Origin of the sequence: Vulcanococcus limneticus LL, assembly GCF_943369875.1 — a bacterium.
In the GTDB taxonomy this organism is placed as follows: Bacteria; Cyanobacteriota; Cyanobacteriia; order PCC-6307; family Cyanobiaceae; genus Vulcanococcus; species Vulcanococcus limneticus_A.
In genome coordinates, this window is sequence record NZ_CALROT020000002.1 from 1 (window position 1) to 55,994 (window position 55,994).

Sequence of the window (55,994 nt, forward strand, 5' to 3'; positions counted from 1 at the left end):
TTCTTCGCCACGCTCACCACCAGCCGCAGGTTCGCCGCCACCATCCGCTCCTTCGCCCGGCGGCCGCCCTTCAGGCGCTTGCGCAGCTGCACCACCGTCAGACCCGCCGCCTCAGCCAGCTGCTCCTCACTGGGCGCCTGCCCACCAGCGCGCAGGGTCAGCTCCTGCTCCTGCTCCTCCAGCGCCATCAGCTCCTGCACCTGGCGGCCCAGGGTGATCTCCTGCTCGTGGCTTAGCAGCGGCACGCGGCCGATGTCACGCAGGTAGGAGCGCACCAGGTCGCTGCCCGCGCCCACGGGGGTGGCGGCATCAATGCGGACGACGGGAAGGGAGGGCATGGTGCCGCGGAGTTACGAAACCAACTTGTTTCGCAAACCTATCACCGTTCTTCGGGGGTCCCGCTCAGGGGCCGAGGTGGGGACATCCGATCCCCCCAGCCCCTGGCGCCGGGGTGGGTGCTGTGATGGAACGGCCGCTGCCCCAGGCCCCTGACGCCATGGCCACCGAGCCCCCAGCGGGCGAGCCCCGCCCAGGGGAGCGCCTCCAGAAACTGCTGGCCGCCGCTGGAATCTGCTCCAGGCGGCGGGCCGAGGAGCTGCTGCGGGCCGGCCGGGTGAGCGTGAACGGCCAGCGCGCCGGCCTGGGCGATCGCGCCGTGCCGGAGCGCGACCGGGTGTGCGTGGACGGCCAGCCGATCGCGGCCGCGCCGCCGGCCGTGCTGCTGCTCAACAAGCCCGCCGGCGTGGTGAGCAGCTGCCACGACCCCGAAGGCCGCCCCACGGTGCTGGATCTGCTGCCGCCCGAGCTGGCCCGCGGCCAGGGCCTGCACCCGGTGGGACGCCTGGATGCCGAGAGCCGCGGCGCCCTGCTGCTCAGCAACGACGGCGCCCTCACCCTGCGGCTCACCCACCCCCGCTACGAGCACCGCAAGACCTACCGGGTGTGGGTGGGCGGTGACCCCAGCGCCGAGACCCTGGCCCAGTGGCGCCGCGGCGTGCCCCTGGACGGCCAGCCCAGCCAGCCGGTGCAGGTGCGGCGCCTGGGCAGCGAGCGGGGCCACACCCTGCTGGAGCTGGTGATGCGGGAGGGGCGCAACCGCCAGATCCGCCGCACCGCGGAGCTGCTCGGCCACCGGGTGCGGGACCTGCAGCGCATCGCCGTCGGGCCGATCGCCCTGGGGGAGCTGCCCGAGGGCCGCTGGCGGCGGGTCGAACCCCAAGAATGGGGCGACCAGGACCCCCTGCCTTGATGGCACCGCCCGCCCCGAGCTCCCGCCTGAGCGCGCGCCTGTGGCGCTGGCTGCGGCGCGATGCCGGCCCCGGCGGAGGAGCCGCGGCGACGGCGGCCTCAGGCACGGGCAGCGAGGATCCGCTGCTGCAGGCGGGCCGGCTGATCCGCCAGCAGCGGGAGGCCCGCGGCCTCAACCTGCGCGAGCTGGCCCTGGAGACCCGCATCAGCACGCCCGTGCTGGAGGCCCTGGAGCGGGGCTGGCGCGACCGCCTGCCGGAGGGCACCTACCTGCGCACGATGCTCCCCCTGATCGAGCAGCACCTGGAGCTGCCCGCCGGCAGCCTCGGGGGAGCGCTGCCGCCCGGACCCGCCGATGGCGGCGGCCCCGGACAACGGCGGGGCCGCCTGCTGCTGCGCTTCACGCCCGGCTCGATCGATGTCTTCACGACCTGGCAGGGCACCCTCCTCTATGGCGCCATCACCCTGGGGCTGATCTACGGCGTGAACCTGCAGCAGCAGCGGCTGGCGGCCGCCAACCTGCTGAGCGTGCGGCCGATCGCCCCCCTCTCCCCCCGCGACCAGCTGCGGCCGCCGGATCCCGGCAGCACCCTGCTCAAGGCCTACCCCGACCTGCGCCCCCTGCAGCGGGCCGGCGCCGGCATCGCCCTGACGACGCTGCAGCGGGTCGAGGCCGGCGCCGCGGCCCGCAGCCAGGGCGTGCTGGCCCTGCAGCTCAGCCAGCCCAGCCGGGTGCAGCTGCGCAGCGACGGCGGCCAGCGCAGCGACCTGCAGGGGGCCAGCGGCGAGCTGGTGCTGCAGCTGCAGGCCCCGCTGCAGCTGGAGATCGAGCCCGCCCCGGCCGGCGGCGCCGTGAGCTGGAACGGCCAGCCCCTGGCGCCCCTGCCCCAGCAACCGGGCCGCTTCCAGCTGCCCCAGGCGGCCGCCAAAGTCAAGCCGAGCCCCCAGTCCCAGGAACCGGCTCAGCGGCCGTAGCGCCGGGCCTGCTCGCCCAGGCCCCGCAGCGGTCCCTCCAGATCCGCCACGGAGCCCTGCAGCCGCCACTGCCAGTTGCCGCTGCTGGTGCCGGGGGTGTTGAAGCGGGCCTCATCGCCCAGGTGGAGCAGGTCCTGCAGGGGCACCACGGCCAGGTCGGCCCGGGAGGCCAGGGCCAGCTCCAGCAGCTGCCAGCCGGGCGCGTGCACCGGCCCGCCCACACAGGCCTCGACGCGGCGGCGCTCCTCCTCGCCCAGGCCGTTCCACCAGCCGATGCAGGTGGCGTTGTCGTGGGTGCCGGTGTACACGACCCAATGGCTGCCGGCGTAGTTGGCCGGCAGGTAGGCGTTATCGGGGTTGCCGTCGAAGGCGAACTGCAGGATCTTCATGCCCGGCAGGCCGTGACGATCCCGCAGCGCCTCCACCTCTGGGGTGATCACGCCGAGGTCCTCGGCGATCAGGGGCACGTCGGCGCCCCCCACGGCGCGGCGGTGCAGGTGGCGCCGCAGCCGCCGCAGCAGGGCCTCGCCCGGGGAGGGATGCCAGCGGCCCTCGATGGCCGTGTCGGCCTCGCCCGCCACCCACCAGGCGGCCTCCAGGGCGCGGAAGTGGTCGATGCGCAGCAGATCCACCAGCTCCAGCTGGCGCTCCAGGCGCCGCAGCCACCAGCGAAAGCCCGTGAGCCGGTGCAGCAGCCAGCGGTACACCGGCGTGCCCCAGAGCTGGCCGGTGGCGGCGAAGTAGTCCGGGGGCACACCGCTCTGGGTCACCAGGGAGCCGTCGCGGCGCACCGAGAACAGGCGGCGGTGGCTCCAGACATCGGCGCTGTCGTGGGCGACGTAGAAGGGCACATCCCCCACCAGCTGCACGCCGAGGCGGTGGGCCAAGTCCTGCAGCCGCTGCCACTGGCGCTGCAGCTGCCACTGCAGCAGGGCCTCCTGGAGCAGGGCCGCGGCCTGCTCGCCATCGAGGGCGCGCAGGGCCCGGCGGGAGCGGTGCGCCAGGGGCGCGGGCCATTGCCACCAGGGCGCCTGGCCGTGCAGCCGCTTCAGCACCACGAAGCGGCAGTGGTCCTGCAGCCAGGGGCCCTGGGCCTGGCTCCAGGCCTCGAAGTCGGCCCGCTGGGCCGCACTCCAGCTGGCCTGGCGGCTGGCCAGCAGGGCGGCGAGGGCCTCGGCCCGCTGGGGCGCCAGCTCCAGATCGAGCTGGTCCCGGCGGCCCTCGGGCAGCTGCTGCAGATCCCCGGCCTGCAGCAGGCCATCGCGCACCAGCTGCTCGGCGTCCAGAAACCAGGGGTTGAGGGCGAAGGCGCTGGGGGAGCTGTAGGGCGAGCCGGTGGCATCGGTGGGGGCCAGGGGCAGCAGCTGCCACACCTGGATGCCCTTTGCGGCCAGGGCCTCGATCCAGCGCTCAGCCTCCAGGCCGAAGCTGCCGCAGGCGGGGCTGCCGGGCAGGGCGGTGGGGTGGAGCAGAACGCCGCAGCGGCGCGCGCCGGGCGTGGACGCGGGTTCCGGCCCGGGGGCGGAATCGGGACGCGGTTGATCGCCGCTCAGCCGATCGCCGCTCATCGGGCCGGCAGCTTGTAGCGGCCGATGATTTTCTGGGCAAACGCCGGGATGTGCTCCGCCACCTTCTCGGGGTGATGGCGCCGCAGCCAGAGGGCGTTGCGGGTGAAGTGGGAGTCGATCGAGAAGCGCCCGTATTCCAGGCCCTTGGGGCCGAAGCGCTCCACGACGAAGCCGATCAGGTTGGCCAGCCACAGGGGCAGTTTCAGGGCCTTGTCGTAGGCCTCGATGCCCTGCTGCACCGCCGCCTGGCGGTTGCCCTGGCTGGTGACCGGTGCCACGTCGAGCTCCGCCTCCACCAGATCCAGCAGCACCTGGCCCTTCGGGTTGCGCACGGTGAGCCATTGGCGCCCGAACGTCGCGCCCATGTAGCCGACCACCAGATCAGCGCCGGCATTGGTGTAGTCGAAGCAGCTCAGGCAGCTGGGGGCGAACACGTCCTTGAGCTTCGGGGTGTCGAGCCCGAAGAAGGGAACGGTCTCCTCACGGCCGTCGCTGTGGCGGAAGTGGATGCGGAAGTCCTGCATGAACTCGTAGTGCACCACCGTGTCAGGCGAACTCACCGTGCTCTCGAGGAAGGTCTGCAGCCCCTGGCGGCTCACGTTGTCGACGCAGGGGAGGCCCAGCACGTAGAGCTCATCGAGCGGCAGGGTGGGCTGCACCGCGCGCAGGGCCTGGATCTGGCAGCCCACGCCGATGGCCAGCAGCCGCCGGATGCCGCTGCCCGGCAACTGCTCCAGCACCTCCAGATTGGGCGAGAGGGTGGGCTTGTTCACCCGCGCCGCGAGCACCTCCTCCGGCGTGCGGGCCAGCACGGGCACGGGGGTGAAGCGGTCGTCGGGGCTCTGGCCCACGCACAGCACCGCATCCACCAGGCCCGTCTCGAGGGCGCGCACCCCCAGGCGGCTGACGATCCCCGTCCACTGGGCGCCGCCGATCGGCTGCCGCAGGCGGGCGGTGACCATGCGCTGGTGCACGCCGAAGTAGAGCTCGTCCTCGTTGTCGAGGTCGCGGCTGCGGCCGTGGGCCGCCCCCTCCATGGCCTCGAAGCGCTGGTTCAGGAAGGCGCAGCTGTCCTTCACATAGGCCACCCAGCGGCTGTCACAGAGACCGCACTGGCTGCAGAGGTCCTTGGCCGGATAGACGCTGCCCTTGGCCAGGGGCCGGGCCCGCTCGTGGGGCAGCGCCACTGGATGGCTCGCGGACGCAGGGCTGCCGGCCGCGGGGCTGCCGGCGGGGGCGGGAGTGCTGGCGCCGGACGCGCGGTTGCTGGGGGCGGAAGTCAAGGGGTCGGGCCGGCGGGCGCATCCGGAGGCCCCACGCTATCGGCCCGGACAGCACGGCCGGCTGGCTGCGTCAGAGTGGGCCCCTGTTGTGTGTGCCGGCCCCATGGCCCCCAGACGGGAGTCCGCCCCCAGGCGCCCCGAGGCCAGGTCCCCCCGGGGTCCTCAGCCCCGCCCCGCCCGATCCGGCGCCACGAAGCGGCGCGCCGCCGTGCGGCTGCTCGCGGCCGGCCTGGGCGTGGCGGCCGGCGTCGGCCTGCTGGGACTGGTCTGGCCCCCGGCCGATCGGAGCCTGCAGGACGACGCCCCCACGACCGCGGCGGCCCTGGCCGATCCCCCCAGCCGGCCGATCACGGTGCTGCTGATCGGCTCCGATGCGGACCGCCGCGGCGCCGTGCGCAACGGGGCCGCTCCCCCCGGCCCGGCCAACAGCGACGCCCTGCTGCTGGTGCGGATCGATCCCAAGGGCGGCCTGCAGGTGCTGAACCTGCCGATCGAGCTGGCGGTGTCCCTGCCGGGCGACAAGAAGCCGGTGGCCCTCGGCAGCCTCTACCGCCGCGGCGGCCCGGCCCTGGTGGCGGATGCCGCGGCCGAGCTGGTAGGCCTGCCCAAGGGCCAGCCCGACCGCTACCTGGTGCTGCCCCGCGCCGGCCTGCGGGAGCTGGTGGATGGCCTGGGCCGGGTGGAACTGGCCCCGGATCGCACCATGCGCTACCGCGACAAGGCCCAGAACCTGACCATCGACATCCAGGGGGGCCTGCAGCTGCTGGATGGCCGGCAGCTGGAGCAGGTGCTGCGCTACCGCGACGGCGAGCGCGGCGAGGCCGGCCGGCGCGATCGCCAGCAGACGGCGATCGAGAGCGTGCTGCAGCAGATGGGCCAGAGCCAGCAGCTGCTGCGGCTGCCGGAACTGGTGGGTCGCCTGCAGAACCAGGTGGACACCAACCTCACCCAGAGCGAGGCCCTCAGCCTGCTGGCGGCGAGCCTGCAGCCGGGCCAGAAGCCCCGCTTCCGCAGCCTCCCCCTCAGCGCCACCGCCGACGCCAAACAGCCCCTGCGGGAGCTGGCCCCGGAGGCTGCCGATCGGCCCTGGCCCGAGGGCTGAACCCGGGCCCGCCGGGGCCCGTCAGCGGCCCAGGCCGGCCTCAGGCCTCCGCCAGCTCCCGCCAGCGCCGCCGCAGGGTCTCGGCCAGCGCCACGGTGGGCTCGTCCGACGCCACGCCCGGCTCCTCCCCGCTGCCCCCAGGCTCCTCCAGGGGCAGCCAGCCCAGCCAGGGCAGGCCGTCGCCACGGCGGGCGGCGCCATCCCAGGGGCCGCCCAGCTGCACCAGCCCCAGCAGCGGCACGCCGGCCGCCGCCAGCAGGGCCCGATAGGCCGCAGCCAGACCCGCCAGCCCCCCCGCGGGCACCAGCAGCAGGGTGGGCTGACGCCAGGCCCCCAGGGCCTCGGCCCAGCTGCCGGCCGGCCCCAGCCAGGCGCCGGGATCAAGGGCCAGGGGCACCAGGGCGCCGGCCCCCTCCGCCAGGGCGGCCAACACCGCGGCCGGATCGCGGGCGGGATCGGCCACGGCGGCCTGCAGGGGCAGAGCCAGGGCGGCGGCCAGGGCGGCGGCGGCCGGGGGCGTCACCCCGCCGGGGGCCGTGAGCACCAGGAGCGGAGCACGGCGGCGGGGCGAAGGATTCATGGTTGTTTGCACTGCCTGGACCAGGCGGCTTCTACCATCGGGGTTCAAGAGATCACGCCAGCGCCCGCCGTGACCAGTTTTCTGACCGCTGAACGGGTCGAGCAGGCTGGCGTCGCCCACGACACGCGGCGATTACGGCTGTTCAGCGGCACCTCCAACCAGGCCCTGGCCCGGGAGATCGGTGCCTACCTGGGCGTTCCCGACGGCCCGCGGGTGATCAAGCGCTTCGCCGACGGCGAGCTCTACATCCAGATCCAGGAATCGATCCGCGGCTGCGACGTGTTCCTGATCCAGCCCACCTGCGCTCCGGTGAACGATCACCTGATGGAGCTGCTGATCATGGTGGACGCCTGCAAGCGGGCCTCGGCCCGGCAGATCACCGCCGTGATCCCCTACTACGGCTACGCCCGCGCCGACCGCAAGACGGCGGGGCGCGAGTCGATCACGGCCAAGCTGGTGGCCAACCTGCTGGCCAAGGGCGGGGTGGACCGGGTGCTGGCCATGGACCTGCACTCCGCCCAGATCCAGGGCTACTTCGACATCCCCTGCGACCACATCTACGGCTCCCCCGTGCTGGTGGATTACCTCCGCACCCGCGACCTGGGCGAGGTGGTGGTGGTGTCGCCGGACGTGGGCGGCGTGGCCCGGGCCCGGGCCTTCGCCAAGCAGATGAACGATGCGCCCCTGGCGATCATCGACAAGCGCCGCTCGGGCCACAACGTGGCCGAGAGCCTCACCGTGATCGGCGACGTGGCCGGCAAGACGGCGATCCTGATCGACGACATGATCGACACCGGAGGCACCATCTGCGCCGGGGCCCGGCTGTTGCGGGAGCGCGGCGCCACCCGCGTGCTGGCCTGTGCCACCCACGCCGTGTTCTCGCCGCCGGCGGTGGAGCGGCTGTCGGAGCCGGGGCTGTTCGCGGAGGTGATCGTCACCAACAGCATCCCCCTCAGCGACCAGCGCTGCTTCCCCCAGCTGCAGGTGCTCTCGGTGGCCAACATGCTCGGTGAGGCGATCTGGCGCATCCACGAGGAGAGCTCGGTGAGCTCGATGTTCCGCTGACCTCCCCAGACCGGCTGATCTCCCCGAATCGGCTGGCCGGGCCCCTGCCGCGGCGGGTGCGGCTGAAGCGGGCCCTGCCGGCCCTGGTCACCACCCTGCTCACGGCCGGCCTGCAGCTGTTCGGCGCCCTGGAGGCCCGTTCGGCGCCCCTGCGGGTGGGCGTGTGGCTCACCAACAGCCCCAGCCCCCTCTACTACGAGCCCGCGCGCATCGATCGGGCCATGGCCGAGCTGGCCGAGGCCGGCTTCAACACGGTGTATCCCAACGTCTGGAGCCGGGGCACCACCTTCCACCGCAGCCGCTGGGCGCCGATGGAGCCGGCCCTGGCCGAGCGCAACCCCAACCTCGATCCGATCTGCCGGATCAGCAGCGCCGCCCGTCGCCGCGGGCTCAAGGTGATCCCCTGGTTTGAGTACGGCCTGATGGAGCCGGCCGGGGCCGCCGTGGTGCGCGCCAACCCGGAGTGGGTGCTGCAGAAGGCCGATGGCAGCAGCACCGTGACCCTGCACGATCACCCGATGGTGTGGCTGAACCCGGCCCACCCGGGGGTGCGCCAGCGCTTCATCGGCCTGATCGGCGAGATCGTGCAGCGCTGCGGCGTGGACGGCATCCAGCTCGACGACCACTTCGCCTGGCCGGTGGAGCTGGGCTACGACCCCTACACCCGCGCCCTCTACCGCCGGGAGACCGGCCGCGAGCCCCCCGCCAACCACACCGACCGGGCCTGGATGACCTGGCGGCGCCACCAGCTCACGGGCCTGCTGCGCGAACTGCGCGAGACCCTCAAGGCCAAGGGCAGCGGCAGCCCCTACGTGAGCCTCTCGCCCGGACCTTTTCGCTTCGCCTACAACCACTGGCTGCAGGACTGGGAGATCTGGGCCCTCGGCGGCCTGATCGAGGAGCTGATCGTGCAGAACTACGCCTATTCGGTGGCGGGCTACGCCAAGGACCTCAACCAGCCCGCCCTGATCAAGGCCCGCCGCTGGGGCATCCCCGTGGAGATCGGCCTGCTGGCCGGATTCGGCGGTCGCACCACGCCGATGCCGGTGCTGGCCAAGAAGGCGCAGCTGGCCGCCGAACGGGGCCACGGCGTGATCTATTTCTACTGGGAAGGGCTGTGGGGCCAGTTCGCCGGGCCGGAGGGGGGGCCGGCCCGGCGGGCCGCCTTCCGCCAGCTGCACGAGGCGAGCTTCCCGGACCCCTACCCGCGCCGCGGCCGGCCCTGAGGCCGCCGACGGCCTCGGGGCTCGGCCTCAGATGGGCCGCACCTCAGGCCTGGCCCAGGCACTGCCCCACCACCTCGGCGGTGTTGGCCGAGAGCGGGGCCGACGCCAGCTGCTCCAGGGCCTCCCGCATGCGGGCGCCGCGCTCGGGGCCATAGCTCTGCCAGCGGCTGAACACCTTGGCGAAGCGCGAGGCGGTGATCGGATTGCGGCCGTCCACCAGGGCGATCTGCTCGGCCATGAAGCGGTACCCGCTGCCATCGGCGGCATGGAACACCGGCACGTTGCCGGCCAGGCCCCCCAGCACCGCCCGCAGCGAGTTGGGGGCCGCCGGGTCGAAGCGGGGGTGCTCCAGCAGACCCTGCACCCGGGCCAGGCCATCGCCGAAGGGGGCCGAGGCCTCCAGGGCGAACCAGGCATCGAGGATCACAGGCCGCTCCTGCCAGCGGCCGTAGAACGCCGCCACGGCCTCGGCCCGCTCCGGGGTGTCGTGGCACTGCAGGGCCCGCAGGCCGGCGCGGGCCAGGGTCATCGAGGGGCCCGTCACCGCCGCCGCGGCCTCGGCCCGCACCGCCCCATCGCCGGCGGCGGCCCGCCAGGCCCAGATGGTGCCGGTGAGCAGGCGCTCGCCGTTGCCCTGGGGCCAGGTGAGGCCCCATTGGGGCCGGCAGCGGGCCAGGGCCGTGCCCAGGGGCTGCTCCAGGGCGGCGCCGAAGCGGGCCTGCAGGGCCAGGAGCGCCGCAAACAGGGCCGGCGGATCCGGCTCGGCCTGGGCCTCCTCCAGCTCGGGCAGCCCCGGCAGCGCCAGCAGCAGGGCGCGGTTGGCATCGCCGAGGGAGCCGTCCGCCAGGATCCGCTCGAAGGCCGCGATCAGGCCCTCCTCCAGCGCCTCGTCGGGCCGGCCGGCGGCCCGCTCCAGCACCGCCTGGCGCAGCAGGGTCTGGCCGGCATCCCAGCGGGCGAAGGGATCGGTGTCCCAGGCCAGCAGGTGCAGCAGCTCGGCGCTGGAGCGCTCGACCTGCAGCCGCACCGGGGCCGAGAAGCCGCGCAACAGCGACAGGGCCGGCGGGTGGCTGTGGGGCTCCAGCCCCTCCAGGCGCAGGTGCTGCTCCGGGCGGTCGATCACCAGCAGGCGGCTGGCCTGGCCCCAGCTGGGATCCAGGCTCGCGGCCGCGGCCTGGGCCTGGGCCGGGGTCTCACCGGCCAGCCGCAGCGGCAGGGGGTCGCCGCCCTGGTCCACCAGCCCCAGGGCCAGGGGAATCACCAGGGGCTGATTGTGGGGCTGGCCCGGCGTGGGTGGGGTGCTCTGGCGGATCGTGAGCTCGAGCACGCCGGCCTCGCCATCCCAGCGGCGCTCCACCTGCAGCAGGGGGGTGCCGGCCTGGACGTACCAGCGGCGGAACTGGGCAAAGTCGAAGCGGGGGCGGGCGACAGCAGCGCGGTCTTCGGCGGCCCAGGCCTCGGTGGCGGCATCCTCCATGGCCTGCACGAAGTCCGCGCAGGTGGCGGCGGTGCCGTCGTGGCGTTCCACGTAGAGGGCCATGCCGCGCTGGAAGCTGGCCTCGCCCAGCAGGGTGTGCAGGCAACGGATCACCTCCGCGCCCTTCTCGTAGATCGTGGTGGTGTAGAAGTTGTCGATCGCCTGGTAGTGATCCGGCTGGATCGGATGGGCCGTGGGACCAGCATCCTCACGGAACTGGGTGTTGCGCAGCAGCGACACATCCTCGATCCGCTTCACCGCCGGTGCATGCAGATCGGCCGTGAAGCAGGCGTCACGGAACACGGTGAGGCCCTCCTTGAGGGAGAGCTGGAACCAGTCGCGGCAGGTGATGCGGTTGCCGGTCCAGTTGTGGAAATACTCGTGGGCGATCACGCTCTCGATCCGCTCCAGCTCACCGTCGGTGGCGGTGGTGGCATCGGCGAGCACCAGCTTGGAGTTGAAGATGTTGAGGCTCTTGTTCTCCATTGCGCCCATGTTGAAATGGCGCACCGCCACGATGTTGAACTCATCGAGGTCGTACTCGAGGCCATACACGCGCTCATCCCAGGCCATCGACCGCTTCAGGGAGGCCATGGCGTGGGCCGTGTAGGGCAGATCCCCGGGCTCCACGTGGATGCGCAGGGCCACCTGGCGGCCGCTGGCGGTGACGAACTGGTCCGTGGTCTCCTCCAGCCGTCCGGCCACCAGGGCAAAGAGATAGGAGGGCTTGGGGAAGGGGTCGTCCCAGACGGCGTAGTGGCGGCCGGGATCGCCCGCCAGCGGGCCGGCCTCGAGGCAGTTGCCGTTGGAGAGCAGCACCGGACAGCTCTGCCGATCCGCCTCGATCCGCACCTGGAAGCGGCTGAGCAGATCCGGGCGGTCGGGGTGGAAGGTGATGCGGCGGAAGCCCTCGGCCTCGCACTGGCTGGTGAACATGCCACCGCTCACGTAGAGCCCCTCGAGGGTGGTGTTGGTCTCAGGGTGGATACGCACCCGGCTCTCCAGCCGGAAGGGGCGCGGGGGCGGATCGAGCAGCAGCAGCCTGCCGGGCTCGAGGCGGTAGGCCGCAGCCGCCAGGGGTTCCCCGTCGAGGCGGAGCTCCAGCAGCTCCAGCTCCTCGCCGCGCAGCTCCAGCGGTTCGGCGTCACCGGCCGCCGCCGGATTGGGAGTGAAGGCCAGGGTGGCCTCCACCAGCGTGTGGTCCGCAAACAGCTGGAACCGCAGGTCGGTGCACTCCAGCAGGAACGGCGCCGGGCGGTAATCGGCAAGGCGGACGGTGCTCATCGGGCGGGACTCAGGGGGCGGGAGGGATCACCAGGGCACAGGACCGCGGCCGGCGGAGACATTGCAGCCCACCTGGGTCCCCAGCAGGGCGCCGAGGGGCACGGCCCAGGCCCGCCCATCCTGGCGGGACATGGCGTAGCCGAGGCCGCCACCGACGATGCCGCCCACCAGGCGGCCGGTCTGGCAGCGCTGGGCGATCTGCTCGGCGGTGAGCAGGGGCGTGGGCGCGCCGTAGGGCACGGCCGAGACGGGGGGCGGGGACTGGATGCCGTCGGTGTAGGTGTCGCCGTAGGCCCAGGGGTTCTGGGGGCGGGCGTAGGGGTCCACGCCCACCGGCCGGGGTGCGGGGGCCCAGCCGTAGCGATCGCCCCAGGCCATGGCGGGCAGGGGCACGAGGGTGGCGGCGGCGGCCAGGGCCGCGCCGCCGGCACTCGCCAGGGCCAGCAGGGCCCGGCGCGGCGAGCGGAGCCGGGAGCTGGCGGCGGACGGGGTGGTGGAGATGGCGGTCGCCATGGGAGTGGAGGGTGTGAGGACATCCCCCGAAGGGGCTGCACCCAGACAAGCCAGCAGCTGCGACCGAATCCCAACTGGCCCGCGGCCCAGATACGACCAACTGCAACAGGGCCCTCGGCCGCAGGGCCCGGCCCCCGGGCCCACTCCCTCAATCCCTCCCAGGCATGACCCTCGGGTCAGCGGGCCTTCTGGGGGCCCTTGAGCACGTCCTGGGCCTTCTGAAGCACGTCGGCGGGCACCTCCTTGGGGCACACCTCCACGGCCCCGAGCACGGCGGAGTTGATCGAGCCCTTGCGCAGCTCCTCCATGGTCAGGGGCTTCGTGCCCACCTGCAGGATCACGCCGCCGTGCTGGCCCTGGATCACCTGGGCGATGGTCTCGCCGGCGATGGCCACCGCCTTGCCGAACTCCACGCCGGCGGAGCGGCCGATGCAGACGTTCAGGGCGGCGATGCGCGTGTAGAGGCCCATGTCCTCCTCACTGGCCCCGACCTGGGCTGGCCGGGCCGTGGGCCGCTCCGCGGCGGGGCGCGCCGGGGCCGGTGCCGTTGGGGCCGCTGAAGCCGCGGCGGGCAGCAGCAGCACCAGGGGCAGCAGCAGGGCGGCCGGCCCCAGCCAGCGTCCGCGGCTGAAGGGGAGGCCCACGCAGATCGAGAACACGCAGAGGGTGCAGCAGTGCCAATCCTGCAGCAGCCGCCCCCTCTGGAACCGCCTTGTCCGCAAAAGCCTTCTCTGCAAAAGGCTTGTCCGCAAACGCCTGATCTGCAGACGCCTTGTCAGCCGGCGATCAGGAGTCGGGGATCGGAGCGCCGGCCCCCTCCACACGGATTTCGTGGTGGGTCTCCACCAGCTCCAGGTTGCCGTCGCGCCAGGAATAGATAGAGCGGGCGCGGTAGCGGTCCTGGTCCACCAGGCGGATGTGCTCGAGGATGTCCCAGTCGAGGTAGTGGGATTCGAACACCATCTCGTGTTCATCCACCTGGCGGATCTGACTGCGGGTGGGCGAGCCGCAGAGGTAGCCCCGGCTGCGGCGCAACTGGTGCCCGCACAGGGAGGCCTCCATGGTGCCCTCGCGCACGTAGCGGGGCTTGCGCTCAAAGAAGTCGTATTCCTGATCCGGCCACCAGGTGAAGCGGTAGTCGAACTCGCCCTCCAGGGCCTCGCTGAAGGTCTCCACCCGCAGCATCATGTCGACCCGCAGCGTCTCGTCGTCGGCGAAGAAGTACTGGCGGCGGGATCGCCACAGCCCCAGGTTGCGGCTGAACCAGCGCCTCACGTTGCTGTCGAGGCGGATCCGGCTGGCGGGATCGGCGGAGGTGGTCGCCACGGGGAGCACCCGGGTCGCCAAGGGATGGTGGTGGGACATGGGGAGCATCCCAGGGACGACCGGTCGCCCTCGTCATAGCCATGCCGGCCAGACCCGAGCCAAAACCATAGGCTGGTTTCGCATTTCCAGTCCCCGCGCCTCGGTGTCCGCTGCAGGGGAGCTCCCCATCCCCGACTCTTCCCTCTCCTTCTCACCCGAGGCGTCCGAGCCGCAGTGGCCCGCTGGGGCCGCTCCGGAGCCGATTGCGCCGGATTCCGCCCTGGAGGACGTGAGGCGCCATGAGGCGAGCCTGCGGGATGGCGCGGAGCAGCAGCGCCGCAGCCTGCGGTTGCTGCTGCTCGCCTCCCCCTACCAGCAGGCCACCGCGGACCTGCGCCAGCTGGTGGCCCTGCTGGAGGGCGAGCACTTCGGCTTTGAGGTGAAGCTGGAGGTGGTGGATCCGGCCCAGCGGCCCGAGTTGCTGGAGCTGCACCGCCTGGTGGCGACACCCGCCCTGGTGAAGCTGGAGCCGGCCCCCAAGCAGGTGTTCGCCGGCAGCACCGTGACCCAGCAGCTGCGCAGCTGGCTGCCCCGCTGGCAGCAGCTGGATGTGGTGAGCGGCCTGGGGCTGAGCCTGCGCCCGCCGGAGCCGGATGGCAGCCGCAGCCCCCGCGAGCTGCAGCTGGAGGACCAGCTGCTGGTGCTGCGCCAGGAGAACGAGACCCTGATCGAGCGCGTGCGGGTGCAGGAGCGGCTGCTGCGGATGGTGGCCCACGAGCTGCGCACCCCGCTCACCGCCGCCAAGCTGGCCCTGCAGAGCCGCAACCTGGGCCAGATCGACCAGGAGCGCTGTTACGACGTGCTCAACCGGCGGCTCGACGACATCGAGCAGCTCTCCAAGGACCTGCTGGAGGTGGGCACCACCCGCTGGGAGGCCCTGTTCAATCCCCAGCGCCTGGCCCTGGGGCCGGTGGCGGCCGAGGCGATCCTCGAGCTGGAAAAGCTGTGGGTGGGCCGCGGGCTGCGGCTGGTCACCGACATCCCCACGGACCTGCCGGACGTCTACGCCGACCAGCGGCGCATGCGGCAGGTGCTGCTCAACCTGCTGGAGAACGCCTTCAAGTACACCCCCGACGGCGGCAGCGTCAGCCTGACGATCCTGCACCGCACCAGCCAGTGGCTGCAGGTGAGCGTCTGCGACTCGGGCCCCGGCATCCCCCGCAGTGAGCAGGACCGGATCTTCCAGGAGCGGGTACGTCTGCCCCAGACCTCCCAGACCACCTCCGGCTTCGGCGTGGGCCTCTCGGTGTGCCGGCGCATCACCGAGGTGCACGGCGGCCGCATCTGGGTGGTGTCGGAGCCCGGGGAGGGGGCCTGCTTCCACTTCACCGTGCCCGTCTGGGACGACCAGGGCATCCGCTGAGGCCTCCGGGTCGGGCAGGGGCCCGGCCGGGCGTTCCTTGACGAAGGGGACCTCCGCCCCGTAACTTCATCCCATCGGAGGCGAACCGGCCAAAAGCCAGGTGAGCCAAGGGAAGTCAACCCGCTCCGCGGTGCATCACTGACCTGACCGAGTCCTAGCCCCCATCGTCTAGAGGCCTAGGACACCTCCCTTTCACGGAGGCGACAGGGGTTCGAATCCCCTTGGGGGTATCCAACGAAGAAGCGGCTCCCTGAGCCGCTTTTTTTGTGGCTGCCTATGAGCCTCACCTCCTCGGTGTGGCGCGGGATGGCCGAAGGGATTGGGCCTGCGGGGCGGCCGCCTGGCGGCTCAGGCCAGGCTGGCGCGGCGCTGGGCCTCCAGCTGCACGGCCCGCAGGTTGGCGGCCAGGTCTTCCCGCAGCCGCTGCTCGATCAGGCCGATCGGCATGCCCACGCAGCCCTGCACGGTCAGGTCGTAGAGGAGGGTGGTGTCGCCCTCGTGGCGGCCGATCTGCCAGCTGCCCTCGAAGCGGCGGAAATCGCCCCTGGTCATCACGAAGCTGAGGCGCCGCTCGGCCCAGTGCTCGGTGAGCTCCAGCTCCACCCGGGCCCGGAAGCGCAGGCCGATGAACTGTTGCGAGCCCTCCTGGGCCAGGGCGACGACGTTGTCGCGGCGCCAGAGCAGACGCGAGCTCAGAAGGTTGGGGATGAACTCGCTGAGGCGGTCGTAGTCGGTGAGGGCCTCCCAGAGCCAGCGGGGGTCGAGCCCCAGGCGCAGCTGCACCGCCAGGCGGCGGCAGCCCTGGGGGAGCCGTTCCATCTCCTGCTGGATCGTGTCCAGGGCGCAAAGATCCTGGGTGGGCGCGAGGCCCTGGGGGCCGGCGCTGAGAAGAGCCGAGAGCTGCGCCAAGGTCGTCGGGGCTGGGCGATGCGGTCCTGGAGCGACAACCTAGCCCCGATTGCCGCGGCTGGGGGCCGGCTCCCGGCTCGGAGTGTTCCCTATGATCGCGCGACCCTTCAATCGCGGCTTCCGATCCATGCGCGTTTCGACCGCCACCTCCAGCCGCAGCGACTCCCGCATGTTCACGGTGGTGGTCCAGAGCTATGGGGTCGGCACGCAACGCCAGGCCGCCCGGGAGATCAACGTCCCCTTCAACCGCCTGCAGGCCCTCGTCCAGTCCATCGCCCTGCTGGGTGGCCAGATCCTGTCGGTGACTCCCGCCGGTGAGACTCCGGCCAGCCAGCCCGCAGCAGCCGCTGCCACGCCCGCCCCTGCCGCCGCAGCCCCCTCGAAACCCGCCCCCGTGTCCCACGCCGACGTTCCCGTCAACCTCTACAAGCCCAAGAATCCGTTCCTGGGCACCGTCACCGAGAACTACAGCCTCCTCGGTGAGGGCGCCATCGGCCGGGTGAACCACATCACCTTCGACCTCTCCGGTGGCGACCCCCAGCTCCACTACGTGGAGGGCCAGAGCATCGGCATCATTCCCGATGGCGAAGACGCCAACGGCAAGCCCCACAAGCTGCGCCTCTACTCGATCGCCAGCACCCGCCACGGCGACAACCTGGAGGGCAACACGGTGTCGCTCTGCGTTCGCCAGCTCCAGTACGAGAAGGACGGCGAGACGATCAACGGCGTCTGCTCCACCTTCCTCTGCGACATCGACCCCGGCGCCAAGGTGAGGATCACCGGCCCGGTGGGCAAGGAGATGCTGCTCCCCGACGATGAGGAGGCCAACGTGATCATGCTGGCCACCGGCACCGGCATCGCGCCGATGCGCACCTACCTGCGCCGCATGTTCGAGCCCACCGAGCGGGAGAAGAACGGCTGGAACTTCCGCGGCAAGGCCTGGCTGTTCATGGGCGCCCCCACCACCGCCAACCTCCTCTACGACGCGGACTTCAACCACTACCAGAGCCAGTTCCCCGACAACTTCCGCTACACCAAGGCCATCAGCCGCGAGCAGCAGAACGCCAAGGGCGGCCGCATGTACATCCAGGACCGCGTCAGCGAGCACGCCGACGAGATCTTCGCGATGATCGAGGACCCCAAGACCCACGTCTACATGTGCGGCCTGCGCGGCATGGAGCCCGGCATCGACGAGGCGATGAGCGCCGCCGCCGAAGCCAAGGGCCTGAACTGGTCCGAGCTGCGGCCCCAGCTCAAGAAGGCCGAGCGCTGGCACGTCGAGACCTACTGAGCCCCCTGAAGCCCCCAGCAGCGACGAGCCCCAGCAGGCTCCTCCTCCAGGCCCGCCACCGGCGGGCCTTTTTGCTGCGCCCAGGGCCCCGCGTTTGGCCAAACCCTCACAAAGCCGCCGCGTTGGCCGCCGCGGCTGGGAGCACGCCGCTTTTCTGGGTAGACCTGAAGCACTGCCGCACTGCCCATGGGCGCCACCCTCACGAATCCGCTCCGGGTCGGGCTGCGCCAGGAGCGGGTGATCCCGCCCCAGTGCCTGGTGATCTTCGGAGCCAGCGGCGATCTCACCCACCGCAAGCTGATCCCGGCCCTGTTCGAGCTGTTCCGCCAGAGGCGCCTGCCCAGTGAGTTCGCGGTGCTGGGCTGCGCCCGCCGGCCCTGGAGCGACGAGGAGTTCCGCAGCCGCATGGCCGAGGCCCTGGCCCCGGAGGTGAAGCGCCACCAGAGCGCCTGGAACCAGTTCGCCGCCTGCCTCTTCTACGAACCGGTGGACCTGCAGCAGCCCGCCGACGCCGTGCGGCTGGGCGAGCGCCTGGAGGCCATCGACAAGCTCAAGGCCACCCGCGGCAACCGCACCTTCTACCTGTCGGTGTCACCGGCCTTCTACGGCAGCGGCTGCCGCTCCCTGGCGGCCGCCGGCCTGCTCAAGGACCCGAGCCGCAGCCGGGTGGTGATCGAGAAGCCCTTCGGCACCGACTACGCCAGCGCCGAGCAGCTCAACCGGGTGGTGCAGAGCTGCGGCCAGGAGCAGCAGATCTTCCGCATCGACCACTACCTGGGCAAGGAGACCGTCCAGAACATCCTGGTGCTGCGGTTCGCCAACACGATCTTCGAGCCGATCTGGAACCGCAACTACATCGCCAACGTGCAGATCACGGCGGCGGAAACCGTGGGGGTGGAGGAGCGGGCCGGCTACTACGAATCCAGCGGCGCCCTGCGGGACATGGTGCAGAACCACCTGACCCAGATGCTGGCCCTCACCACCATGGAGGCGCCGGGCCGCTTCGACCCCGAGGCCATCCGCAACGAGAAGGCCAAGGTGCTGCAGGCCGCGCGCCTGGCCAATGAGGAGGAGCCCTGGAAGTGCTGTGTGCGCGGCCAGTACAGCCAGGGGGGCAACCGCCTCAATCCCGTGGCGGGCTACCGCCAGGAGCCGGGGGTGAACGCCAACAGCACCACGGAAACCTATGTGGCGATGAAGCTGTTCATCGACAACTGGCGCTGGCAGGGGGTGCCCTTCTACCTGCGCACCGGCAAGCGCCTGCCCAAGCGTCTCTCCGAGGTGGTGCTCACCTTCCACGAGGCGCCGGTGCACCTGTTCGATGCCGCCGGCGGCAGCCCCACCGCCAACCAGCTGATCCTGCGCATCCAGCCCGATGAGGGGGCCGGCTTCGTGTTCGAGGTGAAGGCGCCGGGCTCGGGCATGCGCAGCCGCCCGGTGGACATGCACTTCAGCTACGACGAGAGCTTCGGCGAGCCCAGCGATGAGGGCTACGTGCGACTGCTGGCCGACGCCATGCTCGGCGACCCCACCCTGTTCACCCGCAGCGATGAGGTGGAGGCCGCCTGGCGTCTCTACACCCCCCTGCTGGAGCTGATCGAGGACGCCCCCTGGCAGCTGCCGATCCACCCCTACGAGTCCGGCACCTGGGGCCCCGGCGCCGCCGACAACCTGCTGGCCGAGGAGGGCCTGATGTGGCGGCGGCCCTGACGGCCCCCCCAGCCCCGCTCCCCCTTCGCCTCGCGTCCCGCTTCCAGTCCCCGCTCCCCTCGCCCCGCCGCGCGCCATGGCTCCCCAGCTCACCCTCCAGGCCCCGCTCGAACTGCCGCCCGACCAGGTGCCGGGCTACCTGGAGACCCTCTGGAGCCAGGGGCTGAAGGGCTCCGCCGGCGCCGCCACCTTCACCCTGGTGGTGTGGGAGCCCTCCTGGCTGCAGCAGCAGCTGGTGCGCACCGGCCGGCTCGACGGCCCGATCAGCGGCCTGCTCTCGGAGGACCTGCTGGCGGCCGCCCGCAGCGCCGTGACCGACTGCGGCCTGCCGCCGAGCACGGCCCCCAGCGCACCGGAACTGGCCTGGGCCCTGGGCCAGCAGGAGGGCCAGCACAGCGCCCCGGACCTGCGCGGCCAGTTCGTGGACCGCGCCATCAGCTCCCACCGGCCGCGGCGGCTGATCACCCTGGCCCCCACCCTGGCGGCCGACACCCCCCTGGAGACCCTGGTGGCGGCCTACTGCCCCCTGCCGGAGGAGCGCGGCAGCGGCGAGGACGCCTGCGGCGACGTGGTGGTGCTGCGGGGCGGCATGGGGGCGATCCAGCAGGGCCTGGCGATCCTGCAGCCCCTGATCGAGCCCGACCTGCCCTGCTGGGTGTGGTGGAACGGCTCCCTGGATGAATCCCCCGACGTGCTGGAGGCCCTGGCCACGCCACCGCGGCGCCTGGTTCTCGACAGTTCGATCGGCTCGCCCCGCCGCTGCCTCGACCAGCTGGTGGAGCGCATCGCCACCGGCCAGGCCGTCAACGACCTCAACTGGCTGCGGCTGCGCAGCTGGCGCGAGTCGCTGGCGATGGTGTTCGACCCCCCCAGCCGCCAGGGGGCCCTGCAGCACGTGGTGCAGCTCGACATCGACGTGGAGGGGCAGCACCCCGTGAAGGGCCTGCTGCTGGCGGCCTGGATCGCCGATCGGCTCGGCTGGCACCTGCAGACCAGCTACCGCCTGCCGGCCAACGGCGATGGCGAGGGCATCGGCGCCGAGTTCCAGCGCCACGACGGCGAGAGCGTGCAGTTCCGGCTGATGCCGGTGCCGGTGGGCCTGGCCAAGACCCACCCCGGCGCCCTGGTGGGCCTGCGCCTGATCTGCGCGCCCCAGGGCCAGGCACCCCTGTGCGTGATCCTCTGCTCCGAATCGGGGGGCTGCATGCGGCTGGAGGCCGGCGGCGTGGCCTCGATGGAGCTGGCCGAGGAGGTGGTGCCCATGCCCAACGAGAGCGAGGAGATGGAACTGGCCCGGCTGCTGGGCGGCGGCCACGACACCACCAACCCGCTGCTGGCCGCCGCGGCCCCCCTGGCTGCCAAGCTGCTGCCCGAGTAGGGCCCGCGCCGGGCCAGCCAGCCGCGCCCATGGCCTGCGTTCTCACAGCCCCCAGCAGCGGCAGCGGCAAGACCCTGGTGAGCCTGGCCCTGACGGCCCTGGCCCGCCGCCGGGGCGCCAGCATCCAGACCTTCAAGGTGGGGCCCGACTACCTGGACCCCCAGCTGCTCAGCGCGGTGAGCGGCCGGCCCTGCCGCAACCTCGATCCGCTGCTGTGCGGCGAGGCCTGGGTGGCGCGCAGCTTCCAGGGCTTCGGCAGCCGGGCCGAGCTGGCGCTGGTGGAGGGGGTGATGGGCCTGTTCGACGGCCGTGGCCCCAGCAGCGCCGGCAGCACCGCGGCGGTGGCCGGCCAGCTGGGCCTGCCGCTGGTGCTGGTGGTGGAGGCCAGCCGCCAGGCGGGCTCGGTGGCCGCCCTGGTGCGGGGCTTCCGCGACCACGACCCCCGGCTGCAGCTGGCCGGGGTGGTGCTCAACGGCGTGGGCAGCGAGCGGCATCGGGCCCTGCTGGCCGAAGCCCTGGAGGCGATCGCCATGCCCCTGCTGGGGGCCCTGCCGCGCCACGACAGCCTGCATCTGCCCTCCCGTCACCTGGGTCTGCTGCCGGCCCACGAGCTGGCGGACCTGGAGCAGCGCCAGGGGGCCTGGGCGGACCTGGCCGAGCGCCACCTGGACCTGGAGCGGCTCTGGCCGCTGCTGAGCGCCCCAGCCGCTGCCGCCGATGGCCTGGATCCCATCCACTGGTGCCTGGCCCAGGAGCGGGGGGCAGACGGCGGGACGCCGGAGGCCCCAGGGGCTAGCGGCGATCCCGGCTCCGCACCGCTGCCCGTGGCGATCGCCAGCGATGCCGCCTTCCACTTCCGCTACCCGGAGGCGAGCGAACTGCTGCGGGCCCGGGGCATGGAGGTGGTGCCCTGGTCGCCGCTGGCGGACGAGCCGCTGCCGGCCCGCTGCCATGCCCTGATCCTGCCGGGGGGCTACCCGGAGCTGCAGGCGGGCCAGCTGGCCCAGAGCCGCCGCAGCCTCACGGAGCTCCGGGCCGCGGCCGCCGCGGGGCTGCCGATCTACGCCGAATGCGGCGGCCTGCTGCTGCTGGGCGGCGAACTCTGCGATCCGGGCGGCACCCCCCACGCCATGGCCGGCGTGCTGCCGTTCCGAGCCCGCCGCGGCCCGCTCAGCCTCGGCTACCGCGACGCCAGCGTTCGCGACGACGGGCTGGTGCTGCGGCGGGGTGAGCAGGTCTGCGGCCACGAATTCCACCGCTGGCAGCTGGAACCCCTCGGGGCTGGCGACGGCGGCGGCGCTGAGGCCAGCGGGGGGCCGGAGGAGCCGATCTGGGGCGAGGCCGCGGCCAATCTCGAACCGCTGTGGCAACTTGAAGGCTGGGGAAGCCCGAGCCGGAGGGAAGGATGGAGCAGCAGGACCCTGCACGCCAGCTGGCTGCACCTCCACTGGACTGGCTGTTCGGCGATCTCCCGTCGGCTGCGCGACGCAGCCGCGCGGCACGCATCCGCGAATGGCACCGGGTGGAGCGCGGCGAACCCCGCGCCAGCCACGCCGTCGAGCGTTGGCGGCTGACCGTGCGGGGCCGGGTGCAGGGGGTGGGCTTCCGGGCCGGCTGCCAACAGTGGGCCCGCCAGCTCGACCTCAGCGGCTGGGTGCGCAACACCCGCGATGGCGCCGTGGAGGTGGAGGCGGAGGGGCCGGCCCACGCGCTCACCGAACTGCGGCTGTGGTGTGAGCGGGGGCCGAGCGGCGCGACGGTCCATGGCGTGACCACCCTCCAGATCCCGCCCACCCACGAGGACTGGTTCGAGATCCGCCGCTGAGGCGCCGGCCCCCTGCCTTGGGCAAGACCGGCGCACCGGGGGCCTTCGTGGTGGGTTGGAATGGCGCCACGCCACCCCGCCGAGCCCCACCGCATGCCCTCCGCGACCCTCTGGGCCGAGCTGCTGGCCTACGGCAGCGCCGTGAGCCTCAGCCCGATCCACATCGGCCTGCTGCTGCTGCTGCTGCTCGGCCCCGACCCCCTGCGGCGCGGGGGCTGGTTCGTGCTCAGCTGGGTGCTCACCATCGCCGGCGTCGTGGTGGTGATGCTCACGGTGGGCCACAGCCTGCTGCTGACCATGGAGCACGGCAGCCCCCACCGCACGGGCCTGGACCTGGTGGCGGCCGGCGTGCTGCTGGGGCTGGGACTGAAGGAGCTGCTCGAGCGCCGGGAGGAGGGCGATGAGCCGCCGGGCTGGACCCGCCAGCTGGATCGCTTCAGCGCCCTGCCGCTGCCGCTGCTGATCGCGGCGGGGGTGGGGATCGAGCTGGCCAGCCCCGATGACCTGTTCCTGTTCGCCCGCTCGGCCGGGGTGATGCTGGCCGCGGGCCTGAGCAACGCCCAGGAGGTGCTCTGCACCGCGGTGTTCACCCTAGCGGCGAGCCTGGCGCTGCTGCTTCCACTGCTGGCCCTGGCCGTCGGCCGCCAGCAGGTGGTGCCCCTGCTGGAGCAGGGCAAGCAGCTGCTGTTCCGCCGCGGCGACGTGGTGGTGGCGGGCCTGAGCCTGGCCCTGGCGGGCTATCTGGGCTGGGAGGGCCTGCTGGGGCTGGGGCTGGTCTGAAGCCGGGCGCACCAGCCGGCGGGCCCTCCCGTGGGCCCGGGACCTCCCTCAGGCGCCCTGGCGCAGCCAGCCCTCCCAGCGCTGGCGGTCTGCGGCGGTCGACGCCGACGACGAAGAAGACGACGACGCCCCGGCGGCCACCAGCCACACCGCCTGGCTGGCGCGGCTCACCGCCACGTAGACGAGCTGGCGGCGCAGCACCTCGTCGCTGGGCCAGAACACATCGCCGGCGATGAACACCTCGCCGAAGGTGCTGCCCTGGCTCCGATGCACCGTGAGCACCGCCGCCGGACCCAGCGAGGCGAAGGCATCCCGCACCAGGAAGTAGCGGCGCCAGAGGCCGCGCCCCTCCGTCTTGCCCGCCTCGCGGGCCTGCTGGCGCAGCCGGGCCAGCACGGCGTCGAGGGCGCGGCGCGGTTCGCTGCCCGCGGGGGGCAGCAGCCGCAGGGCCAGACGGGTCTCCCCCGCCTCCACCTCGGCCGTGAGGGTGTCGATCACGGCGGGGGAACAGCCATCGCCGCTGCCTACGCCGAAGTCGGCCAGGTCGCAGCGCTCGGGGGTCACGTCGCGCACCACCAGCTCGCGGTTGGAGCCCAGCACCATGTCGGGCTCCTCGGCCGCCTCCTCGCCGGAGCGGCAGGCCGGTGCCATCACGGCCGAGCGGGTGATCAGCACCTCGCCGGGCAGCACCGGCAGCTGGTCGGCCATGGCGCCGTGGATGGCGCGGCGGGCCAGGGGCACCAGCCGCTCCAGGGCGCGGTTGGTGTAGCAGAGGATGCGGGCGTGGTCGGGGTTGTCGAGCTCGACGGCGCGGCGCAGGGCGGCCTGGGCCGTCGCCAGCCACTCCGCCTGGGGCACGGCCGCCACCAGCCCCAGGGGCCCGCGCACCGGCGCCAGGGCCGGCGGCTGGCGGCAGGGCAGCTGGCCATTGCGCAGACCCGTGGCGAGCTGCAGCACCGGCCCCTGGTGGCGCACCACCTCCGTGAGGCCCGCCCCGGCGCAGCGGCCCATGCCAAAGACCGGGCTCTCGGGCTCCCCCACCGGCGGCAGCTGGGCCGGATCACCCACGAACACCAGCCGGGTGCGGAAGGGATGGGCGCAGCGCAGGGCGATCTCCAGCAGGGCGGAATCGACCATCGAGGCCTCATCCACCAGCACCAGGCCCAGGTGCTCGAGGGCGCCGGCGGTCTGCTCGGTCTCCTCGCAGCGCTCCAGATCGCCCTGGCGCCGGAGCTTGAGCCGCAGCAGCCGGTGGATGGTGGAGGGGAACCAGGTGGGCGCGAGGCCCGCCAGGGCCAGCTGCTGGCGGATCACCCCCACGGCCTTGTGGGTGGGGGCCACCACGGTCCAGCAGAGGCCGCTGCGCTCCACCAGGGCCAGCAGGTGGCGGGCCAGGTAGGTCTTGCCGGTGCCGGCGAAGCCGCTCAGCACGAACGGCCGGCCGTCGTAGGGGGCGACCAGCCAGGCGGCAAAGGCCTCAGAAGCCGCCGCCTGGCCGGGGGTGAGGCCGGAGCGGGGCGCGCCGGGGGGGCCTGGATCCGACGCGGCGCTCACCGGCTCAGCCGATCGGCAGCAGGCCCCAGTGCTGGGCCAGCGCCAGGGGGGTGCCCACAAACACCAGGCCCGGCAGGGCGATGGCGGGGCCCAGCAGGCTGCCGATCAGCACCTCCAGGCGGGTGTGGCCGAGGTTTTCCTTGAGGGGCTTGCGTTGGGCCTCCGTGGCGGCCGGGGCCTCCGCGCCGGACCCGGCTGGCTCCCAGAGCCCGTCGGGCAGGCCGTTGACCCGGCGGGCCGTGAGGCCAGCGGCGCGGCGCACCCCGGCCGCGTCGTAGAGCACCACGAAGCACATCGTGGCCGCCAGGGCGAACAGCGGATCGGCGAAGCCGAGCTGCCAGCCGATCGCCGCGGCGGTGCCGGTCAGCAGGGCGGAGTGGCTGGAGGGCATGCCGCCGGTCTCGAACAGCACGGCTGGCCGCCAGCGGCGGTGCTCCACCAGCTCGATCAGCAGTTTGGAGAGCTGGGCCAGGCCGCAGGCCGCCAGCCCCCACCAGAGGGGGCCGTTGTCGAGCAGGGCGCCCAGCAGGTCGGTGTCGTGGGGCAGAGCGGAGAGGGCCACCGCAAGGGCGGTGCTCATCGGTCGCGGCTCGTGATGTAGTCCGCCAGGGCCAGCAGCGGCGCGGCCTTGCCGCCGGCCTCACCGGCGCTCCAGGGGGCGAGCACGGCCTTGGCCTCGGCCACCAGCGCCTCGGCCCGCTGGCGCGATTCCTCCAGCCCCAGCAGCTTGGGATAGGTGGTCTTGTCGGCGGTGAGATCCTTGCCGGCGGTCTTGCCCAGCACCTCGCTGCTGGCGGTCACATCGAGGATGTCGTCGATGATCTGGAAGGCCAGGCCGATGCCGCGGGCGTAGGTGCGCAGGGCCTCCAGCAGGGCCTCGGAGGCCCCGGCGATCAGGGCGCCCGTGAGCACGCAGGCCCGCAGCAGGGCGCCGGTCTTGTGGAGGTGGATGTACTCGAGGGTCTCGAGGTCCACGTCCTTGCCCTCGCACTCCAGGTCCACCACCTGGCCGCCCACCAGGCCCGGGGCGCCCGAGGCCAGGGAGAGCTCGCCCACCACCGCCAGCAGCCGCTCGGCCGGCACGCCGGGGCTGCGCAGGGCCACCATCTCGAAGGCGCGGGTCAGCAGGGCATCGCCGGCCAGGATCGCGTTGGCCTCGCCGTACACCTTGTGGTTGGTGGGCCGGCCGCGGCGCAGGTCGTCGTTGTCCATGGCGGGCAGATCGTCATGGATCAGCGACATGGTGTGGATCATCTCCAGGGCCACCGCCGTGGGCATCGCCTGGGCGCTGTCGCCGCCGGCCAGCTCGCAGGCCGCCAGGCAGAGGATCGGCCGCAGCCGCTTGCCCCCCGCCAGCAGCGAGTAGCGCATCGCCTCCCGCAGGCTCTCGGGCCGCTCCGGCCCCAGGGAGCCATCCAGGGCCGCCTCCACCCCCAGGCGGGCCGCCTCCAGGTAGGCGGCGAAGTCGAACCCCGCGGGGGGGGCGTCTGTGGGGGGGACGCCACCGCTGGCGCTGCCTGTGCTCGTGCTCACCGCCGCGGTCATGGAGGGGTCGGGTCTGGGCGGGATTCTCTCAGGCCAGGGCTGCGCCTCGGGCCCGAGCCAGCGGCGCCGCAACACTGGCGCCGAAGCCCTGGGGCCGCGGCCGGGGTCTGCGGTGGGGCGCTGCCCTCAGGGCAGCAGGTCCGCCAGGGGGTCATCCAGGCCGCAGCGCCGGCACCAGCTGGCCACGGTGTTGACCAGCAGCAGCGTCACCGTCATCGGGCCGACGCCCCCCGGCACCGGCGTGATGGCGCTGGCGATCGGCTCCACCTCCTCGTAGCGCACATCCCCGCAGAGCCTGGCCTTGGCGCCGGGGCCCGCCGCCGGATCGGGATCGAGCCGGTGGATGCCCACATCCACCACCACCGCGCCGGGCTTGACGTGCTCCGCCCCCACCATGCGCGGCCGGCCGGCCGCCACCACCAGCACGTCCGCCTCGCGGGTGAGGGCCGGGAGGTCGCGGGTGCGGGAGTGGGCCACGCTCACGGTGGCGTCGGCGGCCTGGAGCATCAGGGCCATGGGCTGGCCCACCAGGATGCTGCGGCCCACCACCACGGCCCGCTTTCCCGCCAGCTCGATGCCGGCATGGGCCAGCAGGGCCATCACCCCGGCGGGGGTGCAGCTGCGGGGGCCCGGCTCACCCTTGAGCAGGCGGCCGAGGTTGAGGGTGTGCAGGCCGTCGGCGTCCTTCTCGGGATCGATGGCGGCCAGCAGCGGCGCCTCATCCAGGCCATCGGGCAGGGGCAGCTGCAGCAGGATCCCGTCCACCAGGGGGTCGGCGTTGAGCCGCTGGATCGCCTCGAGCACCGCCGCCGGGGGGGTGCCGGCGGGCAGGTGGGCGCCGTGGTTGGTGACGCCGATGCGCCCGCAGGCCTTCTCCTTGTTGGCCACGTAGACGCCGCTGGCGGGGTCATCCCCCACCCGCAGCACCGCCAGGCCCGGGGGCCGGCCGGCCCGCTCCAGGCGCTCGGCGATGACGGTCTGGAGCCGCTGCTCGAGTTCGGCCGCCAGCTGGCGACCATCCAGACGCGTGGCCATGGAGCGGGTTCGGATGACGGCCTCCAGCATGCAGGCCCGGGCCGGCGGCGGCAGCATGGCTAGCGTGATGCCCTTCTCGGTGGAAGCTCCTCGGTGGCAGCGTTGACCCGCCCGGGCCCCGCCCCCTTCCGCCCCCTGCACAGGCTCTGGCAGCAGCTCCTGCGGCTGGAGCTGCCCCGCCAGGCCCTGACGCCCTGGCGCTGGCGCGACCGCGCCGGGGTGCTGCTGGCCTGCGTGCTGGTGGCTCTGGTGTCGAGCTGGCCCTGGCTGGTGGAGCCCAGCCTGCGGCCCGGCATCCCGGCCCCGTTCACGGCCCGGGCCCCGAAGGCGGCCCGGGTGGTGGATTCCGACGCCCTGGAGCAGCGACGCTCCCAGCTGGGGCCCCGCACCCACGTGCAGGTGGTGGATCCGCGCCTGAACCAGGAGCTGCAGCAGCGGCTGGAGCGGCAGCTGCACGAGACCAACCAGATCGCGGCGGCGCCGCTGCGGCGGGTGACGCCGCTGGAGCTGAGCCCGGTGGAGCGCCGCTGGATCACGGAGCGCACGCCGGAGGAGCTGGCCCAGTGGCAGCAGCAGCTGCGTCTGGTGCAGCGGCGCATGCTGCACCAGGGCCTGGTGACCAACGTGGCCGAGCGGCAGCTGCAGCAGGCGGCCGCCCTGCAACTGGAGGGGGAGCCGGACCTGGCCCGCAGCCTCGGCAGCCGCCTGATCGCCAGCTCCCTGCACGGCGGCAGCAACCTGCGCATCGATGCGGCCCTCAGCCAGCAGCTGATCGAAGACCTGCTCACCCAGCAGGGCATCCCCACGATCAACGTGCGCCCCGGCGACGTGATCACCCGCCAGGGGGAGGCGATCAGTCCCCAGGCCTTCGCGGTGCTCGACTACTTCGGACTGGTGAACCGGCGGCCCCTGTTGGGGGCCTGGCTGGGCCACTTCAGTGAAGCCCTGGCGGCCTGCATCGTGATGCTGCTGCTGACGCGGCGCTGGCGGCCGAGCCTGGAGCCCCGCCAGGCCCTGCTGGCCCTGGCGATGCTGCTGGTGGTGCAGGGCTGCAAGCTCTGGTTCGGCGGCGCCGCCATCCCCCTGGCCCTGCTGGTGCCGCCCACGCTGCTGCTCACCCAGGGGCTGGGCACCCCGGCGGGCCTGGCCTGGCTGGCGGTGGCGAGCCTGCTCTGGCCCGAGCCGCTCGACCCCTTCGCCAACCAGCGGGTGCTGGTGGCGGCGGCGGTGGCGGCGGTGGCGGCGGTGCTGGCGGGCCGGCAGCGCACCCGCGCCCAGCTGTTGCAGCTGGCCGTGCTGCTGCCGGTGGCGGCGCTGGTGGCGGAGTGGCTGCTGCTGCAGGTGGTGTCCGCCACCGGCGGCGGCGATGGCCGCCTGCCCAGCGGCAGCGACCTGCCCGGCGAGGCCCTGCTGATGGGCGGCCTGCTGCTGGCGGGCCTGCTGCTGAGCCCGCTGGTGGAGAGCTCCTTCGACCTGCTGACCCGGACGCGACTGCTGGAGCTGGCCGACCTTGAACGGCCGCTGCTGCGGCGCCTCTCCTGCGAGGCCCCGGGCACCTTCGAGCACACCCTGATGATCTGCGGCCTGGCCGAGGAGGGGGCCCGGGCGATCCAGGCGGACGTGGACCTGATCCGCACCGGCGCCCTGTATCACGACGTGGGCAAGCTGCACGGCCCCCAGTGGTTCATCGAGAACCAGGAGAGCGGCGTCAACCCCCACGAGACCCTCGACGATCCGGCCACGAGCGCCGCGATCCTGCAGGCCCACGTGGATGAGGGCCTGCGGCTGGCGCGCCGCTACCGACTGCCGCGCCCCCTGGCGGACTTCATCCCGGAGCACCAGGGCACGCTGAAGATGGGCTACTTCCTGCACGAGGCGCGCCGCCGCGATCCCTCCGTGCCGGAGAGCGCCTACCGCTACCGCGGCCCCAATCCCCGCAGCCGCGAGACGGCAGTGCTGATGCTGGCCGATGGCTGCGAGGCGGCCCTGCGCTCCCTGCCGCCGGACACCAGCGAGGACCAGGCCCGCACCATGGTGCGCCGCATCCTCGATGCCCGCTGGCAGGACGGCCAGCTGAGCGGGAGCGGGCTGGGCCTGGCGGAACTGGAGCTGCTGGTGCGGGCCTTCGTGCGGGTGTGGCGGCGCATGCGCCACCGGCGGATCCCCTACCCGATCCCGGCGCGGCGGGGCTACAGCGCCTGAAGGCCTGCCGGACCTGCCAGCATCGCGGCCCCCACGGCGGCGATCGATGGACTGGAGCGCGCACTGGTATCCGGTGGCCTACCTCAAGGACCTGGACCGCACCCGGCCCACCCCCTTCACCCTGCTGGAGCAGGACCTGGTGCTGTGGTGGGATCGCCAGCCGCAGCAGTGGCGGGCCTTCGCAGACGTCTGCCCGCACCGGCTCGTGCCGCTCTCGGACGGGCGGCTCAACGCCGACGGCGAGCTGGAGTGCCCTTACCACGGCTGGACCTTCAACGGCGAGGGGCGCTGCACCGCCATCCCCCAGGCCGCCCCGGGCACCAACCCCAGTGAGCGCCGCAGCCAGTGCCGCCGCTACGCCACCGCCGAGGGCCAGGGGCTGCTGTTCGTCTTCGCGGGAGACCCGGAGCAGGCCGAGCAGGCGCCGCTGCCCCTGGTTCCCGTGCTGGACGATCCGGCCCAGGCCGGCTCCTGGACGGTGCAGGACACCTTCCGGGACCTGCCGATGGACGCCCTGACCCTGCTGGAGAACGTGCTCGATGTGAGCCACGTGCCCTTCACCCACCACGCCACCGTGGGGCGGCGGGAAAACGCCGGCCCGGTGGCCCTGCAGCTGGAGAGCTTCGGACCGGAGGGCTTCACGGGGCTGTGGGAGGAGGGGCCGCGCCGGGGCAAGCTCGGCCGCCAGCACACGCGGTTTCTGGCGCCATGCCTGATGTGGCACGACCTCACCGCCAAGGGGTTCGCGCGCATCCTCACGGTGGTCTACGCCGTGCCGATCCGCCGCGGCGAGTGCCGCCTGTTCGCCCGCTTTCCCTTCCAGTTCGCGTCGCCCTGGCCGGGCCGGCTGCTGAAGCTGCGGCCCGAGTGGCTGCAGCACCTGGGCAACCACACGGTGCTGGAGGACGACCAGCTGTTCCTGCACTGGCAGGAACGGGCCCTGGAGGCCCGAGGCGGCAGCCCGGCCGCCAGCCGCGCCTTCCACCTGGCCACCGACGCGGATCTCTACGTGAAGGCCCTGCACGACTGGATCGACGGCACCGCCGGGGAGCCGTTCGCCGGCCAACCGCTCCCCGCGCGCCTGCCCCTGGAGGCCCTGATGGACCGGGACCAGGCCCACACCCGCCACTGCCGCAGCTGCCGCACCGCCCAGCGGCGGCTGCGGCTGGGACGCCAGCTGGGCTGGGGTGTGCTGCTGGCGGGCCTGGCGGCGGCCGCCTGGCTGGGGGCCGGTCCCGGCGGTGCCGTGGCCCTCGGGGTGGTGGCGCTGGTGGCCCTGGCCCAGCTGCAGGCCGGGCGCTGGCTGAAGCAGCTGCAGCGGGGAACGGGCCAGCCGCCGCGCAATCGAGGTTGAATCCGGCAACGGCGGCGGGCCTGGGGCGAGGCCCTGGCGTCAGAACCCGCCGCCCCCGCCGCCGCCATCCCCGCCACCGGAGCTGCCTCCGCCGGAGCTGCCGCCCGAACTGGAGCTGCTGGGGGAGGTCTGCATCGAGCTGCTGGCACGGCTGCAGCAGTCGCTGAGGCTGCGGCCGAAGTCGGCGGCATCGAAGCTGTCGCCGCTGAAGCCCGGGCCATCGCCGCCGTACCAGCTGGGGGGCGCCACGAGGATGTCCCGGAACGCCGCACTCCAGGCCAGGGTCTGGCCGGCGGCGATGGCATAGGGGAGATAGCGCTCGAACAGCTCCGGCGTGAGCGGGATCCTCTGGAAGCGGGGCGCCTCCACCCGGCCCAGGAATTCGTGGAAGCCCAGGGTCTGGCGCAGCAGCTCCGTGCCCCGGACGGTGCGGCTGGGCATGATCCAGCTGAACACCCCGATCAGAACCAGGGAGACCACCAGGGCCAAGCCGATCAGCCAGGGATCGGCCCTGCCCTGGAGGGCCACGATGTCGTCGGGCAGAAGCAGCCGCAGCAGCAGCGGCAGCACGACCACGGCGGCGATCGAGCCGAAGAAGGTGGCGGCCCGCACCGCACTGGGCCAGGCCCGGTAGGCCTTGAGGCCCTGCAGGGCCTCGCGCACCAGCTGCTCAAAGCCGGGCACATGCACGTAGTAGGTGTTGCGCAGCGCGTCGGTGTCGATGCTCGCGCCGGGCTCCGGCGAGGGGAACAGGGTGGAGAGCAGATAGCGCTCGTGGGGCCGGAGCCCCTGCTGCCGCTGGGCATCACTCAGCAGCGTGAAGCGATAGGAGGTGGACTGAAACAGCCCCAGCACCGCCCGCGCCTGGGCCTCGATGCGCAGGTGGCCCTTCACGGCCAGGTCCACCAGGGTGGCGCCGAGGGCCTCGGAACTCACCCCCTCGGCCACCAGGCTGGCGAGCACGGCGGGCGCCAGGCCCTCGGGGGGCTCGTAGGCCACCGGCACCGCCCCCAGGCGGGGATCCCGGCCGTAGCGCTGCCACAGCAGCCAAAGGGGCAGGCCGATCAGCAGCGGCAGCAGCAGCGCCAGCCGCGCCTGCAGCCAGCGCTGGGCCCACTGCAACGGCGTCGGCGCGGCCACCAGCCCCTTGGCGAAGCCCACCGCCAGGGTGAGCCCCTCGCCGGGCCCCAGCTCCCGGGTGGTCACGGCGCTGACCGCATCCCCTCCGATCTGCAGGCGCGCGTCGCGGGCGGTGGAGCCCTCCGCACCGGTGTACACGGCAGCCCGGAGATCCTGCACGCCCTCGGGCAGGAGCACGCGGGCCTCGGCCCGATCGATCGGGATCCGCCAGGCGTTCCCGGTCACGTTCCAATAGAACTCGTCGTGGTCGGGGTAGAAGCGGATGCCGTTGCTGACCCGGTAGCGGATCACGGCGGTGCGGCTGGCGTCGTGGGCCTGGGGGATGAAGATCTTCAGCTGGCGATCGCGGCCCTGGGTGCTGGCCTCGTAGCGGTAGGGGTGGCCCTGGCCATCGGTGATCGAGAGCAGCCGCCAGCCCAGGGGTTCCGGCCCCTGGGGCCGCTGGGCCACCAGGGGGATCTCGCGCACCAGGCCGTTCCAGGAGCCCTGGAACCGGGCCGTGAGCGTCTCGGTGACCTCCACCGAACCGGAGCGGTCCACCCGCGCCAGCATCTGGAAGTCGGTGAGCCGCAGCTGGCGGCCGGCGGCCTGGGCCAGGGCCGGGTGCCCCAGCGGCCAGGCCAGCAGCAGCAGGCTCAGCAGGGCACCGAACAGCCCGATCAGCCGCCACGGGCGGAGGCCGGCCCCTCGGGGCCGGCCGGTGGGGCGCGACCCTGGGACGCCGCGGCCAGCGCCGGAGCCATTGCGGCCGGAACCGGAACCAGCGCGACCGACGCCGGAACCAGTGGTGCAGGCCCTGGAGCCCGGCCGAGGGGCGCCCGCCATCAGAAGCGAACCTGGGGCACGGCCGCCTCGCCGGCATCCTCCAGCTCGAAGAACGGCCGCCGCCGGAACCCGAAGGAGCTGGCGATCAGGTTGGAGGGAAACTGCACGATGGCCGTGTTCAGATCCCGCACCACGGCGTTGTAGTAGCGGCGGGCGCTCTGCAGGGCCTCCTCGGTCGAGCCCAGGCTGGCCTGCAGGGTCTGGAAGCTCTCGACGGCCCGCAGGGCGGGGTAGGACTCCGCCAGGGCGAACAGCTGGCGCAGGCTGGAGCCGAGGCGCTGCTCGGCCTGCTGCTGCTCGGCGATGCCCGTGGCGGCCACCGCCGCGTTGCGGGCCTCGATCACGGCCTTGAACGTGGCCTGTTCATGGCTGGCGTAGCCCCGCACCGTCTCCACGAGGTTGGGCACCAGATCGTGGCGCCGCTTCAGCTGCACGGCGATGTCGGCTTCGGCGTTGTCGGCCAGCACGCCGAGCTGGGCTAGGCGGTTGTAGAGCAGCACCACCACCAGGCCGGCCCCGGCCACGAGCCCCAGGACGATCAGCGACATGGCCGGTTCCGCGGTGCTGAAAAAAGCGTAAGGGCATTTCCCAAGCGGGCAAGCGGACCCCATGCCGCGCAGCGCGGCGACGCCCTCCCCAGGCCGAACTCAGAACGGGCAGGGGCTGCGGAACTGCAGCGGCTCGCCGCTGCGGGGATCGGGGAAGGCCAGCGCGGTGGCGTGCAGCCGCAGCCGCGGGGCCGGGTTCTGCCCCTGCGGCTGGGCGGCCTCCGGCGGGGGGGCCTCGGGCGGCGGTCCGTAGAGGGGATCCCCCAGGATCGGATGGCCGATCGCCGCCAGGTGCGCCCGCAGCTGATGGGAGCGGCCGGTGTGGGGCCGCAGCTCCAGCCGGCTCCAGCCGTCCTGGGCGCTGAGCAGGCGCCAGTCGCTGCGGCAGGGCTTGCCGGCCGGATCGGGGCCGTAGAGCGGTGGCTGCCGGCAGCGCCTGGCCAGGGGCAGCCGGATCGAGCCCTCGGCCGCCGGGGGCAACCCCTGCACGTCGGCGCGGTAGCGCTTGAGCACCCGCCGCTCGGCGAACAGCCGGCTCATGGCGCGGTGCAGGTCAGGCTCGGTGGCCAGCAGCAGCAGGCCGGAGGTGTCGCGATCGAGGCGGTGCACCAGCTGCGCCGCGGGCCACTGACGCCGCAGCCGCGTGAGCAGGGAATCGGCCAGGGCCGGCCCCAGCCCCGGCTGGCACAGCAGCCCCGCCGGCTTCTCCACCACCAGCAGGCCACCGTCCTGGTGCCACACGAACGGGTCTTCAATCGGGGCAGCGACGGTCCGGGGAACGACGATCACGGCCGGCTGGGCTCAGGAGCCCAGGACGGTGGCGATCTGGTCGCGGCCGTTGCCCTTGGCGAGATAGAGGGCCTGATCGGCCCGGTAGAAGAGGTCGGCGAAGCTGCGATCGGAGGGGGCCAGGCTCGAGAGACCGCCGCTGACGTGGGGCTGATAGCCGGAGTGGTTGAACACCCCGCCCATGGCGGAGATCTCCGCGCGGATCGTCTCGGCCAGGTCGATGGAGGCGCCGCTATCGCGGCCCACGAGCAGCAGGGCGAACTCCTCGTCGCCGATGCGGCCGAACAGGTCCGCCTCCCCCAGCCGCCCCCGGCAGAGCCGGCAGATGTCCAGCAGCACCCGATCACCGGCCTCGTGGCCCCAGCGGTTGTTGATCTGGCGGAAGTCGTCGATGTCGATGTTGAGCAGCGACAGGGGCCGTCCCTCCTGGCGGGCCCGCTCCACCTCCCGCTCGCAGAGGCGGAAGAAGGTGCCGCGGTTGTAGAGCCCCGTCACCGGGCAGATGCCGGTGAGCCGCCGCAGTTCCAGCTCCCGCACCACCAGCTCCGCCAGGTCGTGCAGCACCTCCACCTGCCCGGGGCTGAGCTGACGGGGGTGCCGGTCGATCACGCAGAGGGTGCCGAGGTTGTGGCCCTCGCTTGAGCGCAGCGGTGCGCCGGCGTAGAAGCGCACGCGGGGCTCCTCCAGCACCAGCGGGTTGTTGCGAAAGCGCTCGTCCTCCAAGGCATCGGGCACTACCAGCACCGCGTCGCCGGCAATGGCGTGGGCGCAGAAGGCCATCTCCCGCGGCGTCTGCTGGGCCTCCAGACCAAGGCGGGACAGGAACCACTGGCGGTCGCGATCCACCAGCGACACCAGGGCGATCGGCGTGCCCAGCACGGCACTGGCCAGGCGCACGATCCGATCGATGTGCTCATCCGACGGGCTGTCGAGCACGCCATGGCGCTCGAGGTCGCGCAGGCGCTGTTCCTCGTCGGCAGGGATCGGATAGTCGGGGAAGGGCGACATCCGAAACTCCCATCCGCTCCATTCAGCCTAGGGGCGCCGGGAGGGGTTGCGGCGGGGCCGGGTCGGTGTCGCCACACTGCGGGCAACAGCGCGTGGCAGCCCATGGCCCTCGATCGCTTCAAACAGGCCCTGGCCGCCCTGCTGGAGGAGGCGCCGGAGGATCCCCTGGCCCGCGACGAATACCTGGAGCTCCAGCCCCTGCCGAGCGACGGGCCCGGCACGTTCGCCGTGTATCTCTGCGACGAGGAGCACGAGCTGTTCGCCCTCGTCTACGAGGAGCGGCTGTTCCAGGAGGGCGAGGCCGGCCAGGAGGCGGTGCAGGAGCTGGTGGGGCCCTACCTGGAGCACACCTACGGCCTGGGCGCGGACGACTGGAGCGCGGTGGCCCCCTTCGACCTGGGCTGGCGCAGCCGCGAGTTCCACTGGTTCATCGAATTCAGCGTGCCGGGCCTCACCCCCACCTGCCGCTTCGACGGCTGATGTCAGCGCCTGACGGCCAGGCCTGACTGGACGGCCTGACCACACCGCCTGATCCGGCCCCGGCCTCAGCCGGCGCCGGGGTCGCCCCCCAGGGGCAGCCAGCGCGTCGAGGCCACCAGGGCGTCGGCGTCGAGATCGGCGCAGCGCCGCAGTTCCGCCTGCTGGCTGTCCACCAGGGTGTCGTGCAGCAGGGCGCCCATGGCCTGGCGCAGCAGCGGGCTAGCGGCAAAGGCTGCGCTGGCGGCGCCCAGATCCTCGGGCAGGCGCGGCGGCGCGGCAGTGCCGAGCGCGGCGGGATCGCCCCGCACCGGATCGGGCAGGGGCCGGGGGTGCAGCAGTCCGTCGCCGATCACCGCCAGCAGGGCACCGAGCAGCAGGTAGGGGTTGGCCGCCAGATCGGCCACCTTCAGCTCGAGATGGGCCGCCGCCCCATCGCCGCCGGTGGGAATCAGCCGCAGGGCCGCCTCCCGGTTCTCCACCCCCCAGGCCTGGAAGGGCGCCGACCAGCGCCCAGGGCCCAGCCGCCGGTAGGACACCCCCAGGGGGCAGGCCAGCGGCAGCAGTGCCGGCAGCGCCTCCAGCAGGGCCCCGAGCAGGCCGGCCCCCGCAGCAGTGAGGCCCGCCGGGCCGTCGCCGCCCTGCAGCAGCGCCGCGCCAGCGCGCCGCAGGCTCAGGTGCACGTGGCCCCCGTTGCCCACCCGCTCAGCGGCCGGCAGGGGGCTGAAGCTGCAGCGCCAGCCGAAGCGGGCGGTGACCCGCTGGATCAGCAACCGGGCGGCCACCAGCTGGTCGGCGGCCGCCAGGGGATCGGCCGGCGCCAGGGAGAGCTCGAACTGGCCGGCGCCGTACTCGGGATGGAACTGCAGCCAGGCCAGGTCCGCGGCGTCGAGGGCGTCGGTGATGGCGGCGGCGTAGTCGAGGGCGGCCACCAGGCGATCGGCGCCGTAGGGGCCGCCGGCCATCGCCGGGTGCGCCTCACCGTGGGGGCCGGGAACGGCCACCAGCCACTCCAGCTCGAAGCCCGCCCGCAGCTCCACCCCCTGGGCGGCCAGGGCCTGCTGCTGGCGACGGCAGAAGCTGCGCTGGTCGGCGGGGTAGGGCTGGCCGTCGCGGTCGCGGCGGTCACCCGGCGCCCAGGCCCAGCCGCTGGAGGGTTCGAGCGGCCGCAGGGCCGCCAGATCGGGCAGCAGGCGCAGGTCGCCATCGGGGCGGGCCAGGCGCTGGCCGGGGTCGATCACCCCATCCATGCGAAAGGCATCGGACACCGGCGAGAAGCCCACCCCCTGGCGGGCCACGGCCTGCAGCTGGCTGACGGGCACCACCTTCACCAGGGGCAGACCGGCATGGGTCACGAAGGTGATCGCCAGACGGCGCAGGCCCCGATCGAGCAACGTCTGCTGCAGCGCCGCCACCCGCTCCGCAGCTGGCGGAGCGGGGCGGGCCTGGGTGAGTGGATCAGCAGGCCGCTGGGACGGCGGTTCAGACGTCGGTTCGGGCGGCAGTTCGGGCGGCAGTTCAGCAGTGCTCAAGCCGGGCCTCCGGCGCGGGCCGGAACGGGCAAACAGCCCCATGATTGCCGCGATTCCGCTCCCGCGCCGCCCATGGATCCGCGCCGCACGGCCCTGCTGCTGGTGGATGTGCAGGAGGGCACCTGCGGGACGGAGCAGGCCCGGCAGCGACCGGAGTTTCACGGGCTGTTCCGCCAACGCACCCTGCCGGCCCTGCAACGGGCCCTGGCCCTGGCCCGGGGCCAGGGCATCGAGGTGATCCACACCGTGATCGCCAACCTCACGGCCGACGGCCGCGACCGCAGCCTCGACTACAAGCGCTGTGGCATGGGCTTCCCGCCGGGCTCCGCGCCAACCCGGGTGATCGCCGAACTGGCACCGCGGCCCGACGAACTGGTGCTGCCCAAGAGCTCCTCCTCGCCCTTCAGCTCCACGACGCTCGACTACCTGCTGCGCAACATCGGCATCGAGACGCTGATCGTGGCCGGCATCCTCACGGATCAATGCATCGACCACACCGTGAAGGATGCCGCCGACCGGGGCTATCGGGTGATCTGCCTCCCCGAGGCCTGCATGGCCGAGAGCCTGGAGCGGCACCGCGCCGCCCTCGACTGCTTCCAGGGCTACGGCGAGCTGATCGCGGTGGCGGAGCTGGCGCAGCGCCTGGCACCTGGCGGGGGACTCGACGCCAGCGCGCCGCACGACGCTGGATCCCCCCGGCGAGCAGTCAATCCGGACGCGGACGCTTGAAGGTGATCCGGTAGGACTCCCGGACCATCCCCAAGGGACCGTCTGCGGGGGTGTCCGCAGCAGCCAGGCCGCGGCTCGAGCCGCTGGGGGCGTTGCTGACCGTGGCGATCACCAGCTCCCAGCCCCGATCGCCGAGCAGGTCGAGCAGCTCGTGGAACTGGTGGGCCCGCACCTCATCCGGCGCCCCCAGCTCGAAGGGCAGGCCGTTGATCCGCACCCGCTCCAGGGCAGTGGTGCTGCCGTCGTCGAGGAGATCGGCGCGCAGCACCAGGTACTGCCAGCGGGGGCCGCTGGCCCGACCCACCACCTCCTCGATGCTCAGGGGCTGGGCGCCCGGGGCCGGGGCCGCATGGGTGGGGATCCAGCTGCGCAGGTCCTCCGGCGACACCAGGGCCAGGCGGTTGCCCAGGGCGTCGATCAGGGCATAGCCATCGGGCTGCAGCTGGCTGCGTTGCTCGTCGGGATGCTGATCGGCAGCCAGAAGCCCCAGACCGCGGGCCACGGCCACGGCCGTGTCGAATTCGGAGAGCATCGCCAGCACAGGGGGCCGTGAGGGAACCGTAGGCACGGCGCCTGGCCCGCACCAGGGCGCCGGCCAGGGCCGCCACCAAGGGCCAGCACGGCCCACAACGGATGGGCCGCCGAGAGGCGACAAGCCCCGCCGGAGCCATCACAATGCGCCCAACCTCAGCCCCAGTGCTCCTGATGGCTCCAGGCCCGCCGCCGAAGCACGCCCTGGCTGCATCCCGACGCAAAGGCCGCCAGGGGCTGGGCGGCGTTGGCTGGCGCACTGGAGCGGTGCTGACCCTGCTGCTGGCGGCCGGCTGCGGCCAGCGCACGCCCCCGCCCCGGCCGCCCCTGGCGGTGCGCAGCGAGCCGGCCCGGCCGGCGGTGTTCCGCCAGGAGGTGGGCACGGTGAGCACGCTTGAGGCGCCGGATGAGGTGAACCTGGCGGCCCAGGCCGGCGGCCGGATCGAGCAGCTGCTGGTGCGCCAGGGGGATCGCGTCAAGCGGGGCCAGCTGCTGGTGGTGCTCGACCAGACCCAGCTGCAGGCCGAGGTGGTGGCCCTGCGGGGCCAGCGCAACGAGAGCCTGCTCAACTACCGCCGCTTCGAGTTCCTGGCCCGCACCGGCGCCGCCAGCGTGATCCAGCGCGATGCCCTGCGCCAGAACTGGGTGGCGGCCGAATCGGCCCTGAAGGCCAAGGAGGCGGATCTGGCCTACCGGGATCTGCGCTCCCCCGTGGATGGCTACGTGAGCGACGTGCGGGTGAACCCCGGCGATGTGATCAAGGCCGGCGATCCCTTCACCACGATCCAGCGCAACAACCGCCTGCTGGCCCGCGTGGAGGTGCCCGCCCGCTACGGCCCCCAGCTGCGCCTCGGCCAGGCCGTGATCCTGCAGGACCCGGTGGCCGACCGCACGGTCGCCGAGGGGCAGGTGCGCTCCATCGATCCGCGGGTGAGCAGCGGCACCCAGGGCCTGCTGGTGAAGGCCGAGATCGAGAACCCCGACGGCAGCCTGCGCACCGGCCAGCGGCTGCGCAGCCGGCTGGTGCTCGGCAGCAGCGAGCAGCTGTCGGTGCCGTTCGCCGCCGTGACCCAGACCTCGGGCCAGAACTTCGTGTTCGTGGTGGGCACGCTGGAACAGCTGGAACGGCAGCCCGGGCGGATCAGCAAGGAGCAGCTGCAGGCCCTGCGCCAGCGGGTCGCCACCGCCCCCCAGCTGCGCTTCGCCCTGCAGACGCCCGTGCAGCTCGGCCCCCTGCAGAACAACCGCTACCCGGTGCTGCGGGGCCTCAGCGCCGGTCAGCCGGTGATCGTGACCAACCTGCTGAGCCTGCGCCACGGCGCACCGGTGCAGCTGAACTGACCCGCCGGCGCTCCCAACCGATCCGACCCACCCGCCCACGACCAGCCGCCACCCCTCCGCGCTGACCGAAGCACCGCATGTCCCCCTCCAACACCTTCATCGTCAGACCGGTGCTCACGGCGGTGTGCAGCGTGCTGATCGTGCTGGCGGGCCTGATCGCGATCCCGCTGCTGCCGATCGAAAACCTGCCCGACATCGCTCCACCCACGGTGCAGGTGAGCGCCCGCTATGTGGGGGCCGACGCGGTGAGCGTGGAGGAGGGCGTGACGAGTGTGCTGGAGCAGCAGATCAACGGCGTGCAGAACATGGAGTTCATCAGCTCCAGCAGCGCCGCCGATGGCACCAGTGCGATCACCGTGTCGTTCGCCAGCGGCACCGACGGCGACATCAACCAGGTGAATGTGCAGAACCGGGTGTCGCTGGCCGAACCGCAATTGCCGGCGGAGGTGCGGGCCTCGGGGGTGACGGTGAACAAGGCCTCCAACTCGATCCTGCTGCTCTACAACATCACCAGCGACGATCCGGCCAACCCCTACAGCATCGAGACGATCAGCGGCCTGCTGGACCAATACCTCACCGACCAGATCCGGCGGGTGCGGGGGGTGGGCAATCTCACCTATTTCGGCAACCGCAAACTGGCCGTGCGGATCTGGCTCGACCCCGACCGCCTCAGCGCCTTCAACCTCGATGCCAACCGGGTGGTGGCCGCCCTGCAGAGCCAGAACCGGCTGGTGCCGGCGGGCCAGATCGGCGGCGCGCCGGCCCCGGAGGGCCAGCCCAACACCTTCACCGTGCAGCTCCCCGGTCGCCTGGTGGACCTGGAGGACTTCGAGGACCTGATCCTCAAGCGCACCGACAACGGCGCCCTGGTGCGGCTGCGGGATGTGGGGCGGGTGAGCCTGGGGGGCGAGAGCTCCGATGTGAGCACCACCGACCTGCGCGAGGTGCCCTCGGTGGGCATGGCCGTGTATCAACTGAGCGGCAGCAACGCCCTGCAGGTGTCCCAGGGGGTGGAGCAGGTGCTGGAGGAGTTCGCCGCCCAGCTACCTCCGGGGGTGCGGCTCGAGAAGATCTACGACATCACCGACTTCATCAACGCGTCGATCGAGGGCGTGACCGGCTCGCTGCGGGATGCGGTGGTGCTGGTGGTGCTGATCCTGTTCCTGTTCCTGCAGGACTGGAAGGCGACCCTGGTGCCGGCGATCGCCATTCCGGTGGCCCTGATCGGCACCTTTGCCTTCGTGAAGGCCTTCGGCTTCTCGCTCAACCAGCTCACCCTGTTCGGCCTGGTGCTGGCCACCGGCCTGGTGGTGGATGACGCCATCACCGTGATCGAGGACACCACCACCAAGAAGGGCGAGGGCCTCAGCGCCATCGGGGCCGCCAGGGCCACGATGGATGAACTGTTCAGCGCCGTGATCGCCACCTCGCTGGTGCTGTTCGCGGTGTTCCTGCCGGTGCTGTTCTTCCCCGGCGCCACCGGCACCATCTACAAGCAGTTCGCCGCCACGATCCTGTTCTCGATCGCGGTGTCCACCTTCAACGCGCTCACCTTCTCGCCGATGCTCTCGGCCCTGCTGCTGGCCCAGGAGGGTCAGCCGCCGGCACGCCGCACCTACGCCATCGCCGGCTGCAGCATCGGCTTCGTCTACGGCCTGCTGGCCTCGGGCGGCGGCGCCCTGCCCGCCCTGGCGGCCACGGTGGCGGGCGTCCTGGTGGGCTACGGCCTGTTGCTGGCCACTCGCCTGCCGCTGCGGCTGCCGTTCGCGGCCGGCGGCGCCGTGGCCGGCGTGCTGCTGGGGGGGGTGGAGCAGCCGATCAAGGTGCTGATCTTCGCCGGCCTGGGGCTGCTGGTGGGCTGGTTCACCCCGGTGATCTTTGCCGGCTTCAACCGCCTCTACGCCGGCTTCGAGCAGCGCTACCGCGGCGCCCTGGGCTGGGTGCTGGGGAGCCGCAAGCTGGTGATGGCCCTGCTGGCGGGGGGCATCGCCCTGACGGCCGTGGCCTTCAACGCCATCCCCTCGGGCTTCGTGCCGGTGGAGGACCAGGGCTACCTGATCGGCTTCGTGCAGGCCCCCGACGGCGTGTCGAGCCAGACCACCAGCGCCATCAACCGCCAGGTGGCCCAGATCCTGCGGGAAGAGAGCGATCTCGGCACGGGCTCCGGCGGCAGCGACGCCAAGGGCTCGGCCAGCGTGGCCAGCGCGGCGATCTTCAGCGGCTTCAGCCTTGATGGCAACGCCCCCAACAAGGGCCTGTTCTTCGTGGGCCTCAAGAACTGGGACGACCGCCCCAATCCCGACCAGGCCTCCAGCGCCCTGGTGGAGCGGCTGAACCGGCGCATGGCCGCCATCGATGGCGCCCGCATCGTGGTGGTGGAGCCGCCGGCGATCCCCGGCTACGGCATGTCGGGCGGCTTCGAGTTCCAGCTGCTCGACCGCAGCGGCGGCGCCCTGAACCTGCCCCAGTTCTTCGACGCCGCCAACCGGCTGCTGGATCAGGCCCGCAGCAACCCGGTGTTCGCGCGGGTGTTCACCCAGTTCAGCCCGGAGGCGCCGCAGCTGGCGATCAAGGTGAACCGGGAGGCCATGGCCTCGCTCGGGGTGGATTTCGGCCAGGCGATGCAGGCCTTCAGCGTGAACTTCGGCGGCGCCTACATCAACGACACCTTCCAGGAGGGCAAGGTGCGGCGGGTGTACGTGCAGGCCGACGACGGCTTCCGCGCCACCGCCGACCGGCTGCGCACCCTGGAGGTGCCCAACGCCGAGGGCAAGCCGATCTCCCTGGCGGAGTTCTTCACGGTGGAGCCCAGCACCGGCCCGAGCGTGATTCCCCGCTTCAACCTGTTCCGCTCGATCAAGCTGGAGGGCACCGCCGCCGAGGGCCGCAGCTCCGGCGAGGCGATCAAGGCGATGCAGGCCAGCTTCCGCGACCTGGACGTCAACGGCCTGGGCTTCGACTGGACCGGCCTGTCGCGCGAGGAGGTGAAGGCCGGCGCCCTGGCGGCGGTGATCTTCGCCTTCGGCATCCTGGTGGTGTATCTGGTGCTGGCGGCCCAGTACGAGAGCACCAGCGATCCGCTGATCATCCTGATGACGGTGCCCACCGCCATGCTCGGCGCCCTGGTGTTCCTGGCGGCCCGCAGCGAGGTGCTGAACATCTACGCCCAGGTGGGCCTGGTGATGCTGATCGGCCTGGCGGCCAAGAACGGCATCCTGATCGTGGACCTGGCCAACCAGCGCATGGCCGCCGGCGCCACGGCCCTGCAGGCGGCCCAGGAGGCCGCGGAATCGCGGCTGCGGCCGATCATCATGACGGCCATCTCCTCCCTGTTCGGCTTCCTGCCGCTGGTGCTGGCCAGCGGCGCCGGCGCCCGCAGCCAGGCCTCCCTGGGCACGGTGGTGTTCGGCGGCCTGCTGGTGGCCACCGTGCTCTCGCTGCTGGTGGTGCCGGTGTTCTACGTGGTGATGAAGCAGTGGCTGGCGCCACCGGCACCCCCCGCCGAAGCTCCGCCCGCGCTCACGCCGGAGACCGGTCCATGACGCGGCTGCGGGGCCGGGCGGTGGTGCGCACGGGCCTGCTGGGGGCCGGCGTCGGCCTCACCGTGGCCCTGCTGCTGCGGGCCGTGATCCGCCAGAGCACCGTGGAGCTGACCACCGCCAGCCAGTTCTGGCTGCTGGTGCTGCTGGTGGCGGGCTGTGCCACGGCCGGCCTCGCCCTCGAGGCGGTGCGCCAGCTGCAGGAGAGCAACCCCGATCCGGCCTATCGGCACCAGCGGGGCCGGAGCCAACGCCATGACTGACCCAACCCCCACGACCGGCCCCGGTGACGCCCTCACGGCGCAGGCGGACTGGAGGGCCAGCTGCAGCGCCTGGAGGTCGCCATCGAGGCCCTCGGCACACGGCTCGGCGCCGGGGAGGCCAGCCTGGAGCTGGTGCAGGACATCAAGCGCTTCCAGCCCCGGCAGCAGCGGCTGGCGGCCGGCGATCTGGAGGCGGCGGACCTGTTGATGGCGCGGCTGCTCGAGGGCGGGCTCTGAAGGCCGCGATCGCCTCGGCCAGGGTGGGGAAGAACCACTGGCTGCCGATCTGATCGGGAAAGCCCGTGCGCCGCAGGGCGCCGAACAGGTCCTGCTTCACCCGCGCCAGGGCCAGGACGATGCCCTGCTCGCGCAGCTCCTGGTGCAGCTCCGCCAGCATGTCGGCGGCGGTGATGTCGATGTCCAGGATGGCCTCGGCGCTGAGCACCACCCACTCGGCCTTCGCCGGCTCCGCCGCGATCGCCTCCCACACCCGCCGGCGGAAGTGCTCGGCATTGGCGAAGCACAGGGGGGCGTCGTAGCGGAAGATCAGCAGCCCCGGAATCGTGCTGGCGCCCTCCCAGTCGGCCACATCGTGGAGGCCCGCCAGGCCCGGCACCTCCCCGAGCACGGCGTCGTTGGGGCGCACCAGCCGGGCGAACAGATCCAGCACCGACAGCCCCACGGCCAGGGCCACGCCGACCAGGATGTCGGTGAGCAACACCCCCAGCAGGGTGAGGCAGGCCAGGCGGAACTCACTGCGCTTGAAGGCACGCATCCGCAGAAACTCCGGGATGTCGATCAGGCGCAGGGCTGCGTAGATCACGATCGCCCCCAGGGCCGCCTTGGGAAACAGCACCAGCAGCGGCCGCAGCACTAGGAGCACCACCACCACGCTGGCGAAGGCCACCAGCGCATAGAGCTGGGAGCGGTTGCCCAGGGCATCGGCGATGGCCGTGCGGCTGCCGCTGCTGCTCACCGGGAAGCCCTGCAGCAGCCCGTTGCCCAGGTTCACCGTGCCCAGGGCCAGCAGCTCCTGGTTGGCATCGATGCGGTAGCCGTTGCGGGTGGCGAAGGAGCGGGCGGTGAGCACGTTGTCGGAGTAGCCCACCAGGGCGATGCCCAGGGCGCTGGCGACGAGGGAGCGCAGCTGCTCAGGCGGGGGGAGCGCCGGCCAGCTGAGCTGGGGGAAGCCGGCGGGGATCGCACCGATCACCGCCACGCCACGCTGATCCAGGTGGAACAGCGCCACCACCGCCGTGGCCAGCAGCACCGCCAGCAGGGGACCCGGCGCCCGGGGCCAGTGGCGATGGAGTCCTATCAGCAGGGCCAGCACCGCCGCCGCCAGCAGCAGCGTCGGCCCATGGATCGCGCCCGGCCGCTGCAACAGCTCCCGCAGCTGGCCCGGCAGTGTCTCCGACTCCAGGGCCACCCCGGTGACCTTGCCGATCTGACCGGTGATCATGATCACCGCCACCCCGGCCATGTAGCCCACCAGGATCGGCTTGGAGAGCAGGTCGGCCAGAAAGCCCAGGCGCCCCCAGGCGCCTAGGCAGCAGAACAGGCCCACCAGCAGGGCCAGCAGGCTGGCCAGGCCGGCGGTGCTGGCCGGGTTGCCCGCGGCCAGGGGCGCCACGGCCGCGGCGGTCATCACGGCCGTGGTGGATTCCGGCCCCACCGAGAGCTGGGGGGAGGAGCCCACCAGGGCATAGAGCAGCAGCGGCGCCAGGATTGCCCACAGGCCGGCGATCGGCGGCAGGCCCGCCAGTTCGGCGTAGGCCATGCACTGGGGGATCAGGTAGGCCGCCACGGTGATGCCGGCCAGCAGATCCGCCCGCAGCCAGGGGCGCCGGTAGCCGCGCAGCCGGGCGACGCCCGGCAGGTGGGCGACGACGGCTGTCAGGAAGCGGGCCATGGCACGCGCTGCTGCCGGGGGGACTGACCTCCATGCTGCAGGCGCCATCTGGGGTAGGCATCGCAGGCCCTGGGGCCATCCGAGCGGAGGGGCCCCGAGGGGAACGGCCGGAGCGACGGGGAGCACCACCGCCGCGTCCGGGCCGTGGCGTACTCCGGCGACCATGCCTTGCATGGAGGCAGGATGCCGCCGGGGCCATGCGCAGAACGGAGCTGATCCAGCGGGCCCGGGAGCTGTCCAGGCCGTTCCGGGTGGAGAAGGGGGAGACGTTCCGGCTGAAGCACGTGGATCCCGGCGACACCCAGGAGTTCACGGCGGAGGACAAGCCCCGGGCCAAGGAGGCCCTGGCCCTGGGGGTGGAACTGCTGGCGGACTTCCAGGACCTGCTCTACGCCCAGGACCGCTGGGCCCTGCTGCTGATCTTCCAGGCCATGGACGCGGCCGGCAAGGACGGCACCATCAAGCACGTGATGAGCGGGGTGAACCCCCAGGGCTGCCAGGTGACGGCATTCAAGGCACCCTCGGCGGTGGATCTCGACCACGACTTCCTCTGGCGCTGCAACCGGGCCCTGCCGGAGCGGGGGCGGATCGGCATCTTCAACCGCAGCTACTACGAGGAGACCCTGGTGGTGCGGGTGCACCCGGAGCTGCTGGAGCGCCAGAGCCTGCCGCCACGGCTGAAGCGCAAGGAGATCTGGCCGCAGCGCTTCGAGGACATCCGCCACTACGAGCGCTACCTGGCCCGCAACGGCATCGTGCCCGTCAAGTTCTTCCTGCATGTGTCGAAGCGGGAGCAGAAGAAGCGCTTCCTGGAGCGGCTCGAGAATCCCGAGAAGCACTGGAAGTTCTCCGCCGCCGACATCCGCGAACGCGCCCACTGGGACGCCTACATGGAGGCCTATGAGGACACGATCCGCCACACGGCCACGGCCGAGGCCCCCTGGTATGTGGTGCCGGCCGACAACAAGTGGTTCACGCGCATCGTGGTGGGGGCGGCCGTGATCGACGCCCTGGACGGCCTGGATCTGCGCTACCCGGTGGTGGATGAAGCGGCACGGCAGCAACTGCAGGAGGCCCACCGCGCCCTGCTGGCGGAGGACTAGCGCTGGCGGTCGCGGCTGGCCAGGCCGATGGCGGCGAAGCCCAGGCCCGCCAGGGTGCCGAACACAGTCACCATCGGCAGTTTGCGGGGGTCATGACGACGATTCAGCCCAGCTCGCGTTCAGTGCTCTGACCTGACCACCGGTTGAGCCAACACGTGTCTCCAACCTCAGTCACTTCACGGTGAACTGGGCGGCGGCCCGGGTTCGGCAGGTTTCGCGGGCCTGATCGAGGCTGGCGTTGTTGCTCACCTGCTCCAGGAAGCACTTGCAGGTGAAATCGCCCATGCCGGGAGGGGCCGTCTTGCGGGCCGCCGCCATGGCGGCATTGAAGCCCGCCAGGCACAGACCCATCACCCGATCACTGTCGATGGCGGCCTGGGCCGGGGCGGCACCGACCAGCAGGGAGCCCACGGCCCCCAGGGCCAGGGCGGCCATGCCGGGCAGGGAGCGCGCAGGGATCGCCATCGGAGCGGGAAGAGATGGGGTTCAGGCTAGAAGCCGCGCCAGGGGAAGCTCAGCCCTGCCACTGCAGCAACTGGATCGCGGCCTGGCGGCGGCTGAACAGCAGCACGATCCCCGGCTCTTCCGGCACCGGCAGGCCCGTGGCGGCCCGCAGCTGCTGGCGCTGCACCAGGGCGATGCCGCAGGTCTCGACCAGCAGCAGGGGCAGGGTGGCCTCCGTGCCGTGCATGGCCTGCAGGTCCAGGGCCTGGCGCGCCGCCCGGGCTCCCCGCTCCAGCCCCAGGGACTCCACCAGGGCCGACCAGAGGTCGTTCACCGGGCTCGCCGCCGCCAGATCGATCTCGCTGACCTGCATCGCGCCGGAACCATGCCCCGCCACTCTGGCCGACCAGCGGGCAGCGACGCGCCCCCGCGCCCCGGCCGGCAGCCCGTCAGCCGACCGGCTGGCTCGACCCCTCGGCCTGCTCGCTGATCTCGCGGCGCAGCAGGGCGGCCAGATAGTCGGGGGCGCGGTAGCGGTTGGGCAGGCAGGAGTGCAGGATCTCCAGCCGCTCCCAGCAGACGGTGCGCTGGATGCGGGTGAGGCTGCGGCCCTCAAGGAGCAGCAGCTTGAGGGCCTTGCAGTAAAGGGAGTAATTGGCCTCCAGTTCGCCGATGGTCAGGCCCGGATTCGCTGAAGTCATCGCTGGGATCCCATCGGATGTCGGGCCTCAAAGGGCGTGCATCGGCCGCTGGCGGCCCCATGGCCGCCGGCATCCCTGGCGGGACTATCGCCGCTCCTTGAGTTTGACGACTGGACCATCCCGCAGCCGGTGCTGACCGACACCCTTCGGGGCGTTGTTCACGCAGCGGGGCCGTCGGTCTCCGGAGTAGCGGCGGCGTCGATCGCGGCCTTAGGGGCCGCCGCCTCCAGCATCTCCAGGGTCGGCAGGATGGTTTCCACCTCGTCCTCGTTGTCGAGAAAGGCCTCGAAGGAGCGGTAGCGGCGGATGGTGGGGGCGTAGCGGGGATCCGCGCACACCTCCTGCCAGCTGAGCTCCTTGGGCTTCAGGTCCTGAAAGAACGCCAGGGCTTCGGCAAGATCAGCGGCATCGCCACAGCCCTCCCCCTCCCAGAGCAGCTCGTAGAAGGTCATGGTGCCTCCGGCAGCCCCCTCAATCTATGGACCCCCGGCGGGCCGCCATCGCCGCTGGCGCCGCCGGACGCCTGCGGCCGCCGCCGTCATCGTCGTCGCCGCTGTTCTGGCCACCGGCCGTTTCGGTGGCTGGCTCCCCATCGGCGCCGCCAGGGCCCAGGTGGAGCCGCCGCCGCTGCCGCCCGCCGCCACGCGTGAGCAGGCCCAGCGCACCCTCGCGGCCGGCCAGGCCATGGAGCGCAGCGGCCTGGAGCTCTCCCGCCAGCCGGATCCCCAGACGAAGCAGCGGGCCTGCAGCGTCTTCTATCTGGCCCAGGTGGCCTACGCCCGGGCCGTGGAGCTGGGCATCGACAGCGCCGAGGCCGAGATCGACCGGCTGGAGACGATGAAGCAGGGGCTCGGCTGCGACCCGAGCGCGGGTGCCTCCTCCGACGAGCCCGCCACCGGCGCTGGCGAAGCGGAGGTGCCAACCCCCAACTGATGCGCCCGGTCGAGCCTGGGAATCACGCGGCCAGCGGATCGGATGGGGGAGGCGGAATGCACTGGTTCAGGCGTTCCCGAAGCTGCCGATCTTCGGGGGTCTGCTCCAGCAGCTTCAGCAGCCAGGGAGCGGCTGCCAGGGGATTGCCCTCCTCAACCTCCAGGGCGGCGAGATCGTCCCAGACGCAGCGATCCACCTCGGTCCAGTGCAGGTAGCGCAGGTAGGGATTGCTGGCCGCGGGGTGCCAGCCCCGGATCGGCCCGGGGCCCTGACTCGGACGGTGGGCCTCCACCACCGAGGCGGCGTGCTGCAGCCAGAAGCGCAGGGCCCGGCGCCTCCCCAGCAGCCTCAGGGCGATGGTGAGCATGCGCAGGCCGGGCAGGTAGTCGGGATCGTGGCTGAGCAGCTGCAGCAGGCAGCGCACGACCCGCTCCCAGTCCTGCAGGTCATAGGCAAAGGAGGCCTCGATGTAGAGACGCGCGCAGCAGTAGTGGAGGCGATCGTCGCCGGAGAGCGACTCGATCACCAGCGGCTGCTGCTCGATCGCCACCAGCCCCTCAGTGGGCGACAGCCCGCGGATGGCCTGAAGACGGGCCTCCTGCAGCATCGGCAGGTAGGGGCCGAACCGCTCAAAGAAGACCTCCATGGCGCTGGCCTGGCGCTCCGGGGTGAGTCCCAGGCGCTCGCCGTAGCGCCTCAGTTGCGGGCGCTCCTGCTCCAGGCAGACCAGGGCGGGATCGAGCAGCGCGCCGTAATCGCAACGCAGCTGCTCCAACAACTGGGCAAACACCGGCGGGGCGTAGAGCACCGTCCCGCAGCGGAGGCTGTTCATCAGCAGCCTGGGAATCTCCGGGCTGCCCGTGTTGGCATGGTGATAGTCCGGCTGCAGGTCCGGCGGCAGGCCATCGGCAGGCCAGGGGTCGGCGACATCCGAGCGATCGCTGGAGTCGGCATGGACCGGCATCACATCCCGGTAGAGGTGCCCCACCGCCAGCCGCTGATCCAGCATGCAGCGATAGCCGCAATAGCCCGCCAGCATCGAGAGATAGCGATCCTCATGGCCCCAGCCCTGGAGAAAGAGCGGAAACCCGAGCAAGGCTTCGTAGGCGGCGCGACGAATGGCGAAGAACCCCCCATTCACGAAGGGAACGATCTGACCACTGATGGGCTCGACGCCCTGTCGCACCCAGGTGGTGGCTTGATGGCAGAGGCGCTTGCTGCTGTACACATGGCCGGCATTGCTGCTCTGGGTCCGCACATCGATGCAGTCGACGGCGAGCAGATCACTGCGGCGTTCGGCGAAATGACGCTCCACCTGCTGCCAGAGATCGACCTGGGGGAAGGTGAGGTGGGCATCCAGAAAGATCAGCACCTCACCGCGACAGCCGATCGCGCCGCGATGGCGGCCGGCCGACACCCCCCGAGCCTGGCCGTGGCGCGTCAGGCGCAGCTGCCCCCTGTCCCGCAGGGCTCGCCAGGGAGGCTGCTCCAGGAAGGCGGCACAGCCATCCACCGAGCCATCGTCAACCACGGACACCTCAAGGCCCCCTTGCGGGGGATCCAGGGCCAGCGCTCCCTCCACGGTGCGCTGCAGCAGCTCACCCTCGTTGCGGCTGCCGATCACCAGGCTGAGCATCAGGCCTGTTCATGCAGAGCATCACCAAAACCGCGACGGATCGGCCCCAGCAGATACATCAACAGATTGGTGCGATCCGTGAGGATGTCGGCCGTCAGGGTCATCCCTGGCACCAGCACATTCTTGCCGGCAACCTTGCCGGCATAGTCGCGATCCAGGGAGAGCCGCACCTTGTAATAGGGCTCACCCGACTGCTCATCCTGGAAGGTACTGGCCGAAATGGCGATGACCCGACCAGGCACAGTTCCGTAGCGGGCATAGTCGTAGGCCTGCACCTTCAGCTCCGCCCGCTGGCCCAGGCGCAGGTTGCCGATGTCCCTGGGTTTCACCCGGGTGAACGCCATCAGCCGCTCTCCGGTGGGCACCACCTCCGCCACCAGGCTGCCCGGGGCCACCACGCCTCCCACCACCTTGACCGGGAACGACTTGACGATGCCGTTCACAGGGGAGCGCACCTGAAGACGATCCACTTCCGAGCGCTCCCGGCGCAGGGTGCTCTGCAGTTCAGCTTTCTCGCCGGTGACCTGGGCCAGCCGGGTGTAATCCTCCATCTGAAGCTTGGCCTTCAGCTGCTGCAGGGCCACGACGGCCTCGGCCCGGGTGCCGTCGAGCTCCGCCAGCTGGGTTTCCGTGTTGGCGATCCGCCGCTCGGACTCCAGCACGGTGACGTGCGGGATGGCTCCAGGGGCATCCAGGGATTCATAGGCCCTGGTCTGCTTCTTGAGCAGCGCCACCTCATCGAGATACTCACGGCGCTTGGCATCCAGCGTGGCGATCCTCTGCTCGGCGGCGCGCAGTTCCCGCTGATAGTTGGCGGCCCGGGCCCTGCGCAGATCGCTGAATGCGGCCACCACGTCGGGGGCGGGCTTGCCGATCAGGGTGCGACTTCCCACCACCTTCTCGCCGAGGGCATCGCGGATCTGCTGCTGCTCGAGCATCAGGTTGGTGATGCGGGTCGCCGTCTGCTGGGCACGGGTGCCCAGCTCCCCCTCATCCAGCTTGATGAGCACCTGGCCCCGCTGCACCGGGTCGCCCTCCTCCACCAGCACCTGGGCGATCACACCGCCCTCCAGATGCTGAACCTTCTTCACATCGCCGGCCGGTTCCACCTCTCCGGAGGCCACCACGTAGTTCTGCACCGGCACCAGGGCCGACACCAGCAACGAGCCCGCGAACACCGCCACGCCGCCCACCAGCCAGCGGCGCAGGTTCAGGGGCACCTGGCCCGATTCGAGCGAGAGGGCCTCACTGAGGCGGGCCTGGCCAGCAGCTTCAGCCAGCCCCGGCTGAGCATCGGAGCTCCAGGCGTCAGTGGGAGGGGTGGGCGTGGAGGGCATGGCAGGAGCAGAGGGATCGGAGGGACGTGGTGGGATGGCCGGCGTCACGGTGCCCCCCGTGCCGCCAGCAGTTCGGCTGGGGTGCCCTGAAAGGCCACCACACCAGCCCGCAGCACGACCAGGCGGTCGGCCTGAGCCATCAGCTCCGGGTCGTCACCGGTGACCAGACAGGTGGTGGAGCCGCGCAGGGCCTGGAGCAGGCTGAGGAGGGCCCGGCGCTGGGGCTCCCGTAGCCAGAGCATCGGTTCGTCCAGCAGCAAGATCGCTGGCGTACTCAGCAGCACCCGGGCCAGGCTGATGCCGTAGATCAGATCCATCGAGATCTCCGCCTGCCCCTTGGTCGGGGCGAAGCGTCGATCCAGGCCTTCCCCGTCGAGCAGCGACTCCAGGCCAAGACGCTCGAGGATCGCGTGCATCTGGGGATCCGTGGCACTCGGATTGCCCAGGAGGAGGTTCTCCCGCAGGGTGCCGGGGAACAGCCTGGGGTTCTCGCCAACGCGGCCGACGGCTGAACGCAGCTGGGAGAGGGGGATCTGGCGCTGATCACAGCCATCGAGGAGCACCTTGCCGCTGCCAGGCCGGTAGTGGCCCTCCAGCAGCTTCAGCAGCACCGAACGACCGGATCCCTCAGGACCGCCGATGACCACCAGCTCACCCGGCTGAATCCTGAGGTTCACAGCACTGAGGGACGGCTCCAGCAGATCATTGAGCCGCAGCGACACATTCACCAGCTCGAGACCACCGACAAACTTCTGAATCAACCAGGGCTGGGTGATAGCCGGGGCCGGCTCGACCTCCGGACTGGCCATCAGGCGGTTGAGCTGATCGAGGGAAGGGCTCACCTGCTGCCAGCGAATCAACGACTGGAACAGCAACTGGAACGGCCGGAATACGCGCCAGACAAAGAACATGGCGGCCAGCAGCGTGCCCAGCTCGATGCCCTCCCCCTGGAGGGCCAGGGCCGCACCGGCAGCCAGCACCAGAACGCCTGTGAGCTGTGAGAACTCTCCGGTAAGGATCGTGACCAACTCCTGCAGCCTGTAGGTCGCGAGCGACTGCTTGGTCGACTGGGCGGAGGCACCCTCGAAGCGGGCCTGCCAGATCCGCTCCTCCCCCTGGTGCTTGATGCGGGGCAGATGCTGGAGGAGATCCAGCTGGATGCGCTCCAGGTCGGACGAGCCAGAGACCAACGTCTGGTTGATGGCGGCGCCGGAGAGCGACACGACCCAGATGCCGCCCATGCACAGCAGAACCACCACCACCGTGAGCAGGGCCAGGGACGCACTGATGGAGGCCAGCGCAGCGAGAAAGACCACCACGTAGGGCAGATCGAGCAGGGCCAGCGCCGCGGGGCCCGTGGTGAAGTACCGAAGCCCCTGGAAACTGCGAAGCCGTGTCGCCAGGGTGAGCGGCAGGTAGCGCTCCAGCTGGGGCAGCCGCATCAACAGGATCTGCTCCAGGGCTCGGAGCGAGACGATCAGATCGAGCTGGGCACCCAGGGTGGCGAGCTGCAGCTGGCGGCGGTGGGTCAGCCACATCTGCAGACCCACACCCCCCAGGGCGAAGGGCAACAGCCGGAACATGTCGGCCGCCTGCTGACCAGGAATCTCAACGTTGTAGACAGCTCGTACGTAATAGGGAAGGATCAGCGCCAGTAGATTGATGAAAAGGGAGATCAGATAGAGCCGCCAGATCATCGGCGAGAAGCGCAGCAGCTGGGCCTGGTACCAGCGGCCATCACGACGTCCCCCAGAGGACGGATTGAGGATGAAGCGATAGGCGTGAACCCTGCCGTTGATCTGCCCGGCAGGAGGGAGATCCTCGGCCCGCCGCAGCAACAGCAGGCGCCCCTGCGCATCCGGCAGCTCCAGCAGAAGCGGGAAGGGTCCAGCCCCAAGCGAGGCTAACTGGCGTGGACCGACGGACTTCACCGTCCAGCGGTAACCCAGGTTGGAGAGGGTGTTGAACAGATCCACCCTGTCCATCTGCTCGGGCGAGCCACAGAGGGCATTGCGCAACTGCCGCGACTCACCCTTCCAATCCAGGGCTGCCAGCAGCTCAAGCAGCAGCTGCACCTGGGCAGAGGACGACTGCTCCAGCCGGTCCCAGAACTGATCGCCACCGGAGGGAGCCAAGGCAACCTGTGCGGCAGTCATGCGCTCACCTCCGTCAGGCGATCGCCCTGCCAGCGCCATCGGAGCAAGCCAGCCACGGCCGGCAAGGGAACGGGCTCAGCCACCGCGATCAGGCGACTGGCTGCAGAGGGCAGCTGCAGCAGCCAATCGAGCAGTTCGGGCGCAGGTCGACGACCCGTGTGATCAATCAGCAGGGCGGCAGGCTGCTCCATCAGAGCCGCCGCCACCTGAAGACGGAACTGGAGCCCCCGGGAGAGCGGGAAATCGGCCTGCTCCCCCACGGTGGTGTCAAATCCCCTGGGCAGGGCCTGGATCTCCGCGGAAAGGCCCAGGGCATCGCAGAGGGTCACAGCCTGCGCGCCAAGAATGGAGGGCCGGAACAGCGTGAGATTGTCGAGCACGGTGCCCCGGTAGAGGGTGTCCATGGGGGTGATCAGGGGAAGGCGGCGCCGCAGCTCACTGAGGGAGTAGCTGGCGGTGGGCTGCCCGGCGTAGCGAATCGGGCCCGTGTCGGTGGAGGCAAAGCCGGTGACCGCGGCCAGCAGACGACTGCTCTGGCCTGGTTCACCGCCATCGAGCACCAGCAACGATCCCTGGGGGAGCCGCTGGCCCGCCAACGCGAGATCACCCGTGGAGGGCACCGGCTCACCGCTCAGGAGGTGGGGCTCTGCAGGAAGGCTCTGCACCGCCTGCAGATTCGCCTCTGCCAGAGCCATCTGCTCATGCAGGGAGGCCATGCCGAAGAAGCGGCTGAACGGCAGGGTGATCTGACGGCTCAACAGGGTGCAGGCGGCCAGGGCCCCTGTGCTGAGGTTGTGGTGCATGGCCATCCAGGCGCCGAGCGACACCACCAGCAGCGCCGACCACTGGGCATACACCTGGCCGATCTGCTGGAGCCTGGAGGCGGCCACCTGCTGCTGGCGGGTGACCAGACTGAGCTGCTCCTGGATCGGCTCCAGCCGACGCACCAGGAAGCCTTCAATCGCCAGGCCCTTCACCGTGCTGGCGCCTGTAAGGCAGGAGAACAGCACGGCATTGCGGTCGTTCTCCCTGTCCTGGCGCCCCCGCAGGGCCTGGGCCGATTCCCGGACGGCGCGACGGGCGGGGGCCACGAAGGCCGGCAGCAGCAGCAGGGGCACCAGGAACAACCAGCCGCCGATCAGCGCCATCACGACCAGGTACAGGCCGACAAAGGGAACGTCGAGATAGCGGAACAGCCATTGCTGGAGAAAGCGGTTGCGCAGCACCGAGCCACTGCGCAACTGGGTGACGCGCTCTTCGAGGGTGGAGGCCATGGATTGCTCCAAGGGTGCCGCAAGCAGGGCACGCACCCCAGCCAACTGCTGATTGTGCTGATCCGCGGCACCCATCAGGGTGAGCACACGGCTGCGCACAATCTTGAGAATCAGGTCCAGCAACACCACCACCAGCAACACGCCAGTGAAGACCAGCAGGGTGTCACCAGCCTTCTGCGGCAACACCGCAACGTAGACACGATTGATATAGAAAGGAACAGCAAGAACGAGCAGATTGATCGCGATCGAAGCAGCGATCACGGCCTGAACGTCTCTGTTGGCAAGATCGGGGCTCCAGCCGCCGGAGCTTGGATTGAGCGCCACCGGCACATCTGGGACTACGCGGATCGTAAGGGCGACAACGCCATCAGGCAGCCCCCTCAGCATGCCGATTGCGTTTTGATTACATCGGTGTGACGAAGCTGATCACCGCAGCATTCGGTTGAGATGCCGGGATGCCCTGAGTTGAATAGGTTGTGGTGATCAGAGCAATGGCCCAACCTGCATGGCCGTGGACCCCCTCGATCCCAGCGCCGCAGGCCTGCCGGAACGGCCAGAGGAGATTCCCGCAAGCAAGGGTGAGCCCCAGGCGTCGATCGGCACTGAGCTGGGCAGAAGCGAGCGACGGCGTCCCAATCTGCTGCGTCGACTCGCGGCGCTGATCGGGCTTGAGAACCTGCACAGCGGCGACCGGGAGACCTACGAAGCAGCCCGAGAGAGCAGCCCGGAAGGGGGCCGAACGGTCATCACGGATGCAGAAGCCGACCGAGAGCGCTGGCCGAGTGCGCTCCCCGATGCGCCCCTGGATCGCCCCTGGAGTGAGAGCGCACCCGAGCCGAACAAGGCCGGCGACGAACTCGGGCTGACGCCCCCCCAGGACCCGGACCGCAGCCGGACCCCTGATCCAATCCCGTCGGAGAGAACACAACCCCCGGGGGCGACCTCATCCCTCGACAAGGACCCAGGATCAGTTGCGAGTGGCGCGCCCACGGAGGCGTCGCGCCTTCCCAGCAGCACGCCGTCTCGAGAAACGTCGGCGCCGGCGATCACCCAGCCGCCCACCGGTGGTAGCGAGCCGCCGACACAGCCTCCCAGTGGCAGCACCCTGCCGCCACAAGTCACGCCCTCCACAACCGGGCAACCC

General features: G+C 71.9%; 49 protein-coding genes and 1 tRNA gene. 22 read left to right on the top strand and 28 right to left on the bottom strand.

All coding sequences use genetic code 11. The features are described 5' to 3' along the window. The coding region (locus ACLV7J_RS02650; RefSeq protein ID WP_411867590.1) for a sigma-70 factor domain-containing protein at positions 1–338 on the bottom strand (338 nt) is incomplete at its 3' end. A 158-nt stretch (positions 339–496) separates the two neighbouring features. On the opposite strand from ACLV7J_RS02650, the gene ACLV7J_RS02655 reads away from it, so the two are divergent. After that, complete coding sequence (locus ACLV7J_RS02655) at positions 497–1,249, top strand: pseudouridine synthase (protein ID WP_411867591.1); 753 nt, start codon at positions 497–499, stop codon at positions 1,247–1,249. After that, entirely contained in the window at positions 1,249–2,223 is a 975-nt protein-coding gene (locus ACLV7J_RS02660; RefSeq protein ID WP_411867592.1) for a helix-turn-helix domain-containing protein, read from the top strand. Before ACLV7J_RS02655 ends, ACLV7J_RS02660 begins: the two co-directional genes overlap by 1 nt. Here ACLV7J_RS02660 and malQ read toward each other — a convergent pair. After that, on the bottom strand, positions 2,211–3,791 hold the full coding sequence (gene malQ / locus ACLV7J_RS02665) for a 4-alpha-glucanotransferase (protein ID WP_411867593.1): 1,581 nt from the start codon (positions 3,789–3,791) through the stop codon (positions 2,211–2,213). The two genes, ACLV7J_RS02660 and malQ, sit on opposite strands and share 13 nt — an antisense overlap. Beyond that, positions 3,788–4,978, bottom strand: a complete 1,191-nt coding sequence (locus ACLV7J_RS02670) for a Coenzyme F420 hydrogenase/dehydrogenase, beta subunit C-terminal domain (RefSeq protein ID WP_411867884.1) — start codon at positions 4,976–4,978, stop codon at positions 3,788–3,790. Before ACLV7J_RS02670 ends, malQ begins: the two co-directional genes overlap by 4 nt. Before the next feature lie 304 nt (positions 4,979–5,282). Here ACLV7J_RS02670 and ACLV7J_RS02675 point away from each other — a divergent pair, with 304 nt between their 5' ends. After that, complete coding sequence (locus ACLV7J_RS02675; RefSeq protein ID WP_411867594.1) at positions 5,283–6,176, top strand: LCP family protein; 894 nt, start codon at positions 5,283–5,285, stop codon at positions 6,174–6,176. 40 nt (positions 6,177–6,216) lie between these two features. Here ACLV7J_RS02675 and ACLV7J_RS02680 read toward each other — a convergent pair whose 3' ends face one another. Continuing rightward, positions 6,217–6,756: a hypothetical protein gene (locus ACLV7J_RS02680; protein ID WP_411867595.1), complete on the bottom strand. Its 540-nt coding sequence runs from the start codon at positions 6,754–6,756 to the stop codon at positions 6,217–6,219. Between the two features lie 69 nt (positions 6,757–6,825). On the opposite strand from ACLV7J_RS02680, the gene ACLV7J_RS02685 reads away from it, so the two are divergent. Both ACLV7J_RS02685 and ACLV7J_RS02690 read left to right on the top strand, forming a co-directional pair. Continuing rightward, positions 6,826–7,821: a ribose-phosphate pyrophosphokinase gene (locus tag ACLV7J_RS02685; RefSeq protein WP_411867596.1), complete on the top strand. Its 996-nt coding sequence runs from the start codon at positions 6,826–6,828 to the stop codon at positions 7,819–7,821. Between the two features lie 62 nt (positions 7,822–7,883). Continuing rightward, positions 7,884–9,047 carry a glycoside hydrolase family 10 protein gene (locus ACLV7J_RS02690; RefSeq protein WP_411867885.1) on the top strand — a complete coding sequence of 388 codons (1,164 nt, stop codon included), beginning with the start codon at positions 7,884–7,886 and terminating at the stop codon, positions 9,045–9,047. A 43-nt stretch (positions 9,048–9,090) separates the two neighbouring features. Here the strand turns inward: ACLV7J_RS02690 and pepN are convergent, their stop codons facing one another. The 4 genes from pepN to ACLV7J_RS02710 form a co-directional block, all read right to left on the bottom strand. Then, positions 9,091–11,808: an aminopeptidase N gene (pepN, locus tag ACLV7J_RS02695; protein WP_411867597.1), complete on the bottom strand. Its 2,718-nt coding sequence runs from the start codon at positions 11,806–11,808 to the stop codon at positions 9,091–9,093. 27 nt (positions 11,809–11,835) lie between these two features. Beyond that, positions 11,836–12,321, bottom strand: a complete 486-nt coding sequence (locus ACLV7J_RS02700) for a glycine zipper 2TM domain-containing protein (protein ID WP_411867598.1) — start codon at positions 12,319–12,321, stop codon at positions 11,836–11,838. A gap of 176 nt (positions 12,322–12,497) precedes the next feature. Further along, positions 12,498–12,980 carry a cAMP phosphodiesterase gene (locus ACLV7J_RS02705; RefSeq protein WP_411867599.1) on the bottom strand — a complete coding sequence of 161 codons (483 nt, stop codon included), beginning with the start codon at positions 12,978–12,980 and terminating at the stop codon, positions 12,498–12,500. 127 nt (positions 12,981–13,107) lie between these two features. Further along, positions 13,108–13,686, bottom strand: coding sequence for a hypothetical protein (locus ACLV7J_RS02710; RefSeq protein ID WP_411867600.1), 579 nt, complete (start codon positions 13,684–13,686; stop codon positions 13,108–13,110). A gap of 250 nt (positions 13,687–13,936) precedes the next feature. Between ACLV7J_RS02710 and ACLV7J_RS02715 the strand changes: the two genes are divergently transcribed. Both ACLV7J_RS02715 and ACLV7J_RS02720 read left to right on the top strand, forming a co-directional pair. Further along, positions 13,937–15,049: a histidine kinase gene (locus tag ACLV7J_RS02715; protein WP_411867886.1), complete on the top strand. Its 1,113-nt coding sequence runs from the start codon at positions 13,937–13,939 to the stop codon at positions 15,047–15,049. A 157-nt stretch (positions 15,050–15,206) separates the two neighbouring features. Further along, positions 15,207–15,279, top strand: a tRNA-Glu gene (locus tag ACLV7J_RS02720). Between the two features lie 118 nt (positions 15,280–15,397). Here the strand turns inward: ACLV7J_RS02720 and ACLV7J_RS02725 are convergent. After that, positions 15,398–15,958: an SRPBCC family protein gene (locus tag ACLV7J_RS02725; protein WP_411867601.1), complete on the bottom strand. Its 561-nt coding sequence runs from the start codon at positions 15,956–15,958 to the stop codon at positions 15,398–15,400. A gap of 127 nt (positions 15,959–16,085) precedes the next feature. Between ACLV7J_RS02725 and ACLV7J_RS02730 the strand changes: the two genes are divergently transcribed. From ACLV7J_RS02730 to ACLV7J_RS02755, 6 genes are all read left to right on the top strand, one after another. Continuing rightward, positions 16,086–17,249 (top strand): FAD-binding oxidoreductase, encoded by a 1,164-nt coding sequence (locus tag ACLV7J_RS02730; protein WP_411867602.1) that lies wholly within the window; start codon positions 16,086–16,088, stop codon positions 17,247–17,249. Between the two features lie 186 nt (positions 17,250–17,435). Next, positions 17,436–18,959, top strand: coding sequence for a glucose-6-phosphate dehydrogenase (gene zwf / locus ACLV7J_RS02735; protein ID WP_411867603.1), 1,524 nt, complete (start codon positions 17,436–17,438; stop codon positions 18,957–18,959). Positions 18,960–19,035: 76 nt separating this feature from the next. After that, positions 19,036–20,337, top strand: a complete 1,302-nt coding sequence (locus ACLV7J_RS02740; RefSeq protein WP_411867604.1) for a glucose-6-phosphate dehydrogenase assembly protein OpcA — start codon at positions 19,036–19,038, stop codon at positions 20,335–20,337. Between the two features lie 29 nt (positions 20,338–20,366). Then, positions 20,367–21,911 (top strand): cobyrinate a,c-diamide synthase, encoded by a 1,545-nt coding sequence (locus ACLV7J_RS02745; RefSeq protein ID WP_411867605.1) that lies wholly within the window; start codon positions 20,367–20,369, stop codon positions 21,909–21,911. Beyond that, positions 21,860–22,162 carry an acylphosphatase gene (locus tag ACLV7J_RS02750; RefSeq protein WP_411867606.1) on the top strand — a complete coding sequence of 101 codons (303 nt, stop codon included), beginning with the start codon at positions 21,860–21,862 and terminating at the stop codon, positions 22,160–22,162. Before ACLV7J_RS02745 ends, ACLV7J_RS02750 begins: the two co-directional genes overlap by 52 nt. Before the next feature lie 93 nt (positions 22,163–22,255). Then, positions 22,256–22,942, top strand: coding sequence for a GAP family protein (locus ACLV7J_RS02755; RefSeq protein ID WP_411867607.1), 687 nt, complete (start codon positions 22,256–22,258; stop codon positions 22,940–22,942). A 48-nt stretch (positions 22,943–22,990) separates the two neighbouring features. On the opposite strand, the gene ACLV7J_RS02760 is transcribed toward ACLV7J_RS02755, so the two are convergent. From ACLV7J_RS02760 to folD, 4 genes are all read right to left on the bottom strand, one after another. Further along, positions 22,991–24,496 carry an ATP-dependent RecD-like DNA helicase gene (locus tag ACLV7J_RS02760; RefSeq protein WP_411867608.1) on the bottom strand — a complete coding sequence of 502 codons (1,506 nt, stop codon included), beginning with the start codon at positions 24,494–24,496 and terminating at the stop codon, positions 22,991–22,993. Positions 24,497–24,500: 4 nt separating this feature from the next. Further along, a complete protein-coding gene (locus ACLV7J_RS02765) occupies positions 24,501–25,076 on the bottom strand; it encodes a divergent PAP2 family protein (protein ID WP_411867609.1) in 576 nt (191 codons plus the stop codon). After that, complete coding sequence (gene crtE / locus ACLV7J_RS02770) at positions 25,073–26,041, bottom strand: geranylgeranyl diphosphate synthase CrtE (protein WP_411867610.1); 969 nt, start codon at positions 26,039–26,041, stop codon at positions 25,073–25,075. Before crtE ends, ACLV7J_RS02765 begins: the two co-directional genes overlap by 4 nt. 126 nt (positions 26,042–26,167) lie before the next feature. Then, positions 26,168–27,076 (bottom strand): bifunctional methylenetetrahydrofolate dehydrogenase/methenyltetrahydrofolate cyclohydrolase FolD, encoded by a 909-nt coding sequence (gene folD, locus ACLV7J_RS02775; protein ID WP_411867611.1) that lies wholly within the window; start codon positions 27,074–27,076, stop codon positions 26,168–26,170. A gap of 102 nt (positions 27,077–27,178) precedes the next feature. On the opposite strand from folD, the gene ACLV7J_RS02780 reads away from it, so the two are divergent. Further along, entirely contained in the window at positions 27,179–29,278 is a 2,100-nt protein-coding gene (locus ACLV7J_RS02780) for an HDIG domain-containing metalloprotein (RefSeq protein WP_411867612.1), read from the top strand. A gap of 46 nt (positions 29,279–29,324) precedes the next feature. Continuing rightward, positions 29,325–30,632 (top strand): Rieske 2Fe-2S domain-containing protein, encoded by a 1,308-nt coding sequence (locus ACLV7J_RS02785; protein WP_411867613.1) that lies wholly within the window; start codon positions 29,325–29,327, stop codon positions 30,630–30,632. 39 nt (positions 30,633–30,671) lie between these two features. Here the strand turns inward: ACLV7J_RS02785 and ACLV7J_RS02790 are convergent, their stop codons facing one another. The 4 genes from ACLV7J_RS02790 to ACLV7J_RS02805 all read right to left on the bottom strand — a co-directional run bounded on the left by ACLV7J_RS02790 (position 30,672) and on the right by ACLV7J_RS02805 (position 34,942). After that, on the bottom strand, positions 30,672–32,597 hold the full coding sequence (locus ACLV7J_RS02790; protein WP_411867614.1) for a DUF2207 domain-containing protein: 1,926 nt from the start codon (positions 32,595–32,597) through the stop codon (positions 30,672–30,674). Beyond that, positions 32,597–33,145 (bottom strand): LemA family protein, encoded by a 549-nt coding sequence (locus ACLV7J_RS02795; RefSeq protein WP_411867615.1) that lies wholly within the window; start codon positions 33,143–33,145, stop codon positions 32,597–32,599. Before ACLV7J_RS02795 ends, ACLV7J_RS02790 begins: the two co-directional genes overlap by 1 nt. A gap of 99 nt (positions 33,146–33,244) precedes the next feature. Then, positions 33,245–33,934: an RluA family pseudouridine synthase gene (locus tag ACLV7J_RS02800; RefSeq protein ID WP_411867616.1), complete on the bottom strand. Its 690-nt coding sequence runs from the start codon at positions 33,932–33,934 to the stop codon at positions 33,245–33,247. A 12-nt stretch (positions 33,935–33,946) separates the two neighbouring features. After that, positions 33,947–34,942, bottom strand: a complete 996-nt coding sequence (locus tag ACLV7J_RS02805) for a GGDEF domain-containing protein (RefSeq protein ID WP_411867617.1) — start codon at positions 34,940–34,942, stop codon at positions 33,947–33,949. Positions 34,943–35,044: 102 nt separating this feature from the next. On the opposite strand from ACLV7J_RS02805, the gene ACLV7J_RS02810 reads away from it, so the two are divergent. Then, positions 35,045–35,422: a hypothetical protein gene (locus ACLV7J_RS02810; RefSeq protein WP_411867618.1), complete on the top strand. Its 378-nt coding sequence runs from the start codon at positions 35,045–35,047 to the stop codon at positions 35,420–35,422. Between the two features lie 65 nt (positions 35,423–35,487). Here the strand turns inward: ACLV7J_RS02810 and ACLV7J_RS02815 are convergent, their stop codons facing one another. Continuing rightward, the gene (locus tag ACLV7J_RS02815; protein WP_411867619.1) at positions 35,488–36,951 is read right to left on the bottom strand and encodes a glutamine synthetase; all 1,464 of its coding nucleotides are present in this window, start codon (positions 36,949–36,951) and stop codon (positions 35,488–35,490) included. A 72-nt stretch (positions 36,952–37,023) separates the two neighbouring features. Here ACLV7J_RS02815 and ACLV7J_RS02820 point away from each other — a divergent pair, with 72 nt between their 5' ends. Continuing rightward, entirely contained in the window at positions 37,024–37,680 is a 657-nt protein-coding gene (locus tag ACLV7J_RS02820) for a cysteine hydrolase family protein (RefSeq protein ID WP_411867620.1), read from the top strand. Here ACLV7J_RS02820 and ACLV7J_RS02825 read toward each other — a convergent pair. Next, positions 37,658–38,248, bottom strand: a complete 591-nt coding sequence (locus tag ACLV7J_RS02825) for a hypothetical protein (RefSeq protein ID WP_411867621.1) — start codon at positions 38,246–38,248, stop codon at positions 37,658–37,660. The genes ACLV7J_RS02820 and ACLV7J_RS02825 overlap by 23 nt on opposite strands. Positions 38,249–38,478: 230 nt before the next feature. Here ACLV7J_RS02825 and ACLV7J_RS02830 point away from each other — a divergent pair, with 230 nt between their 5' ends. The 3 genes from ACLV7J_RS02830 to ACLV7J_RS02840 all read left to right on the top strand — a co-directional run bounded on the left by ACLV7J_RS02830 (position 38,479) and on the right by ACLV7J_RS02840 (position 43,354). Further along, positions 38,479–39,552 carry an efflux RND transporter periplasmic adaptor subunit gene (locus ACLV7J_RS02830; protein ID WP_411867622.1) on the top strand — a complete coding sequence of 358 codons (1,074 nt, stop codon included), beginning with the start codon at positions 38,479–38,481 and terminating at the stop codon, positions 39,550–39,552. Positions 39,553–39,629: 77 nt separating this feature from the next. Continuing rightward, the gene (locus ACLV7J_RS02835) at positions 39,630–43,094 is read left to right on the top strand and encodes an efflux RND transporter permease subunit (RefSeq protein ID WP_411867623.1); all 3,465 of its coding nucleotides are present in this window, start codon (positions 39,630–39,632) and stop codon (positions 43,092–43,094) included. Next, positions 43,091–43,354, top strand: coding sequence for a hypothetical protein (locus tag ACLV7J_RS02840; RefSeq protein WP_411867624.1), 264 nt, complete (start codon positions 43,091–43,093; stop codon positions 43,352–43,354). Before ACLV7J_RS02835 ends, ACLV7J_RS02840 begins: the two co-directional genes overlap by 4 nt. Positions 43,355–43,496: 142 nt before the next feature. Here ACLV7J_RS02840 and sulP read toward each other — a convergent pair whose 3' ends face one another. Next, a complete protein-coding gene (sulP, locus tag ACLV7J_RS02845; protein ID WP_411867625.1) occupies positions 43,497–45,266 on the bottom strand; it encodes a sulfate permease in 1,770 nt (589 codons plus the stop codon). Positions 45,267–45,463: 197 nt separating this feature from the next. Here sulP and ACLV7J_RS02850 point away from each other — a divergent pair, with 197 nt between their 5' ends. Continuing rightward, entirely contained in the window at positions 45,464–46,369 is a 906-nt protein-coding gene (locus ACLV7J_RS02850; protein WP_411867626.1) for a polyphosphate kinase 2 family protein, read from the top strand. A 171-nt stretch (positions 46,370–46,540) separates the two neighbouring features. Here ACLV7J_RS02850 and ACLV7J_RS02855 read toward each other — a convergent pair whose 3' ends face one another. From ACLV7J_RS02855 to ACLV7J_RS02870, 4 genes are all read right to left on the bottom strand, one after another. Next, entirely contained in the window at positions 46,541–46,834 is a 294-nt protein-coding gene (locus ACLV7J_RS02855) for a hypothetical protein (protein WP_411867627.1), read from the bottom strand. Between the two features lie 49 nt (positions 46,835–46,883). After that, positions 46,884–47,186, bottom strand: coding sequence for a hypothetical protein (locus tag ACLV7J_RS02860; RefSeq protein ID WP_411867628.1), 303 nt, complete (start codon positions 47,184–47,186; stop codon positions 46,884–46,886). 76 nt (positions 47,187–47,262) lie between these two features. Beyond that, positions 47,263–47,514 (bottom strand): DUF3136 domain-containing protein, encoded by a 252-nt coding sequence (locus tag ACLV7J_RS02865; RefSeq protein ID WP_411867629.1) that lies wholly within the window; start codon positions 47,512–47,514, stop codon positions 47,263–47,265. Between the two features lie 158 nt (positions 47,515–47,672). Continuing rightward, positions 47,673–47,966, bottom strand: coding sequence for a hypothetical protein (locus tag ACLV7J_RS02870; protein ID WP_411867630.1), 294 nt, complete (start codon positions 47,964–47,966; stop codon positions 47,673–47,675). On the opposite strand from ACLV7J_RS02870, the gene ACLV7J_RS02875 reads away from it, so the two are divergent. After that, the gene (locus tag ACLV7J_RS02875) at positions 47,965–48,447 is read left to right on the top strand and encodes a hypothetical protein (RefSeq protein WP_411867631.1); all 483 of its coding nucleotides are present in this window, start codon (positions 47,965–47,967) and stop codon (positions 48,445–48,447) included. The two genes, ACLV7J_RS02870 and ACLV7J_RS02875, sit on opposite strands and share 2 nt — an antisense overlap. A 22-nt stretch (positions 48,448–48,469) precedes the next feature. On the opposite strand, the gene ACLV7J_RS02880 is transcribed toward ACLV7J_RS02875, so the two are convergent. From ACLV7J_RS02880 to ACLV7J_RS02895, 4 genes are read right to left on the bottom strand one after another with little or no spacing between them, the layout of a single operon-like run. Continuing rightward, a complete protein-coding gene (locus ACLV7J_RS02880; protein WP_411867632.1) occupies positions 48,470–50,083 on the bottom strand; it encodes a glycosyltransferase family 2 protein in 1,614 nt (537 codons plus the stop codon). Then, complete coding sequence (locus tag ACLV7J_RS02885) at positions 50,083–51,420, bottom strand: HlyD family type I secretion periplasmic adaptor subunit (protein WP_411867633.1); 1,338 nt, start codon at positions 51,418–51,420, stop codon at positions 50,083–50,085. The genes ACLV7J_RS02880 and ACLV7J_RS02885 overlap by 1 nt, the downstream gene beginning before the upstream one ends. A gap of 44 nt (positions 51,421–51,464) precedes the next feature. After that, positions 51,465–53,555 carry an ATP-binding cassette domain-containing protein gene (locus tag ACLV7J_RS02890; RefSeq protein WP_411867634.1) on the bottom strand — a complete coding sequence of 697 codons (2,091 nt, stop codon included), beginning with the start codon at positions 53,553–53,555 and terminating at the stop codon, positions 51,465–51,467. 17 nt (positions 53,556–53,572) lie between these two features. Continuing rightward, the gene (locus ACLV7J_RS02895; protein WP_411867635.1) at positions 53,573–55,237 is read right to left on the bottom strand and encodes an ABC transporter transmembrane domain-containing protein; all 1,665 of its coding nucleotides are present in this window, start codon (positions 55,235–55,237) and stop codon (positions 53,573–53,575) included. Positions 55,238–55,994 lie beyond the last annotated feature (757 nt).

What these genes read in the sequence shown, in the direction of transcription:
- ACLV7J_RS02850 (WP_411867626.1), top strand. Translation starts at nt 45,464, where the DNA reads ATGCGCAGAACGGAGCTGATCCAGCGGGCCCGGGAGCTGTCCAGGCCG.
- ACLV7J_RS02880 (WP_411867632.1), bottom strand. Translation starts at nt 50,083, where the DNA reads ATGCTCAGCCTGGTGATCGGCAGCCGCAACGAGGGTGAGCTGCTGCAG.
- ACLV7J_RS02795 (WP_411867615.1), bottom strand. Translation starts at nt 33,145, where the DNA reads ATGTCGCTGATCGTCCTGGGGCTCGTGGCCGGGGCCGGCCTGGTGGTG.
- ACLV7J_RS02755 (WP_411867607.1), top strand. Translation starts at nt 22,256, where the DNA reads ATGCCCTCCGCGACCCTCTGGGCCGAGCTGCTGGCCTACGGCAGCGCC.
- pepN (WP_411867597.1), bottom strand. Translation starts at nt 11,808, where the DNA reads ATGAGCACCGTCCGCCTTGCCGATTACCGCCCGGCGCCGTTCCTGCTG.
- ACLV7J_RS02680 (WP_411867595.1), bottom strand. Translation starts at nt 6,756, where the DNA reads ATGAATCCTTCGCCCCGCCGCCGTGCTCCGCTCCTGGTGCTCACGGCC.
- zwf (WP_411867603.1), top strand. Translation starts at nt 17,436, where the DNA reads ATGGGCGCCACCCTCACGAATCCGCTCCGGGTCGGGCTGCGCCAGGAG.
- ACLV7J_RS02840 (WP_411867624.1), top strand. Translation starts at nt 43,091, where the DNA reads ATGACGCGGCTGCGGGGCCGGGCGGTGGTGCGCACGGGCCTGCTGGGG.
- ACLV7J_RS02885 (WP_411867633.1), bottom strand. Translation starts at nt 51,420, where the DNA reads ATGCCCTCCACGCCCACCCCTCCCACTGACGCCTGGAGCTCCGATGCT.
- ACLV7J_RS02835 (WP_411867623.1), top strand. Translation starts at nt 39,630, where the DNA reads ATGTCCCCCTCCAACACCTTCATCGTCAGACCGGTGCTCACGGCGGTG.
- ACLV7J_RS02810 (WP_411867618.1), top strand. Translation starts at nt 35,045, where the DNA reads ATGGCCCTCGATCGCTTCAAACAGGCCCTGGCCGCCCTGCTGGAGGAG.
- ACLV7J_RS02895 (WP_411867635.1), bottom strand. Translation starts at nt 55,237, where the DNA reads ATGCTGAGGGGGCTGCCTGATGGCGTTGTCGCCCTTACGATCCGCGTA.
- ACLV7J_RS02875 (WP_411867631.1), top strand. Translation starts at nt 47,965, where the DNA reads ATGGTGCCTCCGGCAGCCCCCTCAATCTATGGACCCCCGGCGGGCCGC.
- ACLV7J_RS02865 (WP_411867629.1), bottom strand. Translation starts at nt 47,514, where the DNA reads ATGACTTCAGCGAATCCGGGCCTGACCATCGGCGAACTGGAGGCCAAT.
- ACLV7J_RS02710 (WP_411867600.1), bottom strand. Translation starts at nt 13,686, where the DNA reads ATGTCCCACCACCATCCCTTGGCGACCCGGGTGCTCCCCGTGGCGACC.
- folD (WP_411867611.1), bottom strand. Translation starts at nt 27,076, where the DNA reads ATGGCCACGCGTCTGGATGGTCGCCAGCTGGCGGCCGAACTCGAGCAG.
- sulP (WP_411867625.1), bottom strand. Translation starts at nt 45,266, where the DNA reads ATGGCCCGCTTCCTGACAGCCGTCGTCGCCCACCTGCCGGGCGTCGCC.
- ACLV7J_RS02820 (WP_411867620.1), top strand. Translation starts at nt 37,024, where the DNA reads ATGGATCCGCGCCGCACGGCCCTGCTGCTGGTGGATGTGCAGGAGGGC.
- malQ (WP_411867593.1), bottom strand. Translation starts at nt 3,791, where the DNA reads ATGAGCGGCGATCGGCTGAGCGGCGATCAACCGCGTCCCGATTCCGCC.
- ACLV7J_RS02730 (WP_411867602.1), top strand. Translation starts at nt 16,086, where the DNA reads ATGCGCGTTTCGACCGCCACCTCCAGCCGCAGCGACTCCCGCATGTTC.
- ACLV7J_RS02785 (WP_411867613.1), top strand. Translation starts at nt 29,325, where the DNA reads ATGGACTGGAGCGCGCACTGGTATCCGGTGGCCTACCTCAAGGACCTG.
- ACLV7J_RS02700 (WP_411867598.1), bottom strand. Translation starts at nt 12,321, where the DNA reads ATGGCGACCGCCATCTCCACCACCCCGTCCGCCGCCAGCTCCCGGCTC.
- ACLV7J_RS02860 (WP_411867628.1), bottom strand. Translation starts at nt 47,186, where the DNA reads ATGCAGGTCAGCGAGATCGATCTGGCGGCGGCGAGCCCGGTGAACGAC.
- ACLV7J_RS02855 (WP_411867627.1), bottom strand. Translation starts at nt 46,834, where the DNA reads ATGGCGATCCCTGCGCGCTCCCTGCCCGGCATGGCCGCCCTGGCCCTG.
- crtE (WP_411867610.1), bottom strand. Translation starts at nt 26,041, where the DNA reads ATGACCGCGGCGGTGAGCACGAGCACAGGCAGCGCCAGCGGTGGCGTC.
- ACLV7J_RS02870 (WP_411867630.1), bottom strand. Translation starts at nt 47,966, where the DNA reads ATGACCTTCTACGAGCTGCTCTGGGAGGGGGAGGGCTGTGGCGATGCC.
- ACLV7J_RS02660 (WP_411867592.1), top strand. Translation starts at nt 1,249, where the DNA reads ATGGCACCGCCCGCCCCGAGCTCCCGCCTGAGCGCGCGCCTGTGGCGC.
- ACLV7J_RS02655 (WP_411867591.1), top strand. Translation starts at nt 497, where the DNA reads ATGGCCACCGAGCCCCCAGCGGGCGAGCCCCGCCCAGGGGAGCGCCTC.
- ACLV7J_RS02765 (WP_411867609.1), bottom strand. Translation starts at nt 25,076, where the DNA reads ATGAGCACCGCCCTTGCGGTGGCCCTCTCCGCTCTGCCCCACGACACC.
- ACLV7J_RS02740 (WP_411867604.1), top strand. Translation starts at nt 19,036, where the DNA reads ATGGCTCCCCAGCTCACCCTCCAGGCCCCGCTCGAACTGCCGCCCGAC.
- ACLV7J_RS02790 (WP_411867614.1), bottom strand. Translation starts at nt 32,597, where the DNA reads ATGGCGGGCGCCCCTCGGCCGGGCTCCAGGGCCTGCACCACTGGTTCC.
- ACLV7J_RS02745 (WP_411867605.1), top strand. Translation starts at nt 20,367, where the DNA reads ATGGCCTGCGTTCTCACAGCCCCCAGCAGCGGCAGCGGCAAGACCCTG.
- ACLV7J_RS02805 (WP_411867617.1), bottom strand. Translation starts at nt 34,942, where the DNA reads ATGTCGCCCTTCCCCGACTATCCGATCCCTGCCGACGAGGAACAGCGC.